This window comes from Anaeroglomus insulsum (assembly GCF_050689095.1).
Taxonomy (GTDB): domain Bacteria; phylum Planctomycetota; class Phycisphaerae; order Sedimentisphaerales; family Anaerohalosphaeraceae; genus Anaeroglomus; species Anaeroglomus insulsum.
The window spans coordinates 115,344-158,761 of record NZ_JBOGCL010000011.1; the positions used below are offsets into that span (position 1 = coordinate 115,344).

General features: G+C 50.5%; 45 protein-coding genes (1 of these 45 only partly in view). 17 read left to right on the forward strand and 28 right to left on the reverse strand.

From position 1 onward, the window contains the following. The 11 genes from ACQ9LF_RS10825 to ACQ9LF_RS10875 all read right to left on the reverse strand — a co-directional run. Positions 1-20 carry the beginning of a peptidoglycan D,D-transpeptidase FtsI family protein gene (locus ACQ9LF_RS10825; RefSeq protein ID WP_462489418.1) on the reverse strand. 1,681 nt of this gene lie to the left of the window's left edge, so 20 of the gene's 1,701 nt are visible here — the first part of the coding sequence; the start codon lies at positions 18-20; its stop codon lies beyond the left edge, outside the window. Next, a complete protein-coding gene (locus tag ACQ9LF_RS10830) occupies positions 17-274 on the reverse strand; it encodes a hypothetical protein (protein WP_462489419.1) in 258 nt (85 codons plus the stop codon). The genes ACQ9LF_RS10825 and ACQ9LF_RS10830 overlap by 4 nt, the downstream gene beginning before the upstream one ends. 107 nt (positions 275-381) lie before the next feature. Beyond that, complete coding sequence (locus tag ACQ9LF_RS10835; protein WP_462489420.1) at positions 382-1,530, reverse strand: LysM peptidoglycan-binding domain-containing protein; 1,149 nt, start codon at positions 1,528-1,530, stop codon at positions 382-384. Positions 1,531-1,562: 32 nt separating this feature from the next. Continuing rightward, positions 1,563-2,513 carry a 16S rRNA (cytosine(1402)-N(4))-methyltransferase RsmH gene (gene rsmH, locus ACQ9LF_RS10840; RefSeq protein WP_462489421.1) on the reverse strand — a complete coding sequence of 317 codons (951 nt, stop codon included), beginning with the start codon at positions 2,511-2,513 and terminating at the stop codon, positions 1,563-1,565. Between the two features lie 15 nt (positions 2,514-2,528). Further along, positions 2,529-2,738 (reverse strand): hypothetical protein, encoded by a 210-nt coding sequence (locus tag ACQ9LF_RS10845; protein ID WP_462489422.1) that lies wholly within the window; start codon positions 2,736-2,738, stop codon positions 2,529-2,531. Between the two features lie 11 nt (positions 2,739-2,749). After that, complete coding sequence (locus ACQ9LF_RS10850; protein ID WP_462489423.1) at positions 2,750-3,229, reverse strand: division/cell wall cluster transcriptional repressor MraZ; 480 nt, start codon at positions 3,227-3,229, stop codon at positions 2,750-2,752. A 586-nt stretch (positions 3,230-3,815) separates the two neighbouring features. Next, the gene (locus ACQ9LF_RS10855; protein ID WP_462489424.1) at positions 3,816-5,126 is read right to left on the reverse strand and encodes a Ni/Fe hydrogenase subunit alpha; all 1,311 of its coding nucleotides are present in this window, start codon (positions 5,124-5,126) and stop codon (positions 3,816-3,818) included. Then, complete coding sequence (locus ACQ9LF_RS10860) at positions 5,123-5,869, reverse strand: NADH-quinone oxidoreductase subunit B family protein (protein ID WP_462489425.1); 747 nt, start codon at positions 5,867-5,869, stop codon at positions 5,123-5,125. Before ACQ9LF_RS10860 ends, ACQ9LF_RS10855 begins: the two co-directional genes overlap by 4 nt. 1 nt (position 5,870) lies before the next feature. Beyond that, positions 5,871-6,707, reverse strand: a complete 837-nt coding sequence (locus ACQ9LF_RS10865) for an FAD/NAD(P)-binding protein (RefSeq protein WP_462489426.1) — start codon at positions 6,705-6,707, stop codon at positions 5,871-5,873. Positions 6,708-6,722: 15 nt separating this feature from the next. Beyond that, positions 6,723-7,763: a 4Fe-4S dicluster domain-containing protein gene (locus ACQ9LF_RS10870; protein WP_462489427.1), complete on the reverse strand. Its 1,041-nt coding sequence runs from the start codon at positions 7,761-7,763 to the stop codon at positions 6,723-6,725. 80 nt (positions 7,764-7,843) lie between these two features. Continuing rightward, positions 7,844-8,461, reverse strand: a complete 618-nt coding sequence (locus tag ACQ9LF_RS10875) for a redox-sensing transcriptional repressor Rex (RefSeq protein WP_462489428.1) — start codon at positions 8,459-8,461, stop codon at positions 7,844-7,846. A gap of 261 nt (positions 8,462-8,722) precedes the next feature. Between ACQ9LF_RS10875 and ACQ9LF_RS10880 the strand changes: the two genes are divergently transcribed. The 5 genes from ACQ9LF_RS10880 to ACQ9LF_RS10900 all read left to right on the forward strand — a co-directional run bounded on the left by ACQ9LF_RS10880 (position 8,723) and on the right by ACQ9LF_RS10900 (position 14,297). After that, positions 8,723-9,214: a hydrogenase maturation protease gene (locus ACQ9LF_RS10880; protein WP_462489429.1), complete on the forward strand. Its 492-nt coding sequence runs from the start codon at positions 8,723-8,725 to the stop codon at positions 9,212-9,214. 50 nt (positions 9,215-9,264) lie between these two features. Beyond that, complete coding sequence (locus ACQ9LF_RS10885) at positions 9,265-10,350, forward strand: phosphotransacetylase family protein (RefSeq protein WP_462489430.1); 1,086 nt, start codon at positions 9,265-9,267, stop codon at positions 10,348-10,350. A 149-nt stretch (positions 10,351-10,499) separates the two neighbouring features. Further along, complete coding sequence (gene ispH, locus ACQ9LF_RS10890; protein WP_462489431.1) at positions 10,500-11,336, forward strand: 4-hydroxy-3-methylbut-2-enyl diphosphate reductase; 837 nt, start codon at positions 10,500-10,502, stop codon at positions 11,334-11,336. A 124-nt stretch (positions 11,337-11,460) separates the two neighbouring features. Beyond that, on the forward strand, positions 11,461-13,197 hold the full coding sequence (locus tag ACQ9LF_RS10895; RefSeq protein WP_462489432.1) for a 30S ribosomal protein S1: 1,737 nt from the start codon (positions 11,461-11,463) through the stop codon (positions 13,195-13,197). 290 nt (positions 13,198-13,487) lie between these two features. Further along, positions 13,488-14,297, forward strand: coding sequence for a sigma-70 family RNA polymerase sigma factor (locus ACQ9LF_RS10900; RefSeq protein WP_462489433.1), 810 nt, complete (start codon positions 13,488-13,490; stop codon positions 14,295-14,297). Positions 14,298-14,312: 15 nt separating this feature from the next. Here ACQ9LF_RS10900 and ACQ9LF_RS10905 read toward each other — a convergent pair whose 3' ends face one another. The 4 genes from ACQ9LF_RS10905 to ACQ9LF_RS10920 all read right to left on the reverse strand — a co-directional run bounded on the left by ACQ9LF_RS10905 (position 14,313) and on the right by ACQ9LF_RS10920 (position 17,872). Then, complete coding sequence (locus ACQ9LF_RS10905; RefSeq protein WP_462489434.1) at positions 14,313-15,677, reverse strand: Gfo/Idh/MocA family protein; 1,365 nt, start codon at positions 15,675-15,677, stop codon at positions 14,313-14,315. Positions 15,678-15,702: 25 nt separating this feature from the next. Continuing rightward, a complete protein-coding gene (locus ACQ9LF_RS10910; protein ID WP_462489435.1) occupies positions 15,703-16,596 on the reverse strand; it encodes a prepilin-type N-terminal cleavage/methylation domain-containing protein in 894 nt (297 codons plus the stop codon). Between the two features lie 273 nt (positions 16,597-16,869). Further along, the gene (locus ACQ9LF_RS10915) at positions 16,870-17,322 is read right to left on the reverse strand and encodes a ferritin family protein (protein ID WP_462489436.1); all 453 of its coding nucleotides are present in this window, start codon (positions 17,320-17,322) and stop codon (positions 16,870-16,872) included. Positions 17,323-17,338: 16 nt separating this feature from the next. Beyond that, entirely contained in the window at positions 17,339-17,872 is a 534-nt protein-coding gene (locus ACQ9LF_RS10920; protein ID WP_462489437.1) for a demethoxyubiquinone hydroxylase family protein, read from the reverse strand. Positions 17,873-18,098: 226 nt separating this feature from the next. On the opposite strand from ACQ9LF_RS10920, the gene ACQ9LF_RS10925 reads away from it, so the two are divergent. The 3 genes from ACQ9LF_RS10925 to ACQ9LF_RS10935 all read left to right on the forward strand — a co-directional run bounded on the left by ACQ9LF_RS10925 (position 18,099) and on the right by ACQ9LF_RS10935 (position 19,661). Further along, on the forward strand, positions 18,099-18,491 hold the full coding sequence (locus ACQ9LF_RS10925) for a pyridoxamine 5'-phosphate oxidase family protein (protein ID WP_462489438.1): 393 nt from the start codon (positions 18,099-18,101) through the stop codon (positions 18,489-18,491). Between the two features lie 157 nt (positions 18,492-18,648). After that, positions 18,649-18,894, forward strand: coding sequence for a hypothetical protein (locus ACQ9LF_RS10930; RefSeq protein WP_462489439.1), 246 nt, complete (start codon positions 18,649-18,651; stop codon positions 18,892-18,894). 131 nt (positions 18,895-19,025) lie between these two features. Further along, a complete protein-coding gene (locus tag ACQ9LF_RS10935) occupies positions 19,026-19,661 on the forward strand; it encodes an MBL fold metallo-hydrolase (protein WP_462489440.1) in 636 nt (211 codons plus the stop codon). A gap of 2 nt (positions 19,662-19,663) precedes the next feature. Here ACQ9LF_RS10935 and ACQ9LF_RS10940 read toward each other — a convergent pair whose 3' ends face one another. From ACQ9LF_RS10940 to ACQ9LF_RS10960, 5 genes are all read right to left on the reverse strand, one after another. Beyond that, positions 19,664-20,335: a hypothetical protein gene (locus tag ACQ9LF_RS10940; RefSeq protein ID WP_462489441.1), complete on the reverse strand. Its 672-nt coding sequence runs from the start codon at positions 20,333-20,335 to the stop codon at positions 19,664-19,666. A 24-nt stretch (positions 20,336-20,359) separates the two neighbouring features. Beyond that, a complete protein-coding gene (locus ACQ9LF_RS10945; protein ID WP_462489442.1) occupies positions 20,360-21,769 on the reverse strand; it encodes an ammonia-forming cytochrome c nitrite reductase subunit c552 in 1,410 nt (469 codons plus the stop codon). After that, positions 21,759-22,355, reverse strand: coding sequence for a cytochrome c nitrite reductase small subunit (gene nrfH / locus ACQ9LF_RS10950; protein ID WP_462489443.1), 597 nt, complete (start codon positions 22,353-22,355; stop codon positions 21,759-21,761). The genes ACQ9LF_RS10945 and nrfH overlap by 11 nt, the downstream gene beginning before the upstream one ends. Then, positions 22,356-23,333, reverse strand: coding sequence for a mechanosensitive ion channel family protein (locus ACQ9LF_RS10955; RefSeq protein WP_462489444.1), 978 nt, complete (start codon positions 23,331-23,333; stop codon positions 22,356-22,358). It lies immediately after the preceding gene. 185 nt (positions 23,334-23,518) lie between these two features. Further along, positions 23,519-25,057, reverse strand: coding sequence for a hypothetical protein (locus ACQ9LF_RS10960; protein ID WP_462489445.1), 1,539 nt, complete (start codon positions 25,055-25,057; stop codon positions 23,519-23,521). A gap of 452 nt (positions 25,058-25,509) precedes the next feature. Here ACQ9LF_RS10960 and ACQ9LF_RS10965 point away from each other — a divergent pair, with 452 nt between their 5' ends. From ACQ9LF_RS10965 to ACQ9LF_RS10980, 4 genes are read left to right on the forward strand one after another with little or no spacing between them, the layout of a single operon-like run. Beyond that, positions 25,510-26,406: a DNA recombination protein RmuC gene (locus ACQ9LF_RS10965; protein WP_462489446.1), complete on the forward strand. Its 897-nt coding sequence runs from the start codon at positions 25,510-25,512 to the stop codon at positions 26,404-26,406. Between the two features lie 11 nt (positions 26,407-26,417). Further along, a complete protein-coding gene (locus ACQ9LF_RS10970; protein ID WP_462489447.1) occupies positions 26,418-27,431 on the forward strand; it encodes a Gfo/Idh/MocA family protein in 1,014 nt (337 codons plus the stop codon). A 20-nt stretch (positions 27,432-27,451) separates the two neighbouring features. Then, on the forward strand, positions 27,452-28,267 hold the full coding sequence (locus tag ACQ9LF_RS10975; protein ID WP_462489448.1) for a sugar phosphate isomerase/epimerase family protein: 816 nt from the start codon (positions 27,452-27,454) through the stop codon (positions 28,265-28,267). A gap of 22 nt (positions 28,268-28,289) precedes the next feature. Next, a complete protein-coding gene (locus ACQ9LF_RS10980) occupies positions 28,290-29,507 on the forward strand; it encodes a nucleoside permease (protein ID WP_462489449.1) in 1,218 nt (405 codons plus the stop codon). 158 nt (positions 29,508-29,665) lie between these two features. On the opposite strand, the gene ACQ9LF_RS10985 is transcribed toward ACQ9LF_RS10980, so the two are convergent. After that, entirely contained in the window at positions 29,666-29,869 is a 204-nt protein-coding gene (locus ACQ9LF_RS10985) for a cold-shock protein (RefSeq protein ID WP_462489450.1), read from the reverse strand. A 243-nt stretch (positions 29,870-30,112) separates the two neighbouring features. After that, complete coding sequence (msrB, locus tag ACQ9LF_RS10990) at positions 30,113-30,514, reverse strand: peptide-methionine (R)-S-oxide reductase MsrB (protein WP_462489463.1); 402 nt, start codon at positions 30,512-30,514, stop codon at positions 30,113-30,115. A 269-nt stretch (positions 30,515-30,783) separates the two neighbouring features. On the opposite strand from msrB, the gene ACQ9LF_RS10995 reads away from it, so the two are divergent. After that, positions 30,784-31,521 (forward strand): Bax inhibitor-1/YccA family protein, encoded by a 738-nt coding sequence (locus ACQ9LF_RS10995; protein WP_462489451.1) that lies wholly within the window; start codon positions 30,784-30,786, stop codon positions 31,519-31,521. Between the two features lie 27 nt (positions 31,522-31,548). Here the strand turns inward: ACQ9LF_RS10995 and ACQ9LF_RS11000 are convergent, their stop codons facing one another. The 6 genes from ACQ9LF_RS11000 to ACQ9LF_RS11025 all read right to left on the reverse strand — a co-directional run bounded on the left by ACQ9LF_RS11000 (position 31,549) and on the right by ACQ9LF_RS11025 (position 38,509). After that, positions 31,549-32,469: a hypothetical protein gene (locus ACQ9LF_RS11000; RefSeq protein ID WP_462489452.1), complete on the reverse strand. Its 921-nt coding sequence runs from the start codon at positions 32,467-32,469 to the stop codon at positions 31,549-31,551. Between the two features lie 511 nt (positions 32,470-32,980). Continuing rightward, positions 32,981-33,799: a polyphosphate kinase 2 family protein gene (locus ACQ9LF_RS11005; protein WP_462489453.1), complete on the reverse strand. Its 819-nt coding sequence runs from the start codon at positions 33,797-33,799 to the stop codon at positions 32,981-32,983. Between the two features lie 51 nt (positions 33,800-33,850). Beyond that, positions 33,851-34,996 carry a carboxynorspermidine decarboxylase gene (nspC, locus tag ACQ9LF_RS11010; RefSeq protein WP_462489454.1) on the reverse strand — a complete coding sequence of 382 codons (1,146 nt, stop codon included), beginning with the start codon at positions 34,994-34,996 and terminating at the stop codon, positions 33,851-33,853. Positions 34,997-35,282: 286 nt separating this feature from the next. Further along, complete coding sequence (locus ACQ9LF_RS11015; RefSeq protein ID WP_462489455.1) at positions 35,283-36,350, reverse strand: hypothetical protein; 1,068 nt, start codon at positions 36,348-36,350, stop codon at positions 35,283-35,285. Continuing rightward, complete coding sequence (locus tag ACQ9LF_RS11020; RefSeq protein WP_462489456.1) at positions 36,347-36,973, reverse strand: RNA polymerase sigma factor; 627 nt, start codon at positions 36,971-36,973, stop codon at positions 36,347-36,349. The genes ACQ9LF_RS11015 and ACQ9LF_RS11020 overlap by 4 nt, the downstream gene beginning before the upstream one ends. Positions 36,974-37,204: 231 nt before the next feature. Next, positions 37,205-38,509, reverse strand: a complete 1,305-nt coding sequence (locus ACQ9LF_RS11025) for a response regulator (protein ID WP_462489457.1) — start codon at positions 38,507-38,509, stop codon at positions 37,205-37,207. Positions 38,510-38,843: 334 nt separating this feature from the next. On the opposite strand from ACQ9LF_RS11025, the gene ACQ9LF_RS11030 reads away from it, so the two are divergent. The 4 genes from ACQ9LF_RS11030 to ACQ9LF_RS11045 form a co-directional block, all read left to right on the forward strand. Then, complete coding sequence (locus tag ACQ9LF_RS11030) at positions 38,844-39,977, forward strand: TRAM domain-containing protein (protein WP_462489458.1); 1,134 nt, start codon at positions 38,844-38,846, stop codon at positions 39,975-39,977. 24 nt (positions 39,978-40,001) lie between these two features. Next, on the forward strand, positions 40,002-41,156 hold the full coding sequence (locus ACQ9LF_RS11035; RefSeq protein ID WP_462489459.1) for a MalY/PatB family protein: 1,155 nt from the start codon (positions 40,002-40,004) through the stop codon (positions 41,154-41,156). Next, the gene (locus ACQ9LF_RS11040) at positions 41,153-41,626 is read left to right on the forward strand and encodes a GAF domain-containing protein (protein WP_462489460.1); all 474 of its coding nucleotides are present in this window, start codon (positions 41,153-41,155) and stop codon (positions 41,624-41,626) included. The genes ACQ9LF_RS11035 and ACQ9LF_RS11040 overlap by 4 nt, the downstream gene beginning before the upstream one ends. A gap of 481 nt (positions 41,627-42,107) precedes the next feature. Then, positions 42,108-43,418 (forward strand): CHASE3 domain-containing protein (locus ACQ9LF_RS11045; RefSeq protein WP_462489461.1); only part of this gene is annotated, 1,311 nt, incomplete at its 3' end.

Genomic DNA, 43,418 nt, shown 5'->3' on the forward strand with positions numbered 1-43,418 from the left:
ATGGTAATTTTCAGTCTCATCGGGTCTTTTTCGTTTTGGACTTATCCGCTTCCGGCGGCGGCAGATGCTCAAACATATAACGGGGGTTAATCAGCGATTCCAAGCGCAGCTGCTGGCTGCGCAAATCCTGAAGGAGGACTTTCTGTTCGGCACGGGCATAACAATACTGATTATAAACCCGGCTGGATGTGGTTCGCAGCAGGATCGTAAAAATCAGTGTGCCGGTCAGAAAGAATATAATAAAGACCAGTCTGGGCCGCGTTGGCATGGTCATAATTGATTATCTCTAAAATTCTGTGTCACTCTTTCCCGCTGGATAGACGAGCGCTCAACGGGCAGTTCTCTCCGTCCGATCTGGAACGGAGCAATCTGCCCGGATAGCTACTTTTGGGGCAGCTTAAGCTTCATCCCTACCTGAAGCTGGCTGGGATTGGCAAGCTGGTCCTTGTTCAAGGCAATGATTTCCGGATAACGGTCACCGTTGCCCAGATACTTTTGAGCAATCTTGTACAGATGGTCACCGCTCTGGACCGTGTATTCTCGTTCTGCCGGGGCGGATTTGGCTTTGCTGTTAGCCGGGGCAGCCTCGGTCTTTTTGGCGACGGGATTCTCTTTGGCTTTATCCGGCACGGCACTGTTTTTAACCACCGTTTCTTTTTGGGCATCGGCAGGTTCGAAGACATTTTTAAATTTGTCCATCAGCGATGCGGACGCGGTTTTGGGCTTTTCGCTCTGGGCCGGCTGGGAGCCTGCAATCTGGGGAATCACCAGTTTATCGCCCACTTTGACCTTGTCCACAGAGTCCAAGACGTCTTTATTGGCCTCGAACAGCATCTGGATGGTTGCCCGCTGATTGCCGACTTCAGGTCCATAATATTTTTTGGCAATCACAGCCAGCGATTCGCCTTTATCAACCACATGGGTTCTGCCGGCACTGCCAGTTGTTTTGACAGCTTCGGGCCTGGGCTTTGCAGGCTGTTGAATAGTCTCAACGGTTTGCTGAGCCGCCTTGATGGTTTGTGCAGTCTGATGACTGATCATGGTATCCGTCTGCGAAGTCGGCATAACCGGCGATAACTCAACTGCCGTTTGAGGAGCCACTGCCGCCACCCGGTTGGAGAAGGTATTTTGCGTCTGAGGCTGTGACGGCTGGACAGACGCAATCGCAGGCTGAGCCTGAGGCTGCGTCGGCGTGGCAATCTGGGCAGCTGGCGGATTCTGAACCACCGCAGCGGTAGTATCGACCGTTTGCGGCTGATCAGAACTGCCCGCATAGGCATCCAGATTCATAACCTGTGAAGGCGGTTCAGCATACCGCAGATGGGTCCGCCCGGTCTGAAGGCTACGGGCCACATCCACAACCGCCGGGTCAATCACCAGACTGCTTCCGGTCTGGGTGGTAACCGCCGTCTCGACAACCGGCTTATCTTTGAAGGAATGCACAAAGTCGGGCAATCCATTGATGACAAACGCGATAATTACAATAAAAACCAGTCCGAGCAACAGGCCCACCTTGGCGTCGGTTGTCATTTCCGTGTACTCCTTTTTATTCCGCATATATGTTATACAATTTTTCTGGCTATTCTTAATTTTGCACTTCGCGAACGAGGATTCGTCCGCACTTCTGTTTCATCGGCGATTAATGGTTTTTTAGTGAGGATTTCATAGGTGCCTTCCGCCTTATGCAACCGAAAATCCTCTTTGACGAGTCCATCTTCGAGACTATGAAAACTGATTATCGCAAGAATGCCGCCTTTTTTCAACCGCACAACAGCATCTTTTAACAAAGTTTTTAAACATTCCAGTTCCTGATTGACTGCAATCCGAAGGGCCTGAAAGGTCCGCGTGGCCGGATGAATCTTGCTGTGTCGACCGGTCGCAGGCTGCCCGAGGGCCTTGCAGATCATCATGGCCAGTTGTCCGGTGGTGTAGAACTTCTGTTTGGCCCGATGATCCACAATGAATCGAGCAATGCGCCGAGAAGCCCTTTCCTGCCCATACTTGAAAATCAAATCCGCCAGCTGTTTTTCGGGCATTTGATTGACGATATCAGACGCTGAAATTGACAACCGAGTGTCCAGCCGCATATCCAGCGGGGCGTCCACCTGAAAGCTCATCCCTCGCTGGGGGTCGGCGACCTGTGCCGAACAAAAACCCAGATCGGCCAGGATACAATCCACCTGCTGTATCCCCTGTTTAGTTAATACTTCATCCAGACGGGAAAAGTTTTCCCGAATTAAAATAATCCGGCACGGAAGGCCGGTTAAATTGGCCTGGGCCTTTTGGAGACTCTTCGGGTCAACATCCAACCCAACCAGTATCCCCTCCGGCCCCAGTTGTGAACCGAACAGACGGCTGTGACCTCCGTGTCCCACCGTCGCATCCACAAAAATCCCATCCTTGGGTAAATGGATGTATTCGGCTAAGGTTTCTGCTAAAACCGGTATATGTTCGTTCGGCGTAGCCCTATCCATGGGTTCCGCCGAACAATCCTTCTGATTATTCGAATCCATTCTCAAAACGGCCTGTCAGCCGGCAATAGTAACCATTGCCCGTCCGGAAAGCCGTTGAAGGTCGGGAGAAAACGAGATACCCGCAAACATCGGGTTTTGCTTTTTCAGACAATCCAGCCGGTCGGCTAATACACCAACCGCCGAGAGGGTCTGCTCATCAGCGGGATAAATGCCGTCAAGGCAGCCACGAACACGACTAATTTCATCCATAAACAGCTCAGCCATAAATCCTCCGGCTATTCCTCAACTTGTCGGCTCTGTTTTTGCAGAACCGTCTGTCTTGCCTGGGCTACCTGGTGCTGGTACTGATTTATATTGTCCATCAGATACTGTTCCCAGTCCTCGGAATTCCATATTTCGATATGGTCTCTCACGCCGACGAGGGTCAGCGAAGAGCCGAGGTTTGCCCGTTTTTTGATTTTTTCCGGCAAAAGCAATCGTCCCTGCCGATCCAGCTCAACCCTGCTGGCCATAGCAAATGTCATACGCTCGAAAGCGACGACTTCATCCGGGGCGGCCGTCCCTGGCGCACCGGCAAGGGCGATTTGCTGAAAATACTTTTCGGGATACAGGCAAAGCACTCCATTAGGGCCCATCGCAAGGTAAAAATCGCCGCCGTATTCCTTGACGTCAATTTGACTGCGCAGCTTGTTGGAGATGAAAAGCCGGTTCTTTTCATCGAGCGTGTGCTCAAATTCGCCTGTTAGTAGTAACATTGTCTTTTACTCCACCGGACATACCATTTTGTGGGATACCATACCACTTTGCCCCACTTTTCGTCAATATTAATATCGGCAAATTTTTCTATTTCATTCGGGCGGCAACGTTCAGGATACGTCGTAGAATTAGGTTTTTTTGCAAAAATACACTATATATTGTATATATAAAAACAAGCCGTCTATATATAGAGCACAAAAAAAATCTAAATTTTTAAATGTTGTTCTTTCATTAGCTCATGCCTGCTTTTTACCACTGAGCCGAACTCCCAAGCCCAACAAGGCCATTGCCGCCCCATTTTATCTCTTTTAATAATCCATTCTTACAATTCCCACCTTTTATCATTGCATGAATCCACTCACACAAAGCTCCAGCAGCATGGTCTTTGGGTTTGGAAAATCAAGATTTGTAACACCCTTTATTTTCGCAGAACACCAATCCATAAAATAGGGCCTCGTACAAATTGAGGCATTTGGGACAATACCAGACGGAATCTAAAATGAAACGCCCCGGTCCATTCGACATGGACAAGGGCGTTTTTGGCACACTTCAGCCGCTTCAGATTGGAGTCAAGAAGCTTATGGTCTATACAAACTCTACATTCAGGAAATGGGTAGAGCAGGACACGCACGGATCATAGGCCCGAACCAGCATTTCCATCCCATGACGGAGGGCATCCTGGCCCAGATGCATAAACTCCGGCACGAATTTCTCGAAGTCTTTCTGGATGTTGGCATGGTTCTGGTTGGTGGGGATACAGACATTGCCATAGACGCAGTTGCCGTATTTGTCAAATTCGTAGGTGTGGAACAGAATGCCGCGAGGAGCTTCGACGCAGCCGCTTCCCCGGCCGGCACGCGGGCTGACTTTCACCGTTTCGGGCTTGAGGCCCCGAGTCAGGAGGTCATCGATCATCTGGATACTGGTTTCGACAACGTGAGCTGCTTCAGCCAGCTGGGCAATATTGTTCATAAAGGGATTGGTATTGCCCTTCTTAAGACCGAACATCTCGGCCACTTTTTTGCCCAAAGGGCTCAGGAGTTCAGCATTGTTGTTGAACCGTGCCAGGGCCCCCACCATATAGGCGTCCCGATGCCACTTGCACCACTTGGCGGTGGATTGCGGCGAAACGTATTCGTTGGCCACCTTCTGCCAGTTGCGAATATTGACCGGACCATCCCCATTGCAGTCGTTGCTGGTGATGTCGCCGTGGTAGAACGTATAAGCCGGCGGGGTCGTCTGTTTGAGCGAGACATACTCGGTGGGCCGTTCAAATTTGGGCAGATTGCCGGCGACACTGTGAACCACTTCACAGATGGCCACCAGGTCCTTGACCGTTGATTCCAATTCCTTTTTCAGGTCACGAAGCTGCTGCTCCGTGGGAATCTTGCACAGACCGCCGGGAATAAGCGTAACCGGATGGGTGGTCCGACCCGCAATCAAATCCGACCAGGTATTGGCCACCCGATGGGCACGAATGATGGTCTTGACGGCATCGGGGGCCTTGGGCACCAGCGGCACCACCGAGGGCGCATTAAACAAATCCGGCGCAACCAGATAGCCCACGTGCAGGGTGTGGCTCTGGAGCTGCTCGGAATAATGCATCAGGATACGCAGCTTGTCGGCCTGTTCGCTGACTTCGATACCGAGGGCATCCTCAACAGCCTTGGTCGAGGCCAGCGAGTGGGTAATCGAACAGATTCCGCAAATCCGGCTGACAATGGTCTGGATGTCCTGAAAGCTGCGTCCCCGCACCATCGCTTCAAAAAAACGGGGCGCTTCGGGCACCTGCCATTCGCATTTTTCAATTTTGCCGTCTTTGGCATTAACCACGATGTTGCCGTGGCCTTCGATTCGGGTTACATGATGGACGTTAATGTTTATATTCGTGCTCATACCGTCGGTCCTTGTTCACAGCCAAACAACACCATTTTCTGTCGTAAATCTTCCACAGTCAAACCGTATTTATCCATGACTTCGCGTGCGGCTTCCACATTGGGGTTGTCCACATAGCCTCGGCAGCCGAAACAGCGGAATCCATTGGACGGACATCGTGCGCCACAGCCGGCTCGAATAATCGGCCCCAGACAAATCTGGTTGTACTCATAGCGGCAGATGTTTTCTTTGGCCTTGCATTCCACACACACCGGATAATCCGGAATCGTCGGTTTTTTGCCCAGCAGCAATGCCCGAATAACAGAAGCAAATTCCCTGCGATCAATCGGGCAGCCGTGGATTTTATAGTCCACGTCCACCACTTCATGGACCGCCTTGGTCAGGCCGGTTTCCAGGTGGGGCATGTGAGCGTCTTTGCCATAGACACAATGCTTGACTTCTTCGAGGTCGAATTTGTTTTTCATTTTATTGACCCCGCCGAGGGTCGCACACGCTCCCAGTGCAATCAGAATCTTGCAGCGGCTGCGGATGATTTCGATACGCTTTTCATCTTCGGGCCGGGTAATCGAGCCTTCAACGATGGCGATATCGTAATCGTGGCTCTGTTCACTCATGGCCTCGCGCCACTCGACCACATCCACCACATTAATCAGGTCCAGGATTTCTTCTTCCAGATTGACGATCTGGAGCTGACAGCCTTCACAGCAGGCAAAATCGAAAATCGCTACTCTTGGTTTGCTCATATTAGATCGCCTCCGGCACTACGGCCAAATCAGACCAGCGGAACACCGGGCCGTCCTGACAGACATACAGACCATTGATCTGGCAATGGCCGCATTTGCCCACACCGCATTTCATTCGTCGTTCAAGATTCACATAAATATTGTCCGCCGGAACTTCAGCCTCTGCCAGCGCCATCAAGACAAATTTATACATGACCGGCGGCCCACAGACCAGTACGACCGATTTAGGCAGATCGCTTTCCACCTTGGGAATCAGTGTCGTAACCACTCCGACATTGCCGTTCCAGCAGTCATGGGCTTCGTCGATGGTTTCCATCAGCGTCATATCCTTGCGTTCCGACCACATGGCCAGCTCTTCACGGAATAGCCGCATGTCATAGCATTTGGTGCCAACCAGCACCGTGACCTTGCCGTACTCCTTGCGGTTATCCAGGACATAACGGATGAAGGACCGCTGGGGCACCAGGCCAATGCCGCCGCAGATAAAGACGAGGTCTTTGCCCTTGGCCTGTTCGATGGGATACTGTGAGCCGAAAGGACCGCGAATGCCAATTTTCTGACCGACTTCAAGCTTGTGTATAGTCCGCGTCAGGCTGCCAACGTTGCGAACCACCAGCTCAATGCCCTTCTGGGTCGGCGACGAGGAAATCGAAATCGGGGCCTCCCCCAGTCCCGCAATCGACACCTCCACGAACTGGCCGGGAACATGTTCCAGCTCTTTGCCGGAATCCATTTCCAGATGCATAAACAATTCCGTGCCATTGAGCATGCGGCGTTTGGTAATCGTCGCCATCTCCGGCAGGTAAATATCCTTGTGTTCACTGCAGCAGTCGCACATGGTATCAGTCTCCTTTTATCCGAGGGTTTGTTCTTCCATCAGGCGGTTATAGATGGTTACAGGATTGGCAATATCGGCGACGCAGGCAGTAATGCAGCGTCCGCAGCCGACACAGGCAATCTGGCCGCCGATTTTTTCGGGAACATATTTGGCCTTGCGGAACAGACGATGACGGAAGCGGGAAGATCGGTCCTTGCGAAAATTATGGTTGCCTGCCACAGTGGCAAAATTTTCGAGCAGGCAGCCGTCCCAGCAGCGTACCCGCTGGCCTGTCTTGAGATCCCAGTTGACCTGATCCTGGACATCAAAGCAATAGCAGGTCGGACAGACCTGGTTGCAGGAGCCGCAGGAAAAACACAGACGGGCTTTTTCCTGCCAGACGGGATGATTGTAGGCCTTTTCCATCAGCTTGGGCAAATACGACGGCTTGCAGGCCAGTTTGTGTTTGTTCAACCCGGTGCGGTTGGCCTCCTGGATGGCCTGGCGTTTCTCCATGTCGGCCGGGGTTGCCGCAGCAAGCCCTTTGGCGTAGGTCATCAGAGCATGCCCCTTTTCGGTGGCCACATCCAGCAGATAGGCATCACCGATATCGGTAATCAGGATGTCGTAGCCGTCGGAGACGACCGCGGTTTCCATGGATGAGGCAAAGATATTTTTGCTGGGCCGAGCAACATCGCAGGCGATAATGGTAATCTGTTTTCGGCGATCCATATAATGCCTGTCATACTCGCCCTGACTGAATAACTCATCCATTTGCCGGATGGCAATCAGGTCATAGGGATGAACCCCCAGCAGAATCATCGGATCATAATTCATGACCGATTGAGCCCTGCCGCCGACTTCAAACTGCAGCAGAGGTTCAACCTGCGGAAGCACATATTTTTTGGGCGGAAGAATGGTGACATCATAATCCAGCCGCAGAGCGGCAGCGGATCGAAGATCATCAAACTGAAAGCGGTCCTCTTTGGCCACGACACCAACCACTCTCCTGCCCGCCGCCAGCATCGCATCTACAAACTGCCCGAATCGTTCTTTACTCAGTTTGCTCACACTCATAAGCCAGTCCTTATTTCCTGTTAAACCGTCGTTTTGCGTTTATCACGTTTATGTTTGCCGCTTTTGGCGAATCACCCGAATTACAGATAAAACAGCAGAGTTCCCAGCTCCATAGCCAGATCGATACTGACCACTTTGACACGCTTGGGGACTTTCAGCCAGCAGGGCGATAAATTCAGGATACCGCGGATGCCGGCATCCACCAGCAACGTCGCACACGCCTGAGCCGATTCGGAAGGCACAGCCAGGATGGCAAGACGGATTCGCTGCTCCGCGATGCCGGAGATAGTCTGAATATCCTGGATGGTCAGGCCTGCAAGTTTTTTGCCGATTTTAGCGGGAGAATTATCATAAATGGCAGCAATATCGAAACCAAACATCGCAAACCCCGGGTAAGAAGCAATGGCCGTCCCCAGCCGCCCTGCCCCAATCAGGACCGCTTTCTGGGCCACATCCAACTTGAGAATCTCCCGAATCCGACGAGCCGTATCCGAAACCGGATAGCCAACACCGCGAGTGCCAAAATCCCCGAAATAGGATAGATCCTTGCGAATTTGAGGCGGTTTGAGGTGGAGTTGCCCGGCCAGGGCCTGACTGGAAATATAGGCCTGCCCTTCCTGTCCCAACAGCGAAAATGCCCGCAGATATCGAGGCATTCGTCGAATCGTTTCTGCCGGTATTTTGCGAAATTTCAACATCCGGAGCCGCCTTTTTATCTTTGTGTTTGTGCTCACTTTCACAAGCTGATGTTCAAAATAGCGACTTTATTGTTCTGTGTCAAGCGTTTATTTATTGCAATTTTCACATAATACACACAATAATCGACCTAAAAATCGTTTTTTCTTGCAGAAAGATTCCATTTGAAGTATGGTATGCCAGTTCAATTCAACCTTGAATTGGCTGATGGAAAGGCTCGTAATAATTCTTTAAGATATTATATTTTAATAACTTACAACCATATGAATCATCCCAAAACAACCCTGGTTGCAGGACTTGGCAATCCCCTGATGGCCGATGAGGGTATTGGTGTGCTGCTGGTACAAAAACTGGCACATTTATCACAAAATCAGACCATTTCCGGATGCGACGATGTGGAATTTTATGATGGCGGAGTGGGCGGCCTGAGCCTGCTTTATAAAATTGAAAACCGTCGAAAAGTCATTCTCATCGATTGTGCCAAAATGGGGACTGCCGCCGGAACCATACGCCGGTTCAGGCCCGACGAGGTTCGTACCATCAAGACGCTATCCCATTTTTCACTCCATGAAATGGACATTTTGAAGGTGCTTGCACTGGCTGAACAACTGGGAAATGCACCGTCGGATGTCGTTATTTTTGGTATTGAGCCGAAAATCATTGCATACGACAGCCATTTGTCCGATATAATTCAGCAAAATATATCGCGGTATATGGACGATATACTGAACGAAATCAAAGCAGTACCCCAGTGAAGACTGTTTTGGTCGTAAACGCAAGAAACCCGTTGTGATGGAATACGACTATGAAACCAATCTATATCGCCGCCACGTTGCAGGATTGCGGGAAAACATCGGTAACCCTTGGCCTGATGCAGCTTCTGCATGACCGGGGATTTGATCCGGGGTACTGTAAGCCCGTCGGGCAGCATTATGTCTGCTATCAGAATAAAAATATTGATAAGGACAGCGTCCTGATGCATCAGGTGTTTAATATGCAGGATGAGCCCTGCCTGATGAGTCCGATTGCGATTGAGCGGGATTTTACCCGTAAATTCATCAATAATCCCAATGCGGCTCCTCTTGAAAAAGAAATTCTGCATAGTCGCGACGAATTGTTCAAGTCTCATAAAATCGTACTGTTTGAAGGTACCGGCCACGCCGGCGTTGGCAGTTGTTTTGGGTTGTCCAATGCCCGTGTCGCCCAATTGCTCAACGCCAAGGTCGTCATTGTCACCGCTGGCGGTATCGGCAAACCCATTGACGAAATTGCCCTGAGCCTGTCGCTGTTCCGCGAACATAATGTCGAAGTGCTCGGCGTGATTTTGAATAAAGTCCTGCCGGAAAAATACGACATGGTCAAAGATGTTGTCAGCCGGGGGTTGAAACTGTTCGGTACCAAGCTGCTGGGAGCGATTCCATACGAGCATATTTTGTCCACTTACACAATCGGGCAGCTGGCTGAAGAATTCAAATACAACGTCCTGTGCGGACAGGATGCGCTGTCCAATCCGGTGGAGCATACGGTTGTGGCGGCCATGGAACCGCAGAATGTTGTCCGTCATATTCGGGACAATACCCTGGTCATTATGCCCGGCGACCGGATCGATAATATCCTCGTATCGATTCTGGTGCTATCCCGCCAGACAACCCTGGGCGGAGGATTGATTTTGACCGGCGGCTTTGAGCCGCATCCGACGATTGAGCCGCTGCTCAAATCCAGCAATATTCCGGTCCTGACCAGCGCCGACGACACCTTTACCGTCAGTGCTCGCATGAAAGACCTTGGATTTAAAATCCAGACCTATGACACCGCCAAGATTGCCCGCCTGCATCAGCTTGTCGCAGAATATGCCGATGCCGACGCCCTCATTAAGATATTGACAGAGTAAGTCTCATGCAATGTCAAGCACGTAGGGCTTATAGCAACCGCATATTGGATATTATTGACATGTTTTACCCTCTGATTCTATAATCATTTCATTGAGCTGGACCGTACTTTATGGTATAGTCCCGATTCCATAATTTACAGGAACGATTCATGAAAGTATTAGTAGCTGAAAAATGCGGCTTCTGTCCGGGTGTTCGCAACGCGATCAATTTAGCGAAAAAGACCCTGGCGGAACAAAATAAAGTCTATAGTCTGGGTCCGATTATTCACAACGAAGATGTAGTTCGGCAATTGTCGCAGGCCGGGCTGAATACCGTGGAATCGGTGGATTCTATTGCTGAGGGAACGGCTCTGATTCGCTCCCACGGAGCCACGCAACAAGAACTCCAAGTCCTTCAAAATAAAGGACTTAACATTGTTGATGCAACCTGTGTGCTAGTCAAGCGTGTCCAGAAAATCGCCCGCCAGCTTCATGAAGAAGGCTATCAGGTGGTTATCATCGGCGACAAAGACCACCCGGAAGTGAAGGCCGTTGTCGGTTCGGCTGAGGGCATAGAGGTAATCGGCGATGAAACAGACCTCGATAAGATAAGAAACCATAAGAAGTTAGGTGTGATTTGCCAGACTACCCAAAGCCCGGACTATTTTGCCACCATGATAGGCTATATCGGCAAATTGCCCTTTTCGGAGATCAAAATAATCAACACCCTGTGTCGGGAAACCAAAGACCGCCAGGAAGCTGCGGTTAAACTCTGTCGCCAAGTGGATATTATGTTTGTGCTTGGCGGCCTCCACAGCGCCAACACTCGCAAGCTGGCGGAGTTATGTAAAAAACATAATCCGCAAACCTACCATTTGCAAAACTGGGAAGAACTTGATATAAGTATCCTTTCCGGCAAACGGGTGGCCGGCGTGACAGCAGGCGCATCCACTCCGGACGAGGTCATTCGAGAGTTTGTCGAAAAGCTCGAAGCGTACCGTGCTTAATCGCGGTTTAGAACAAGGTGTCGGCAGCGTTGCCGATGCGATTTAACCTTCACAAGGTTATAGGTTCGCTTGCGTATATGTGGGGCGCCAGCGAGGCCTCAAAACAACTCACAGGAGATTTTTTATGGTAGACAGAAATTTAATTTCGAAACTTGGCATCACAGACGATCAGCTTGAGCAGCAATTGGGGGAATTGTACACCACAGAACACCAGCAGATGCTGGAAAAAGCTCTGGATAAAAAGGTCGAGGCCCTTGTGCCCGGCACGATTGTCAAGGGTAAGATTGTCGGTATGGCCGGCAATGATGTGGTCATTGAACTGGGGCTCAAGAGCGAAGGCCTGATTGAAACCACCGAATTTGACAGCCCCGACGAAATCGTAGTCGGCAAAGAAATTGAAGTGCTTCTGGAAGAAGTCGATGCCGAAAACGGTCTGGTCCTGTCCAAGCGCAAAGCCGATCGTATTCGGGGCTGGGAACACATCACCACCACCAAGAAGGAAGGCGATGTGGTCAAGGGCATCGTCAGCCGTCGCATCAAAGGCGGTCTGCTGGTCGATATCGGCGTACCGGTCTTCTTGCCCGCCTCGCAGGTGGACATCCGCAAGCCCGGCGACATCAGCCGCTTCATCGGCACCGAAATCGAATGCAAGATTCTCAAAATCGACACCGAAAATCACAACATCGTGGTCTCTCGCCGCAAACTCATCGAAGAAGACCGTCAGGCCAGCAAGGAAAAACTGCTGCGTGAGATTGAAGTCGGTCAGATTCGCAAGGGTATCGTCAAGAATGTCGCCGATTTCGGCGTCTTCGTGGACCTGGGCGGCCTGGACGGTCTGCTGCATATTTCCGACCTCAGTTGGGGCCGCGTGGCGCATCCGTCTGAGGTGGTTCAGCTGGATCAGGAAATCGAATGCATGGTCATTGGCGTGGACCGCACCACCGAAAAAATTTCGCTGGGCCTCAAGCAGAAACAGCCCAGTCCGTGGGCCAATGTCGAAACCCGCTTCCCGGTCGGCAGCCGCGTGAAGGGCACCGTGGTCAACATCATGAACTATGGCGCATTCATTCGCCTGGACGAAGGCATCGAAGGTCTTGTCCATATCAGCGAAATGAGCTGGACCAAGCGTGTGGCTCATCCGTCGGACATTCTGCAGGTCGGCCAGGAAATCGACGTGGTCGTGCTGGATGTCAACAAGGAAAAACAGGAAATCTCACTGGGCATCAAGCAGCTTGAAGCCAATCCGTGGACTATCGCCGGCCAGAAGTATCCAGTCGGCACCATGGTGACCGCCAAAGTAACCAGTCTGACCAACTATGGGGCATTTGTCGAAATCGAACCCGGTATCGACGGCCTTATTCACATTTCCGACCTGAGCTGGACCAAGAAGTACAATCACCCCGGCGAATGTCTGCAAAAGGGGCAGGAAGTCCGGTGTGTCGTGCTGGAAGTCGATGAGGACAAACATCGCATCTCCCTGGGTATCAAGCAATTGACTGAAGACCCGTGGGTCCGTGCCATTCCGGAAAAGTACATCCCCGGCCAGATTGTTCGCGGCAAGATTACCAAGCTGACCAACTTCGGCGTGTTTGTCGAACTGGAAAACGAACTGGAAGGCCTGCTGCATATTTCCGAGCTGTCTGACCAGAAGGTCGAATCGCCGCAGGATATCGTCAAAATTGGGGATGATGTTGAGGTCAAGATTCTGCGGGTCGATACCGACAGCCGCAAAATCGGCCTGAGCCTGCGTCGCGTCCAGTGGGCAGCCGAAGACCAGACCCAGGGTTCCTCCTCGGAAACGTCCGAAAATCAGGGACCGCAGCGTCGCGGCGGCCTGGATGGTCCGCTGATGCCGAACTAAAAGTCTTTGATTAGCAATGAGTTACGGCCTTAATCGGTAATTTTCCGGATCACCGTTAAACTGGGAATCGATTTTGGCCGATAAAGACCACAGGGACAAAGGGAAAGTATGCCCTTGACCCTGTGGTCTTATTTTTTATACCCAGGTGGTATGGTTTTGCTGCGATGGACAAGGGCTGTATGATATCGCAACAAAGCTTGAAATTGACGAGTGAAATCAGTATAACCAAACGAAAGTCGAGAAAGAACAGGGACGACCTTTTTCGGCAGTATTGCGAAGGTAGGTGATACATGGCTTTCGATGTTACGATTAAAGAGTATCTCAAGGAAATCGACGAAGCACCCCTGTTAAGCTGGAACGAAGAAAAAGCACTCGCTGCGGCCGTCCTGGAACATAATGATCCGGAGGCCCGTGACCGCCTGATTCGCAGCAATCTGCGGCTGGTTGTCAATATCGCCAAGAAATTTTCCGGCCGAGGACTGACCCTCGGCGATTTGATCGAAGAAGGCAACCTCGGCCTTCTGCGTGCCGTGGATACGTTTGATCCCGAGCATGGCGTGCGATTCAGCACGTACTCGGCATGGTGGATCAAGCAGGCCATCAAACGAGCCATTCTGAATAATTCCCAGCCGATCCATATCCCGACCTATATGGTCGAACTCATTAACCAGTGGCGTAACACCCATGCGGAACTCGAATCCAAGCTGGGACGCACCGCCAGCCTCGAAGAAATGGCTTCGGCCATGAAAGTTCCCGTCCGCAAGGCACGCGCCATCCGCGATATCGTCACCGTCGTCGATCAGGGTTTCCAGCATGATTCCGCGGAAGACAATGCCGGCCTGGATGATGCAATCGAAGACGATAAAATCCAGCTGCCTGAAGACGACCTCGGTTCGGATGAAGAATTGGGCCGGGCGGTGGAATTGCTGGACCAGATCGACCCGCGCGAAGCCGAAGTCCTGCGTCTGCGATTCGGGCTTAACGGCGAAGAACCTCTGACGCTCAAGCAAATCGGCGAGAGGCTCAATCTGACGCGTGAACGTGTCCGCCAGATTCAACGCAGCGCCCTGGCACAGTTGAACGAATTAATGACCGCCTGATTCGGTTTCTGCCGCTTAGAGATCAGGGTGCGTATCCACCTGCAGTGGACGCGGCTGCTGCCACAGGCCGCGGGTAAAGTCAGGGAATTTGACCGGTTTTCCGCCGGCGGCAACCGATTGTTCACTGAGGGGAATGATCACACTCCAGGCCACGGAATCATAGACGTCAATATCCGGCGTTAATCCCTTGCGCAGGGCCTGAATCAGACGCCAGTCTTCGATGAAATCCATACCGCCATGGCCGGCGCCGGCAGATTTTTCACGCAGCTGCTTCCAGACGGGGTGTTCGTAGTCTTTGGAATAATCCGCAAGGTCCTGCCATTCATGCGGTTTGCTTTTACCCTCAATATAAACCAGCTCGGACGGATATTTCTGAACCAGCCCTTTGGCGCCCTGCACCATAAAATCCCGGCTGTAGGGTCGGGGCAGATTGGTATCATGAGTGCATAGAATCGTCTTGCCGAGTTTGGTTTTGATCATACAGACATTGACATCGCCCAGGGCAAATTTTTGATGAACCCAGGGGCTGTCAGGATAGTGTATCCTGGCATATTCATTTAAGCCCAGCGAGGCGGTACTCATGGAGACCAGCGTATCAAAGGCATCCCCTCGATGGATATCCATACACCAGGCCATCGGCCCGATGCCATGGGTAGGATACAGATTGCCATCACGCTTGATGGATTCATGGAGCCGCCACTGGCCCTGATAATAGGTTGGGGACAGCTTTAGATCCCGCAGGTCATGCAGATAGCCGCATCGGCCATGCAGGATCGTACCGAACAGCCCCTGGCGAATCATATTCATCGTCATCATTTCCATGGAATCATAGCAGCAGTTTTCCATCATCACACAGTGCCTGCGAGTTTTTTCGCTGGTTTCAACCAGTTGCCAGCAATCCTCCACCGACAAGGCAATGTTGACCTCGGAGGCGGCATGCTTGCCGTTTTTCATGGCCGCCAGACAAATCGGGGTGTGCCAGTGCCAGGGGGCGGCATTATAGACCAGGTCCAGATCTTCGGATTCGCACATGTTCACAAAGTCCAGTTCGCCGGCGGTGTACAGTTTCGGCTCCGGGAAACCCGCCTTGGTCACGATTGCGGCCGCCCGTCTGGCCATTTCGGGCCGTATATCACAAATGGCGACAATCTGGCAGCCCTCCACCCGGGTCAGATTGCTGACATGGCTGGTGCCCATATTGCCCGTGCCAACAAAACCAACACGGATCAGGTCTTTGGGGGCATTGCCATACGCGGTCATCGGAGCTGCGGAGAGGCCTTTTGTCGTCGATGTCTGGCATCCGGTGAATAATACTGTTCCAGCCGCAGCACAAAAGCCGGCGGCCTTCAGAAACTCTCTGCGTGTATTACACTGTTCCATGTGTCCTCGCTGTTTGAATGAATATTTAGTTCCAGCTACTGGGCATCTTTCCGGGAATATACGATCGCTTAAACCAAACCCAGTCTTCGGTGGAGCCGGTTCCCGGATCCACTGCCGACCAGTATTTCTGCTGGGCCTTGGCCATTTCTCTGGTTTGCTTATTAACCCATTTATGTCGGTCAGCATGACCATCGGCATAAACAAACGTACTGCTGTCGTTATGCAGAATGGCAAACGGATCCACCCAGTTGGGGGTTTTGAGATTCATATTCCAGGTACGGTGATTCCAGCCATACCCATCCGTTTCCTCCAGGAAAATAATTTTGTCGCTGGGATTGACAAATTGGGATGCACGGATAATTTCGACCTTCATCTCGCCCGTTGAATCGCTGCTATCAGTCGGCCGCTTGGACAACGGTTTACCAATCGAATACGTTCGATAACCTCCGATCCACAAGCCAGGGGGATTGCCTGTCGGACTATTATAGGGGTTGACCGCACGTTTGGTATGCCGCATGTCAATGGGGCAATGATAGACTTTGGGATCACTGACATAGGGCCAGAGTGCTCCGACCTGAAAACCACGAATTTTATCATTGAGTGTATCGTTGATATCTTCTTTGTTTGGTCCCATAGGTCGTCCGACCCAATTTCGCACAGTGACTGTCCCATCCGGGCGAGCATAGGTCGATTGTCCATCAAACTGATCTGAAGTATCCCCATCTACAATCAATCCTTTGTTGTCTTCGGCATACAAAAGCCAGCTTTTACCCAGTTGTGCCTCATTCCCCATACATACCGATCCGGCCGCGATTTCTTTGGCAACCTTCAAAGACGGAACAATAATCGCCAGCAACAATGCAATAATCGCAATCACCACCAGCAGCTCAATCAAGGTAAAAGCAGTTTGACGTTTCATGTCTTTCTCCTTGATGCCATTTTGCATCAAAAGTGTCCTCTTGTAGCCTGGCCTATCCTAACCTATCTATTATTAAATCCATTTCAGAGGGAAAAATCACCCTCAAAAAAATTATTTATTTCTTCAAAACGCACACGCAGGGGGTAAGACAGAACATATTGAGGAGATAAAGACTCGACTTATAGTTTTACTCAATCCATATCCACGGCGTAATACGACCTATGACCGATAGGGAGTAATCCTATTCGCCGGGTATGCCGCCGGATTATCCTGTCATTTTTTGGGGACGATATTGTTGTACTCGTTTTCAAATTGCAGGACATGACGCATCTCTTCCTGGGCCAGCTCAAAAAACATCTTCCGCAGTTGCGGATCTTTGGCCTGAACCATCAATTCGGCAAACAACTGAAATGCCGCCTGCTCCTTGCGAATAGCAAGCTGCAAGGCATCCGTATAGGTCATGGACCTGGCTTCTTCATCGACTTCGATATAACTGGTCGGTTCATCAGTAACCCTGAATTCTTCCTCAGTAACCACCTGTCCCTGCTTGATGAGTTCAAATTCCAGATTGGACTTGTGCTGCATTTCATTTCGGCCAAGCACTTCAAAGATAATCCGTGTAGTGGAATCCTTCATCAATGCCGCCAGGTCATGATAAAATTGCACCGCGGCGTCTTCCTTGCGAATCGCAAATTCGAGAACATCTTTGACTGTTTTGAAATCCATGGCAGCTCCTCCGAAATCAGGCCCCGCTCCGGGCCAGGTACTTTTTCCAGGTATTGATATGGCCAACCTCATCGGCCTGGTCTTTTTCCAGTGTCATCCGAGTAGCCTCATCCCACGGGGCTGCACTCAGCAATTCGCCGTAGTGGTGAACAGCCTTGCTTTCCAGCCAAATCCCCATCTTGAGCATCGCCTTTTGCCCCAGCAGCCGTGAACCGAATCCGAAAACGAATCCAACAATCCACCAGGCCCAGCGAAACGGGCTGGGACTAAGACCATATTCATAAAGCCGCAGCAGAAAATCGGAAATATGGGTTTGTTCGTTGCACATGGCACGAATCATCTCTTCATCCATTTCATCGCGTTTGCCGGTGATTTGGAATCGATAGACATTGGTCGCCATAATTTCCAGGCTATGCAGAGTACGGAGGGCCTTTTTGACACGGGCACGTTCATCAGGGGATAATTGACTGCCGCGCAGAGCCACATCTTCTTTTCGGATGGCCGGACGAAGAATCGTTATATCATATTGACTATGTTCACTTGGATTCATGCTGCGGTCTCCTGGATCGAGGTTTTAGTTCACCTGTTATTATTACGATTCAAGCGGGACAAGTCAAGTCCGGCAGGTCGATTTATCCTGATCCGGAATGAAAATGTCCGATTCCAGAGAAAACCAATAGAACCCAATTAAGCGTAAATTTCAGATTTGACACGTTGACATCCCAACTGAATTCGGGTATCAAACTGCCATAATAAAAACCTTTACGAAAGGGTGAATGATGACTCTTGCGGCTTATTTTGAACAAAACGACGGCATCGGAATTCTGGCTACCTGTGATCCTGATAATCTGGTAGACTTGGCAATTTACTCAAAGCCTGTCGTCATCGATGAAACCACCCTGGCATTTGTCATGCGGCAGCGAATCAGTCATAAAAATCTGCGGGCGAATTTACATGCCGCTTATATGTTTATTGAAAAAGGTCCCGGCTATCGAGGGAAACGGCTCTATCTGACCATGCAGCGGGAAGAAACCAATCGCACCGTGATTGAGGCCCTGCGAAAAAAACAGCCCTGGATTTATCCGGATGGCGATGATTCGGAAAAATACCTGGTCTTTTTCACCATTAACCACATCCGGCCCTTAGTTGGAGATGAAACGTCCCTCTAAACGGCCATGGATTCAGCTTACCAGCATTAATCTACCCGATACATCTTATTTCATACAAAACCTCTATACCTGTCTGAACCCCTGTCATATTAAATCGTAATTATCAATGGATGCCCCTTGTCTTATCTAAGCGGTTAACAACACGAAAGGGCAAAAAATGACTTGGTTTGAAGCAGAACAATTAGCAAAATACATCGCTGAGCTGGAAGCAGCTTTGGATGAATGGGCGTATGATAACCAGCGAATGCGTATGGAGTTAGCAGAACTCGACAAAATAGAGCGAAAAGTCACAAAATCCCTTCGTCAGCATAACAACAACCATTCGTTCCGTATTTTAGCCAATGAGGTTCTTAACCGTGCCCATCATTGCCGAAACGAAATCCGCGAACGTCTGATGGCCTAAATCACTCACGGTGCTTTTTTGTTGGTTTCCCTCCTATTTTCTGATAGATTCACTTCCGAGCACCGGCCGGATACAACGAAAAGGCTGGATTTGCTTGAATATCCAAATTGATATTATAGCGGAGTAAGTTTATGCATATTGACACCTTTGTTTTAGGGGATTTTTTGACCAATTGTTATGTGGTCCGAGTTGATGAATCGAGGAAAGACTGCGTCCTGATTGATCCGGGCCTGCACCCCTATCCGCTGGTTCAATTCCTCCAGCAGCAAACACTGAATCCCGAGGCGGTTATCATCACCCATGGCCATATCGACCATATTGGCGGGGTGGAAATCATTCGTGAAAACTGGCCCAGGACCAAAGTATATATTCACAAAGCCGATGCGGAGATGCTGACGGACCCCAATGAGAATTTGTCCATGGTGGCAGGAACCGTGTTTCAGGCACGACCTGCAGAGGTGGTCATTGACGGCCAGACTGAAATTCGAGCCGCAGGATTGCGGTTTGAAGTCCTGCACACACCGGGCCACACCCCCGGCGGCATTTGCCTGCATTGCCCGTCAGACGGTATCGCTTTTGTGGGCGATACGCTGTTTGCAGGGTCGGTAGGACGCTCGGACTTTCCCGGCGGCAGCCATGAACAACTCATCCAGAGCATCCAGACCCAACTGCTGGTACTGCCGGAGACCACCCGCATTTATCCCGGCCACGGTCCCCATACCACCCTTCGCAACGAAAAGAAACACAATCCCTTTTTGCAGCAGTAAAATTACAGTTCCGGCACGACTTCGGGATAGACCTGTCCGCTGGCGGTGATTTTGAAGACGTAAATCAGCCCGGGACGGAGTTTGGTGTACACGGCATTGCCATACACCGCCTGGATATCATACTGGCTTAACGCCTCGGGATCATTGGCCAGTTCCCAGATATGCTCCCAGAACATCTGGCGGTGTTCGGCAGGCAGCAATTGCAGCAAATCCGCATAGCGAGCCGGTTCTCGTCCCAGCTCTTCGATGGGCAAACCCTCTCGCGGCGACATTGCCTCGCCATAGATTCTTCGCCACAGGTACATCGCACGGGCCTTGCCGTCCATGACCATCTGAGAACCGAACTTGACAATCAAGGCATCAAAATGCACGATGTCACCTTCAATGGTGTATTCCTTTTCGAGAATCTTTTTGAGCTTGTCCCTGCGGTCGGTCTCGACAAATTTCAGGGTGGTCATCAGTTTACCCTCGGCAGTCTTTTCCTGAGAAACCACCTTGGCATACCCAATCTGCTCCTCGGCTGTTAAATTGGTGATGGCCTGCTTGAGCTGCTTATTTTCCGTCAAGAGCTGATGAATGGTCATCGCTCCCTCGTATGCCGTTCGACCGACATACCACAGGCCGATTCCCAGCGGAATCAAAGCAGCACATGTGATAATAGAACGTATTTTCATGAAAGTCCTGTTGTTGAAATTAGACTATGGGTTCAGATAAGGCGCTATCGCCTGCAGGGCATTGGCTCGGGTGGCCAAATCCGGATAAGCCGGGCTTTCTTTGATCCCCTGCTGGGCCAGGATTCGAGCCACCAGGACTCTGGCCTGCTGAGCCTGGTCTATGGCATCAGCCAGAATACGCATGCATTCCTGCGGGGAATGGAAACCCATGCCATTGGACGCAGAGACATAATCCCAGCGGAACTGGGCATGGCGAAGCAGTGTTCGAACCGGCATGAGCTGGTCATCGGTCGCCTTGGCCTGGATTGCCGCGGCCACGTCAAAATGGGCTTCGACGATGGCTTTTTCGGCTTTGAGTTTGGTATCACGCACCTTGGTTTGGATCGCCTCAACCCGGCCGCGAATTTCCTGTTCGCTCCAGCGGTGACAGACGGCACAACTGTTGGAAATATTCTGCAACGGGCTCTGGACGTGGTGGTCGGTAAACTTCATACCGCCTTCGGTGAAATACGGCATGTGGCAATCCGCGCAGGACACGCCGCGATAGGCGTGAATCCCCGTCAGATACAGTTCATAATCCGGGTGCTGGGCTTTCACGATAGGCGTTTTGGAAACCGGGTGGACATAATCCGTAAAATCCATCGCATCATAATAGTCCAGCATGGCTTCAACCGTCGTACCCTTGTGCCAGGGGAACGTCAGGTAATTTTTCTTTTCTGCCGCCGCGTCATTGGCGAAATAATACTCGACGTGACACTGTGCACAGACCAGGGACCGCATTTCCTGATGCGTGGCCTGGGTTATATCTTTGCCCATGGCGGCGAACCCCTCAATCAGTCCCGGTCGGGTAATCCGCAGACGCATCGTCGCGGGGTCATGGCAATCCTGACAGCCGATGGGATGCTTGACCTGGTCGGTCAGGTCGTGAAAATTGGCCGCATAAAATTCTTTAACCCCCATGCTGTTCATCAGCCGCGGGACATCGGTACTCTTGCAGGTCCAGCAGGTCGCCGCCTGAAACGGCTTTTTGACCCGTTTGGTTTCTTTGACATCACTAACCGCCCAGTAGTGGCCGCGGGCCTGTTTATAATCCAGCGAAAAGCCATACCCGGCAAACAACACCACCTGATAGGGATCCGCTTCCAGATAATCCCGCGGAAATGAACCCCCAAACAAGGTCTGCGAGTCGCTGATTTCGGTCTTGCGGTAGGTCTCATATTCACGCGGCCAGTTCTGCCCCCAGACGGCGTTATCCGGCTCAAAATCAGCTATCGGATTGACCACCATCATCGGCCGCTGCGCCTCCCATCGTCGCTCCATCACCGACACTGACAGCAGGCCCAGCACAATCACCACCGCTGCGGTAGCCACTACAATCAAACCACCCACCCACAGCGGCAGCCGAATCGGTTTCTTTTCCGTCTTATTTGTCATTGGATACCTCCTGATTCAACCAGTTGACTCCCGCCTTGGGCAGGTCAGGACGCAGCATTGAAGGCGAAGAAGACAGGCTCCGAACTTCGCCATGAATATTCTGATGACAATCCCAGCATTTGCGTTCACTGACGCCGGCCAGACGCACCATCTGCACCTGATTTCCGTGACATCGCAGGCAGTTTCGCTGCACAACCGGGACCGCCGTTGCGGATAATTCCAGCGTCTGCGGCTCGGCCCGGAAGGTAAACACCGCGGAATGTTTGGTTCCATCCAGCCCCTTGAAGGCCCATTTGGCAGCCATATTTTCATGCGGAACATGACAATCCGTACACACCGCCGCATGACCGTGACTGCCCCGCTGCCAACTGGCATAGGCATCAGTCATCACGTGACAGTTCATACAGGTTTGCGGTGAATCGGAAAGATAGGATGTCGCATTGGCAATCCGTATCAGCACCACACCGGAACCTGCGGCAATACCCACCAGCACATAAAAAAACACTTGCCAGCCTCGCCCCAGCCCACCCAGGCTCAGGACGATATCGGCAAGTGTTTTGATGGTTCGCAGCAGTGTTGAAATCATTTACACCTTCAATGAACCCGTTCGAATATGGATATCCCGCTGCGGGAATGGAATCGAAAGCCCATTCTGCTCCAGCGATACTTTAATTTTTTCATTCAATTCAAAATAGGTCGGCCAGTAATCGGGCGCCTTGACCCATGGCCGCACCGCAATATTGACCGAACTGTCGCCCAGCCCAAGCACCGCTACCACCGGGGCAGGATCACGCAGGATCCGGCTGTCGGACAGCAGGACACTGGTAATCACCTGTTTGGCTTTGGTGATGTCATCGCCATAGGAAATGCCAAACACCAGATCCACACGACGCTTGTCGTTTGCGGTGTAGTTGATAATGTTGGCGCCGGTGACCTGCGAATTCGGGATAATGATACGCACATTATCCGGTGAATGCAGTACCGTGGTGAAAATCTGGATTTCCTGGACGACCCCCTTTGCCCCGGCCACCTCGACAAAATCGCCCACGCGGAAGGGTTTGAAGATAATCAGCAGCACGCCGGCGGCAAAATTGGACAGCGACCCCTGCAGGGCCAGACCCACAGCCAGGCCCGCAGCACCAATCACCGCCACCAGAGACGTGGTTTCCACCCCCAGGCGACTCAGGGCCGCAATCGCCACAAATACCAGCAGACCAAAATACAGCAGATTCCGCACAAATTTGCTCAGCGTCGGGTCCACCTTGGCCCGATTCAGCACGTTTTCAAGTAAATTGGTCAACACCCGGGCCACCCAGCGTCCGACATAAAATATCAGCGCGGCGGTAATCAGGCGAAACAGCAAATCCATCCCCTGCGTTGCAATATAATTCGAAATCGTATCCCACATTTTCTGGGGGTCCATACTGGTTAGACTTGCCAAATCCACTTTAGACGGTGTTTGTGCGGTTTCAGTCGGGGCGGACTGCTCGGCTTGGGCTGCCATCAAAACCCGATTACTGCCGCACAGCAAAACCAGACAACACATCAAGACGACATTTTTCATGAAACGAATACTCCTGTATCTGTTCTACCTGTTATTTCGGCCCGGAATCCCGGAAACCTGTTATTTTATTAAACAACAAATCCATCCATTGCTTACCCAGAACGCAGGGGTTTGGATTGAGCAGACCAAAAAAAAGGCTGCGGACGCATTATACGTCCACAGCCTTGTGTATGCAATAGGATGGATTATTCGTAGAAGTTGGTGGCTTCGGTTTCCATCACTTCACGTCCAAGCTGCTTGCTGCTCATCGTGGTCGTGAAGCGGACGTCGCCGGCCTTGACCGCCTTGACTTCGACTTTCCAGGTTGCCTTGGCCTTGGGTGCCAGTGAAGCCAGAGGCTGGAAGGTCACAGTACCGTCGGCAAAGCTGCCCGTGGTGGCACCGCTGGCACTGACAAACTGCATGGACTCTTCCAGTTTGCACTTGACGACAATATCGGTATCCGGAGCGGAACCCTGGTTGGTAACCGTGATGATATAGGTTTCGTTCTTGCCGACTTCGATCGGGTCGGATACGTCAATCACCTCAAGCAGAATCGCGGCAATCCCCGCCACATCCGTCTTGGCCGAGGCCTTGACGCTTTCGGCACAGGTGGCCGAAACCGATGCGACATTGCTGAAGGACCCCGCAGACTGCGGCAGATAGCTGACAGAGACCTTGCGGCTCTGGCCGACAGCCAGCGTACCCAGATTCCATGTCACCTGACCGCCTGCAACCTGACCGCCATCCGAGGCTGTTACCTCGCTGACACCGGCAGGAATAGTATCCGTTAGAGTGGTTGCTGTCGCCGGAGCATCACCCTTGTTGGCAACGGTAATGTCATAGCTGACCTTGCGGCCCAGATACTGTTTTTCAGGACCAGTCTTGGTAATGGCCAGAACAGGCTGTTTAACCGCCGTGGCACACACTTCGGATTCAGCCTTGAGATTGCCCTGAGCCTGGGCCAGAGCACCACTCTTGTAAGTCCCGGTCTTGGCTGCCTTGGCCATGACGGTATAGACCATCGACTTGCCAGGTTCCAGATCGCCAACTTTGATTTCGACATTCTTCTGGCCGGTCGTCAGAGTCAGCCCATCGGGAAGCTGATCGGTGATGACCACATCTTTGGCCACGCCTGTCCCCTTATTAGATACCATATATTTAAGGGCGATTTGATCACATAACAAGACTTCAGCAGGACAAGTCTTGCTCAGAGCCAGAGCGGGCTGGACTACCTGCGTCTTGGCACAGGCAGGGATAATATAGGTCGCGTCTGCACAGGTCTGCAGCCAACCGACTTCTTTGGCCGTGCCGGTAACCACGATCTTTTCCTGGGCCTTGGGCCCCAGAGAGGGCATCATCCAGGTCAACATACCATCTTTGGGCTCGGCCGCAGGGGTCGCACTCTTGAAGGTATAGTTGGCAGGAAGACGATCATTGACAACGACGTGGCTGACTTCCATATCGGTCAGATTGGTCACTAAAATCGTGTAATCGAAAGGCTGACCGACCGCAACCGAGGCGGGCATCATCTTATCGATTTTAATGACCCCGCAAGAACAATACGTGCGAGAAACCTGATTGGGTCCCATGGCCGGGGCCGGAGCTGGCGCTGGTGCGGGTGCCGGAGCAGGGGTCGGTTCCACCTTCGCGGGTGCTGGTGCCTCTTTCTGCCCTGTCATGCAAGCGCATCCCACCAAACCCAATACCGAGATGCAACACAATACCAATGCCACTTTCTTCATAGAACACCTCCGTTTCAAATAAGGGTTGTAAATACGATGTGTATGTGCTCCCCCCGGAACACAATCATTTGATTGTCTTAAAACATCCATGCTATCTCCCATCCAAATATCCTCTGCATTCATTTTCAAGTGGTGTTATAAACAGTATAAACCCCACAAACCGGATTTGCAAAGATTTTTTAGCTGTAAATCTCATAATAATCTATATATATTACAAGATATATCCTGTATTCTTTTTTTCTTGATTCCTTTGTTTTTTTCGCATATTCTTTTTGAATAAGAGCTTACAAGATTTTAATTATCCAGTTACTGGAGTTTTTTCTTCTATGCAAATTGCCCTGCTTATCACTTTAATGGTTCTGCTTTTGGTTGTTCTGGGGATATTAGCATATCTTTTTCATACTCTATTGGCGACCCGTCGGGAATTATCATCCCAAACAAGCAGTGTATCGATGCTTTCAGCCCAGTTAGACCAGCTACGTGCTGCCAATGAATCGCTGAGCCAGTCTCTGACTCAGAATCTGCAATCCGGCCAGCAGAATCTGACAGCATTTCTAACCGGCAATACCAAGACCCTCAGCGACCTCAAGCAGCAGCTGGGCACCATCGAAGGCCAAAGCCGACAGATGGTTCAACTGTCCGCCGAGCTTCGCGGATTACAAAATATTCTCCAGGCTCCCAAACTGCGGGGGCTGATGGGTGAATATTCCCTTGAAACTCTCCTGAAAGCGGTTTTGCCGGCTGACCATTATGCCCTGCAATATACATTCCGCAACGGGCGCAAGGTGGACGCCCTGATTAAGCTGGCCGATTACAGTGTCTCCATCGACGCCAAATTCCCGCTCGAATCGTTCGTGAAACTGACGGAAGCCCAAACTGACGACGAGCGAATTCGGCTTCGCAGACAATTTTTGAATGATGTCACCAAACACGTGGATAAGATTGCCGACAGTTACATTCTACCGGAGGAAGGAACGCTGGATTTCGCACTCATGTATATTCCGGCTGAAAATGTCTATTACGAAATCATTGTCCGCCAGAGCAACGATAAATCCGACTTGTCGGATTATGCCCGATCTCGAAAAGTCATCCCAGTATCTCCGAATCTCCTGTATGCCTACCTGATGACTGTAGTAATGGGGCTTCATGGAATGGCGATAGAAAAACAGGCCGAAACCATTCGGACCAACCTGCAGAAACTGGCCGGCGACTGGAACACCTTTGGAGACGAATGGAAAGTCCTCGGAAATCATCTTCGCAATGCCTTTAATAAATATGACGATGGGCAAAAGAAACTCGACCGCATGACTCTGCAATTAGAGCAGATACAAAAGACCGACAACAGATAAGGAAAAGATTTATGCTGCAAGTAGGAATCGTCGGACTTGGATTCATGGGACGAATGCATCTGAATTGCTGGAACCGCCAGAAGGATGCAAGAGTGGTTGCGGTGTTTGATATCGACCCCCATATCCAGCAAAAGGCTTCGGAACTAATCGGCAATATCAAAGGCCAGGGACAGCCGCTGGATTTGAAATCGATTCAATTTTACAGCAATTACGATGAATTTCTCAGGTCATCCGGCATTGACGCGGTATCGATTACGACCCCGACCTGGCTTCACGCCGACTATACCATCAAAGCTCTGGAGGCAGGCATTCATGTCCTGTGCGAAAAGCCCATGGCACTCACTCTTGAACAGTGTGACCGGATGATTGCGGCCGCAGACAAGACCCAAAAGAAGCTGATGATTGCCCATTGTATCCGGTTTTGGCCGGAGTATGATGCCGCGCGTCAGATGATCCAATCCGGCCAGTACGGCCGGGTCAGGGCCGCTCAGTTTCGCCGATTCTGTTCTCCTCCGGGATGGAGCAGCGACAACTGGCTGACCAATGAATCCAAAAGCGGCGGGATGGTGCTGGATTTGCACATTCACGACTCCGATTTTATTCATTCGCTGTTTGGTCTTCCCAAAGCCGTCCAGACCCGAACGCTGACACAGAATCAGTCGGTGTGGCACATCGACACCCAATATCTGTACGAGGATAATACGGTCATCACGGCTCAGGGCAGTTGGCTGGCCAGCGAGTCCTATACCTTCGGGATGGATTTTACCATCTTTATGGAAAAGGCGACCCTGATTTACGACTGTCGTCAAACGCCGGCATTTCGCCTGTTTGCCGGCCGGCAGGAGCCTGTAACCCCCTCAGTCCAGCCGGAGGATGGGTATTTTCATGAAATTCACTATTTCAAAGACTGGCTTGCCGGCACCGTGGACGGCAGCCGGATAACGCCGTTCCAGTCACGCGAGTCGGTCCGTCTCATTGAGGCGGAAAAACAGTCGGCCCAAACCGGAAATACGATTGCTCTTTAACCTGAATACAGAGGTAAACTATGCTTACATGTGGGAACAACCCTATTGGCGTTTGCAGTTGGTCGCTCCAGATGGCTCCCCAGGCCATACGGCAAGCCATGAACCAACTGGGTATCCAGCATATCCATCTGGATTTGCGTCCGTGGTGTATCGAGCATTCTTCGGAATATCTGGATTTTATCCGCAAAGCTGACTGGAGCATCAGCTCCACGATGATCGGTTTTCCGCAGGAAGACTATTCGACGCTGGATACCATTCGCGTAACCGGGGGGATTGTTCCCGATGCCTGCTGGGACCGCAATAAAGAAATCTTTCTGTCCGCGGTCAACGTGACCGCCGAACTCAAGGCCAAGTACCTGTCGGCCCATATTGGATTTATTGACCACACGGATATTCGGGGTGCTCAAAAACTGCTGGAACGCGTCCGGTTTATGGCCGACCAGGCCGGCAGCAAAGGCATTACGCTGCTGATGGAAACCGGGCAGGAAACCGCCGAGCAGTTAAAACAGTTTCTGGAACAACTGAATCACCCTGCTCTTGGCGTCAACTTCGACCCGGCCAATATGATTTTATACAACCAGGGCAATCCAATTGATGCGGTTGCCGTTCTTGGCCCCTGGATCCGACATGTCCATATCAAGGATGCCAAACGGACCGCAGTGCCCGGCACCTGGGGCAGCGAGGTCGTATGGTCTCAGGGGGATGTGCAGGCAGAGCGGTTTATCAACACCCTTCGCCATGCCGGCTACAAAGGCGTCCTTGCCATCGAACGGGAAGCGGGCGATCAACGCCTGGCAGATATTGAATTTGCAGCACGCTGGCTGTCCCAGCGATAAACCTCTATTATGAATGGGCCTGATGATGAACACCAAAACCAAAATCCAATTATCGGTCATGATGTTTCTGGAATTTTTTGTCTGGGGTGCCTGGTATGTCACGCTCGGCACCTACCTCGGCAAAGGGATGGGCATGAGCGGCGATGTCATCGGCAAAGCCTACAGTACCATGCCATGGGGTGCACTGATCGCTCCGTTCTTTGTGGGCATGATTGCCGATCGCTTTTTCTCGGCTCAAAAAATTCTGGGCATCCTGCACCTGCTGGGCGGCGTATTTTTATATCTGACCGCCCATGCCCAATCTTCCGGAGCAATCTTCTGGTATTTGCTGATTTACAGTATTTGCTATAATCCCACACTGGCGTTAATCAATACCATTTCCTTTCATCAGATGCAAAACACCGAAAAACAGTTTCCGGCCATTCGCGTCCTGGGAACCATCGGATGGATTGTCGCCGGCCTGCTGATCGGCTTTATGAAAATTGAAGATCAAAACATCCCCCTGCTGATTGCCGCGGGGGCGTCGATAGTACTGGGTATCTTCTCATTCTTTTTGCCGACGACACCGCCGGCATCGGCCGGACACAAAATCAGCGTGAATGACATTCTGGGCGTTAAGGCATGGCAGCTTCTCAAAGACCGTTCGTTTACCGTCTTTATCATCAGTGCCCTTCTGATTTGCATTCCGCTGACCTTCTATTACAGCTTCACCAACCTGTTTCTCAACGAAGTCGGGGTCGTCAACGCCGCCGGCAAAATGACACTCGGCCAGATCTCTGAAACCCTGTTTATGCTGGCGATTCCATTTTTCTTTGCCCGCCTGGGAATCAAGAAAATGCTTTTGGTCGCCATTCTGGCCTGGGGCGCACGATATGCCCTGTTCGCCTATGGAAATCCCGGCCCTCTGCTGTGGTTTTACTATATTGCAATTGCACTCCACGGCGTCTGTTATGACTTTTTCTTTGTCATCGGCCAGATTTACGTGGGCAAAAGAGCTCCTCAGCAGATTCAGGCCAGCGCCCAGGGTCTGTTTACCCTGGTGACCTATGGTGTCGGGATGATGCTGGGGGCCCGGGCATCCGGCCTGGTTGCCGAACACTATCAAATCGTGGAGAACGGCCAGATTACCGGCCACCACTGGACTTCCATCTGGCTGGTTCCTGCCATCATGGCCGTCGCAGTCAGCGTGTTCCTGGGGCTGTTCTTCCGGGAGAACAATATCCCTAAAGAATCCAACTGATGGCCGGCAAAGTCTCCCTCTCACACGACGATTTCGCTGGGAAATGGCGATACACCGGCATCCTTATCCAAAGGAATCAATCGTTTGGTGAGGCAAAAAAAACGGGCCTGCTTTTACACAGGCCCGTGGAATTTGTCGCGTTGCGTCAAAAACCTTACTTAGCAGGGGCGAACGTTGGTCGCTTCCATCCCCTTGCGGCCTTTGGCGGGGTCGAACTGAACCTTCTGGCCGTCACGCAGGGTGCGGAAGCCTTCGGTCGCAAGATTGCTGTAATGCACAAACAGATCTTCGCCGCCATCATCGGGAGTAATAAAACCAAAACCTTTTTTCTCGTTGAACCACTTGACTGTACCGCTACTCACATGAATCTCCTTGGCTCACAGCGGAGCCACATTGCAAACCCCTCGTTATTCCAATTGTACCGCACCCCGAGGGAACTTGATGCGGCATTGTTCTAAAAGTAACTCTACACGGATTCGACATCCATTGTCAAACACAATCTGTCATTTTCTGTCGTTTTTTAGAAAATTCTTTTTGAGAGCCTCAGAAATCCGCCTATCCGTACCAATCATAACGGTTTTAAGCTGGGTACCGTGGCTTGCCGGCTATGGGTCTTCATTAAACTCCATTGCCGCTGAATTGATGCAATAACGCAATCCCGTAGGCCCCGGCCCATCGTCAAACAAATGCCCCAGATGCCCCCCACATCGAGCGCAGGTAATCTCCGTCCTGACCATTCCATAGCTGGTATCCGGGCTTTCCAGAACGCTATTGGGCTGGGCCTGGCTGAAACTTGGCCAGCCGCAATGCGAATTGAACTGGCTGGCCGTCTTAAAGATTACATTGCCGCATCCGGCACAGACATAAGTACCGTCTTTTTCAGGCTTTAGATAATACTTGCCTGTAAATGGCCGTTCTGTACCTTTTTTACGTAATATATTATATTGCACAGGATCCAGCCTTTGTTTCCATTGCCAATCCGTCAACTCCACTTTCTGATTTTCCATCGGTTCACCTATATGTTGGGGGCTATCTATGGGCGCAGAGGCCCCTGACCCTTGGGGCTGACGATCCGAACAGCCCAGAAAAAACACAAAGAAAAAGGCATAAAATGTCATCCATCGCCATCGCATCGATTATCCTTTATAACATTGTCCATTTTACGGCCCAATTCCCCCCCAAGTTCAACCGCGTTTAAACTTGACTCAATCCAGAGAACCAATACAATCGACTACCGTACTAATTACTGGAATAATGATTGAATTGGAGATATGCAATGAGAACAAGCAATCCTGCTTTAAACGAACAAATATTTGAGGCCATCCCTTACTACGGGGAGAAGGCCATGACCATTTCCGGGGCAATCAACAAGACTGCTGTGCTTTTGCTTCTGGCCGTGGTTACCGGCAGCTGGGCATGGTACAAAACATCTCTGGCCCCTGCCTCTGCAGCTCCCTGGGTTATGACCGGAGCAATCGGAGGGTTTATTGTTGCAATGGTCACCATTTTCAAAAAAGACTGGTCGGCCATGACTGCTCCCATCTATGCCATTCTTGAAGGCCTGGCTCTGGGTGCAATTTCCGCCATTTTCGAGACGAAATACAAGGGAATCGTCTTTATGGCTGTTTTTCTGACCTTTGGGGTGTTGGCCTGCCTGCTGATTGCCTATCGCTCAGGGATTATCCGCCCCACACAGCGATTCCTTGCCGGAGTTGCCTCCGCCACAGGAGCTATCGCACTCTATTATATCATTTCACTGGTCCTGGGCGTCTTTGGCGTCAATGCCCCGCTGATCCATAGTTCAACCCCGATGGGCATTCTGTTTTCGGTTGTTGTGGTTGTGATTGCCTCACTCAATCTGGTGCTTGATTTCCACATGATCGAACAGGGAGCAGGTCAGGGCGCCCCCAAATACATGGAATGGTATTGCGCCTTCGGCCTGATGGTCACTCTGGTCTGGCTGTACCTGGAAATTCTACGCCTGCTGGCTAAACTGCAGGACCGCAATCGATAACAGAAGGCAATAGAGTTCGGCTTTCGCCTACTGTTCTGATTGGTTTGGTGAAGGTGGAATTAGTAATTTTTTGCCGTTTCGTTCTGCAACTTTATATGCCGATTGGATCCCAATCGTATCGCCAATATAATCAATATGGGGTTTATTCCATCCTGCTCCGCTATTCACGAACAGCAGAGTTCCCGGCTCGGATTTGAGTGTCCCCTGCTGGATCATTTCCAGCTGGATATTCCGATCCGGTGTATAACCATACAAAAAGACCCCAGAGGACATCAAAATCAAACCAGCAACAGCCAGAGTGGCAACTCGTTGGCGGAATGAAACAACAAAGGGTATGGACCCCATACATCCAACCGTGATGACGACTAGGGCAGGGGCAAAATACCTCAATTCATAACTTTGGGAGGCCAAAAATGGCAGGAATAGAAAATTACCATAAAAAAACAAGGTTCGATCTGAAAATGATTTGGGCCTGCCTGAAAACATATACAGCCCCATCAGCATGGCCAGAAGACAATAGCTGACCAGAAAGGGAATTCTGCTTTTCAACGAATCCAATAAATTGCCTGTGGCATTCGCAGAAAAACGCGAAAGCCCTTTCATCGTATAGAAGGCCGAAACGTAGTTCTCTGGATCATAGATAAAACTGATTGCATTCCCCAACAGCAGTCCTGCCACCATACTGAATCCAAAACGCAGTTCATCACGAACACTGACTTCTCGATGCTGAGGCCTGACAAAAAGCAAACCTGCTGCAATCGCCGCGAGCAATGCAATGGACCATTCCTGCTTGCCAAGCCCTACAATACATCCCGCCCCTGCACAGAGACAATACGGCAGCCAGCCTTTGCCTGAACATCGGAAAGCTTGATATATCAATACCGCGGCAATCCCGCAAATCAATACTCCCGCTGTGTTGTCAATTTGTAAAGCGGTGGATGTTTTCATTGCCAGCGGAGATATTCCCGCAACAGCTATAACCAGGCAAGCCCATCTGTTTTTTGCAACAAGACAGCCCCATAAAGCGATCGTCATCCATGCGCACCACGAAATCAATACACTCAAAATCCGCAATCGCGGCGTAATAATGTCATCATAAACATACAGAGGATCAGCCAGGAAAACATGCCCAAGCTTCCCCGCCAAACGAAGCACTTCATAAGGGCCTGCTGGATGCGACATCCTGGCATACACATTTTGGCCATCAATCCGACCGTACATATTATAATGCGGCCCAACAGGCTGATGAACTATCAATTCCGCAAAAATCCCTTCTTCAAAAAATAAAGGCTCATGAATCAGGGGAATCCGACAGACAAAATAGCAGGCCGTGAATGCAAGGAGAAATAATACTTTATACAATAAAGTGTTTGGTTTACTATCTTGTACAGAATCAGTCCTCATTTAAACATCCTGGATCAATGGTCATCTGATCAATTATGTATATCTATCCTATCCGTCATTTCACCTTGATTTTGGATACATCATATTGGGGGGCCGGGAATTTCATCTTAAGTCCCTCCAGCGTCTCAATCAGTATCCGTGCAATCGCCAGGTTCCGAAACCATTTGTGATTGGCGGGGATGATATACCACGGGGCAGCATCGGTACTGCATCGGGTGAATGCTTCTTCATAGGCCTTTTCATAGTCCCGCCAGAATGTGCGTTCCTCAAAATCCGCCGGGTCCACTTTCCAGTAGCGGGTCGGGTCTTCGAGCCGCTTTGTCAGTCTTCGCAACTGTTCGTCCTTACTGATATGCAGAAAGAACTTCAGAATATGGGTCCCGTTTTCGACCAGCAGACGCTCAAAATCATTGATTTGCTGGTACCGCCTGGACCACACTGCTTTGGGAACAAGATTTTTTACACGCGCAATCAGGACATCCTCATAATGCGACCGGTTGAACACGGCAATTTCTCCCAGACGCGGCGTCACCGCATGAACCCGCCAGAGAAAATCATGCGACAGCTCCACAGAGGTTGGCGTCTTGAAAGACGTAACCCTGCAGCTTTGCGGATTCAACGGCCCAAAAACATGGCGAATGGTTCCGTCCTTGCCGCCGGCATCCATCGCCTGCAGCACCACCAGCACTGAATGTTTATTTTCGGCATAGAGCAGAAATTCCAGCTCCTGCAATCTCTTGATGGCTTTTTCGAAGTGCTCCTGAGCCTGCTGTTTATCCAGGCCTGCTGTGGCATCGGGATCCCAGCGGCTTAAGCGGTGGCGAACACCCGGTTCACACCGAAACATCGTGCTATACAGAGTTTTCTTGCCCATACTGCCTCCCGATTTCGATTCGATGGCTGATGGCTATCTGTGTCTATCGATTTAGGACAATCGTCCTTTGAAATCTTCATAGGTAAAGTGCCGCTGGACCTTATACTGGTCCGTCACAGGATCGTAAAGGACAATATCCGGCAGATTAATCCCGTTAAACATGGTATTCTTGACCATCGTATAATGGGCCATATCACCAAAGACCAGTTTGTCGCCAATCTTCAGCGGATGATCAAACGAATAGTCCCCGATGACATCCCCGGCCAGACACGTCGGCCCGGCCAGCCGATAAGTATGGGCCTTTTTACCCGGCAAATCCCCGCCGGTAATGTTGGGGCGGTACGGCATCTCCAGCACATCCGGCATATGAGCACTGGCCGATGTATCCAAAATCGCAATATCCATCGCATTGTGGACGATATCCAGTACCGTGGCAATCAGCACACCGGTATTAAGGGCTATCGCTTCGCCCGGCTCCAAATAAATAGTCTGAATATTGGGATACCGATGATAAAAATCGGTAATCAGGTTGCACAGCAGATCGATATCGTAATCCGACCGGGTGATGTGATGTCCCCCTCCGAAGTTCATCCACTCCATCCGGCGGATGATGTCACCAAAGTGCCTTTCGACTGCCGGCAGCGTCCGAGCCAGTGAGTCGGCATTCAGTTCGCACAGGGTATGAAAATGCAGGCCGGTGATACCGTCAAGCTGGTCTTCCCTGAAACCTTCCCGCAGCATCCCCAGCCGGGAGCCGGGAGCACAGGGATCGTAAATCTTGGTCTTGACCTCCGAATGCATCGGATTGACGCGGATGCCGCAGCGTATTTTCCGCCGAGCTTTCAATACTTTATCCCGAAAGTGCATCCACTGGCTGAATGAATTGAAGACAATATCATCGACAATCTGAATATAGTCTTCCATATCATCATCCCGGTATGCCGGGGCGCAGAGATGGACCTCCTTATCGAAATACTCACGTGCCAGTTTGGCTTCATGCAGGCTGCTTGCCGCTGCCCCTGCCAGATACTGCCGACACAGCCCAAAGGTACTCCATGCCGCAAACCCCTTCAGAGCCAGCAATATTTTACACCCAGTCCTCGCCTGAACCAACTGCAGAATCCTGAGATTCTTCTCCAGGAGGCCCAGGTCAATCAGATAACAGGGGGAGGGAACTCTGTTTACATCGTACACCACGTTTGTTTCTCCGATTATGCGGTATCCATTTTACGGTGCCGGACCACTCGGCGAACAGCTAACAGATGGTTTTTCACCCAGGACCAACCCTTGTTGCTTTAGATACAGTCCGTCCAGCACCAGCATTCGCGGCACAATACCCTGGAACCGATAGACTTAGACCTCCATCCCAGGGACATACCCGCCGGATATAATCATACGTGGGACACAGGAGGGATGCAATACAGAAAAGATATTTTTGATTACTCAAATACGATGGAACAGGCGGGAGAAAAATTTCGGCGTCTCAGGGGACCAGAAAAATGTCATTTTCATCGAGGGGCATCTCGGTACCTGTGTAGGCTTCCACGCCCCGAATCGTGAAAATATCATCCCCGTTTACAATACGCTGCTTGACATATTCCACACTGCCGTCACAGTACAGGACATTCTGCCCACGCGCGCCGTGATTGGGACTGCACATCTTCTTGAGCTGATCAGTCAACAGCACTTTTTCAAATTCATTGAGTCTGTCATACTGCCTGTTGCCGCACTCGGGGATCCGTCTGAATACAGGGTTCATATCGCTCATAATGATCCGACGCGACTTGCCTTCCATGGAACCCATCGTATCACAAATAATCATAAAACTGTAACTGATGTTGTTGCGGGAGGGGAAATCGTGGAGTTGCTCAAGAAGCTGCTGGGCAGAAACGGGCTGACCGCCCTTGTGGCCGGCACAAATAAAGGTCTCAGGCTTGACATAATCCTGCTTAATAAGCTGCCAGGCAACGCGGGTATTGGATTGGGGCTGACTGCCCTGATCCCCAATCTTCCACCAGGGAGCCCCTGCGGTCAATTTCACCCCGGTTAAACGCTCATTATCCCGGATCAAACTGCCAAATCCCTGGCCGATTCGGGCCATATTCGCCTCACAGCTAACCCGCTGACTATGAGCACGCATTGAAGCAAATGTGGGAAAAGCCACCCCCGCCATTAAAATCACAGCCGCCGCAGTGGCCATAATATCATAGAATTTCCGTAGGAATACAGGACTTTTTCGTGTTTGTTCGGCGGGGATAAAGGCGGCCTTTTGCTGTTCGGCGGCAAGAAGCCGTTCGAGATTGGATTGTCCAGCTTTACAGGAGGATGCTGCCAGCTTCAGTCTTGCGATCGTCAATTCCGCAAGATTATCAGGACAAGGTTCATATTTTATACTATCCAGCTCCGTTAATGTCGATTCAAGACCGTCGTAAAGACGTGCTGCCTCAGGATTGGAGGCAATTAAATCGCGTCCGCGGGCAATATCTTCTTCCGTCCCGCAGCGGAAATAAAAGTCCAATATGATCTGCTGTTGTTCCTTACTCAGTCTCATGTGTTATTATTACCTCGGTCTGCAGCTTTCCACTTTTTCATGAAATGTGCTACTGCTGTATGTAGTCGGCTTTTAACCGTCCCTATAGGAATACTGAGAATTTCGGCCATATGTTTGTAAGAAAATTGCTCGAAATAGGCAAGAAGCAAAATTTCTCTCAAATTATCCGGCATTTCCGCTATAATTTGTCGCACCCGAACCGACGTTTCGTCCCGGCTAACCTCATCTTCCGGGGTGGTCTCATAACTGGTCAGAATATTGACCACCTCATCCATGGACACATCCCCGGCATCGGCCATCGTCCCCATACTCATCGTTGCCTGCCGCTGGATTTTCCGCAGAGCATCTTTGGCTTTGTTGGCTGCAATCGTAAATAACCAGGGACGCAGGGGCCGATCCAGGTCAAAACTGTCTCGGCTGCTGTAAAGTTGTAAAAATGTCTCCTGAAAGACGTCTTCTACCACATCCTGCTGGCTAATAAAACGCCTCAAAAAAGCATAAAGAGAGTTTTTATATCGACTTACTATCTCACGAAATGCGGCCTCTTCTCCCTTGCGATAACGCTCCAGGAGCTCTGAGTCACTGGTCTTATCCAGCCCTGTGTTGTCTTTGGATTCGTACATGAGAAAAAAAGACTCCGTTGCCAGGCCAATTTCGTGCTTTCGATGGGGTATTATATCGAAAAGCAAGACCAAATAAATCGAAAACTTTGCTTGATTCGTACAAAACCTTTTTGAGTAATTGAGACCTAATTGATATTCAGCCAGATTGAATCTGTAAAAACAAAAAAAGCTCTCCGAATCACGGAAAGCTTTGGTGTATGGCTGTAAAATCTATAGATAGATATAACTATATTACATCTGTATTTCACCTTTTAGTTTCGTTCGCAAACAGAGCTGAACCAGTTCATCGACCTGGGCCTGAACTTTATCAATTTCATTGGCTTTGATCGACTGTTCCATAATCTTGGCTTTTTCTGTAAAGACCGGAAACCCCGCAAATCCGCCTAAACCTTTTAATGCGTGGACTTTGAATGCAAGGTCTTTGAGATCTCCTTTCTCATAGGCCTTCTTGATTTCATCCACCCGATTTGGCAGATTTTCAACAAACGTTTCGATGGCCTTCTGATAATCCGGATCCCCTTCCAGAAAAGAGACAATCTGCTTGCCCGCTTCTGCATCACTGAGCTGCTGGAGCTGGGCGACAATCCGCCATAATTTTCGTTCTAACTTCTTTTTGTCAACAGGTTTAGGCAAACAATCATCACAGCCTGCATCCAGTGCGGCAAATTCATCGGATTTGTTGCCGGAAGCCGTCATTGCAATGATTGTTGATTTGGTGTTCAATCCTTCAGCACGAATCTGTCGGGTTGCTTCCAGACCATCCATCACAGGCATCTGAATATCCATTAAAAGGACATCGAATTTCTCTTTTTTGCATAGTTCAACGGCTTCCAGCCCATTGGTTACCAACGATGATTTGTGGCCCATTTTCTTGAGTAAGATTTCGACCAACGCCCTGTTTTCCGGAACATCATCCACCACAAGTACTTTTGCAGATACGGTTGGTGATGCTTGTCCAGCAGAACCAGTGGGGCTAGGAGCAGGGGTGCCTACCGTGGCACAGACGGGTTGAGCCGGAATCTGCAATGAATCTGACAATTTACCATCCTGTTTTACTGGAATTGTGAAATAAAACTGAGTATTCTGGCCAGAGATACATTTGCATTCCAACTTGCCCCCCATCAAATCAACCAGCTTGGCCGACATACGCAACGCAACAGCAGCATCATTCCCACTATATTCTTTGGGCCAGCTTCCGATAGGAATGTCCAGATCCAAAACCTGGCTTATCCCATCCGGATCCACCCCTTGCCCTGTATCTTCCACGCAAAACGCTATCCGCAATATCCCGTTGTCATGGCATTCGGCGGAGGTCATATGAATGGTCACCGACCCCTGTGAAGTCCGTCTGACAGCCTGATCGCTTAGTGCGGCTAAGACCTGTGTCAGCTTGGTTTTATCACAATAAAAGCTTTCAGGTAGATTGTTTGCCAGATCAATGTTAAAAGCAACTCCTTTATGGCGTGCCACATTGATAATGGCTTCCAAGGCGGAGTCCAGCAATCCCTTCGGTTGAAGTTTTGTCTGTAGCGACATCTGCCATGTCCTTCCCAAATTTCGATAACTCAATGTCAATACGGTCTGACAGCCTTATTCTTTTATCTCAGACACATATCGACCCACCAGGATGCCGACTTAATGTCCAAATACGGATTCAAACAATTCTAAAAACAATGATGAAACATTCTGTCAACAGACGAAATCTGTATAGAGAAAGAACAGAAATTATACGATTGGTTTGAGGATTAGTCCGATAAATCAAATCGTCACAAAAGATTGTAAAAAATGAAAGATGGATTATACTGTAAAGTCTTATTCATCAAGGGTGTTTTATAATTTATCGTAATTGTTTATAGGAAAGGACTGAATAATGTTGCTATATTTTATCCGCTTTTTATTCTTTTTGACAGCAGCTTCTGTGTTGCTGGTCGGCCTCAATGAAACGGCCAAAAGTGAACAGGATATCAAGGTCTTTATCGTTGGCCTGGCAATTTGCATTATCACCATTATTACCGAATGGCTGACTCCCAAAAAATCGTTGTCCGCTTTGGCGGGTATTTTCTTTGGGCTTTTGGTCGGAATTCTCATCAGTTGGGCGATGACCCGGGTCATTGAGATGATTAACGAGATTTATAACCTCCAATTGCAGGAGATGACTCTGCGGATGATTATCTGGATGTCCGGGATGTGCATCTGCTATTTGACCATCAGTATTGTGGTCCGCACCAAAGACGATTTCCGGTTTGTGATCCCCTATCTTGAGTTTTCCCGTCAGATTAAAGGACTTCGTCCGCTGGTACTGGATACTTCGGTAATTATTGATGGGCGTATTGCAGACATTGCCAATACACGATTTTTTGACTCCCCGCTGATTGTTCCGCGGTTTGTGCTCAATGAACTGCAGCTGATTGCGGATTCTGCGGACAAAATGAAACGCAATCGCGGACGCCGGGGCCTGGATATGCTCAATAAACTTCAGCATAATCCGTCGGTTGAGGTCATCGTGGATGATACCCCACCGCCGGGCATCGAAGATAAAGCAGGCGTGGATCAGAAACTGGTGGCGTTTTCCAAGAACTGCAACGGCAGATTAGTGACCAACGATTATAATCTGAATAAGGTCGCTCAGTTGCGCGGCGTGGATGTGGTCAATATTAACGACTTGGCAAATGCACTCAAAACCGTAACGCTACCCGGTGAAAGCATGCAGGTCAAAATCATCCGAATGGGTGAAGATCCGCGTCAGGGCGTCGGATATCTTGACGACGGCACCATGGTCGTGGTCGAAGGCGGTAATGACCGTATCGGCCAGATGATTAACTTTACGGTAACCAGTGCCCTGCAGACCTCTGCCGGACGGATGATCTTCGGGAAATTGGAAGATGGCCCTGTCTCTTCCTCAACGGCTTCTGCCGGAACACCGGCAGCAGGCGGAACGTCCAATGGCAGTGAAAACGGATTCCGCCGAAGCAATTACCAGAATCGTCCTCCGCGAAAATATTAAACCCTTGCACTCAAACAAAACCGAATGCCTCATCACGATCCCTGGTTTGATACACCGATAGACCGGCGCCAGTCAGACAGCCTGAAATGGGCCAGATACGGCAACCGTGATATTCTGCCGATGTGGGTGGCGGACATGGACTTCCGCAGCCCGGATGCGGTCATTGAACTATTGCGTCAGCGCACTGAACATGGGGTATTTGGATATGCGGTCAGGCCCTCGGAATTGAACGCAGTCACTGCGGAGTGGATTTATTCCCAGCACGGCTGGAAAATCCAGGAGGACTGGATTGTATGGCTTCCGGGGCTGGTTTGCGGTCTGAATGTGGTATGCCGGGGGCTGACCGCCGCAGATGAACAGATTGTATCGTTTACGCCTATTTACCCGCCATTTCTTTCGGCGCCGGAGTATAGCCAGCGGGCCCTGCTCCGCTGCCCTCTGACGCATCACAACGGCCGCTATGAAATGGATATCGAGCGATTCGCAGACACCATCACGGATAAAACCACCCTGCTGCTTTTGTGCAGTCCGCACAATCCTACCGGCCGGGTCTGGGACAGGCGGGAACTGGAATCCATCGTCGAAGTCTGTCTAAAACACAATATCGTGATCTGTTCGGATGAAATCCATTGCGACCTGGTGCTGGATGAATCCCGCCGACATATCCCCACGGCCACATTGAATGAAGCAGCGGCCAATATGACGATTACCCTGATGGCTGCCAGCAAGACATTCAATGTCGCCGGGCTGAGTTGCGCGATGGCGATTATACCGAATCCGCAATTGCGGCAGCGGTTTCGCAAGTCCACATTCGGCATCGTTCCCCATGTTAATGCCATCGGATACCTGGCCACACTGGCTTCGTTTGGACAGGGACAGACCTGGCACAAGCGTCTGATTGCGTATCTGCGGCACAATCGTGATCTGCTTTGTCAGGCAATAGCCCAAACCGGCTGTCTGAATATGGACACCCCGGAGGCAACGTATCTGGGGTGGATAGATACTCGCCCGCTGGGACTCGAAAAGCCGGTCGAATTTTTTGAACAGGCCGGAGTGGGGCTTTCCGACGGGACAGAATTCGATGGTCCGGGTTTTCTGCGAATCAATTACGGCTGTACCCGGTCCATGCTGCAGGAAGCCATCCGGCGGATTCACAACGCGATCAAGGATTATCAATGAGCCCACTTCAAGCACCACAAAAGGCCGGACGCTATGAACGTCTCTTGAATCAACTGGCCGATTTATATCAAATTACACCGGATCCAATCAGCCGCATGGCCACCGCAGCCGCTCTGCTGTATCACAAGATGGGGCATTTCTACTGGGTGGGATTTTATCGACTGGTCGATGGCCAACTGCTGGTCGGGCCGTATCAGGGGACGCTGGCCTGTCAGAAACTCAAAACCAACACCGGCGTCTGCTGGGCGGGAGTAAATCAGAATCAACCGATCATCGTGCCGGATGTACACCTATTTCCCGGCCATATTACCTGCGATCCGAAGAGTCGGTCGGAAATCGTGATTCCTGTGCAAAATGAACAAGGGCTTGTACAAGCTGTTCTGGACGGCGATAGTGATCAGCCGGCGGCATTTGACGCCATGGATGCCGATTACCTGGGCCGACTTTCCCAGATGATTTTTCATCCCTAATCCCAGCCTTTTGCCTTTGATTAATCAAAGACAGCTTGTTCCCAGAGGCGCAATAATGTGTGTGTTTTTGTGAATACAACACAATAAATCCAATTATCGGACGGCTTTTAAACTCATCCTTTCTTTTTTTCTTCTTTTAATCCCCACTGATTTGGATTCGTGTCTCGATTGAAATCTAAAGTCTGTTTTTACATCAGTCCCGCTACTATTCCACCATGCCGGATTTTATTGGCATTATTTCGGTTTTGCGAAATCGATTATCAGACATTTTGCCTGGATGCATTTTTGGTATTTCAGATGCACCCATTTTAGTCAGTATTTTTCCTATTCGGATTAGAATGGTTTTACTCCGATAGATGCAGTAGAGTCAGCCGTCATGCATTGTAAAGCCTCGAAACCGAGCAGCAGCTCAGCCGGTTCTTTTGTGGGGCGTTCGTTGAGCTAAACGAACGTAAGGTGTCATTCAGAAAGGAGATTCTGTATGTTCAAGAACATGAAACTGTCAGCAAAAATCAGCCTCGGATTTGGATTGCTTATCCTGATTGCTGTAGCATTGGGAGGTCTTGCCTGCTGGTCCATGCTGGGTGTCAAAGGAACCGCCACACAACTGGCCCAGGAGATTGTACCTGAAGTGGTTTTGGTCAATAACATCGAACGAACGGTTCAGCAAACCATGTTTGCCGCACGGGGTTATGCTTATACTGAAAACAGTCAGTATCTTGAAGAAGCAATGGGGAAATTGGGGGAAGTCAAAGAAAACCTGAAAACCACCGCTGAACACGGGCGGAAATTTAATAATACACAGTTAGTCAATGAAGTCGATGCCGTCACGGCCAAAATAACGGAGTACGAAACCCTATTCAATCAGCGGATTAACCTTGTGAATCAGATGCAGAAGGAAAAGGAGAATTCCTGTCTGCTGGCGGACCAATTCATGAGCTCGTGCACCCAGTTTCTTGATAGTCAATTTTCCATGATGAACCAGACGCTCAACACAGCGGAAACGGACAACAAAGGCGACATCAAAACGATTACTGACGTGCAGCGGGATCGCATTGTCAAAATCAAACTGGTCGATGAGATTATCAGCCTTGGAAATACGATTCGTGTCGGCACATGGAAAGCCATCGCTAATCGCGATATGGAGGAATTGAAGAAAAGCCGCAGCCTGTTTGATCAGATCAATGCCAAACTGGATTCACTCAAAGCCATCACTAAACAAGAGGTCAATCTCAAACAGATTGAAGACTGCCGCAACGCTGGGAACGCATATGCCAGATGCATGGACAACTTTCTGCAAAACTGGGTTGACAAGGAAACACTGACACAAAAGGCTGCTGCTGTCAGCACGGATGCCACAGTACTGGCCAAAGATACGTCTGTGGGAGCAATGAAAGGAGCTGCCGATACGTCAACTCGTGCCGCAGATTCTTTGAATACCGCCACAATGACAATGGTTATAGGATTAGGAATTAGTATCATCGCAGGTATCATTATGGCTATGTTCATTACCCGCAGTATTACCCTGCCAATCAATCAGATTATTGAAGGTCTGACCGCAGGAGCGGAACAGGTAGCCGCTGCGGCCGGACAGGTATCAGCGGCCTCGCAGTCGCTGGCCCAGGGGGCCACTGAGCAGGCCGCCGGTCTGGAAGAGACCTCCTCCAGCCTGGAAGAAATGTCCAGCATGACCAAACAGAACGCCGACAATGCCGTCCAGGCCAATACCCTGGCATCGGAGGCCAGGAAGGCGGCCGCCAACGGCTCGGAGGCCATGACCCGGATGGATAAA

Bases quoted from the DNA above. Each gene is read 5' to 3' on its own strand.
- ACQ9LF_RS10830 (WP_462489419.1), bottom strand. From the start codon at position 274: ATGACCATGCCAACGCGGCCCAGACTGGTCTTTATTATATTCTTTCTG.
- ACQ9LF_RS10835 (WP_462489420.1), bottom strand. From the start codon at position 1,530: ATGACAACCGACGCCAAGGTGGGCCTGTTGCTCGGACTGGTTTTTATT.
- rsmH (WP_462489421.1), bottom strand. From the start codon at position 2,513: ATGGATTCGAATAATCAGAAGGATTGTTCGGCGGAACCCATGGATAGG.
- ACQ9LF_RS10845 (WP_462489422.1), bottom strand. From the start codon at position 2,738: ATGGCTGAGCTGTTTATGGATGAAATTAGTCGTGTTCGTGGCTGCCTT.
- ACQ9LF_RS10850 (WP_462489423.1), bottom strand. From the start codon at position 3,229: ATGTTACTACTAACAGGCGAATTTGAGCACACGCTCGATGAAAAGAAC.
- ACQ9LF_RS10855 (WP_462489424.1), bottom strand. From the start codon at position 5,126: ATGAGCACGAATATAAACATTAACGTCCATCATGTAACCCGAATCGAA.
- ACQ9LF_RS10860 (WP_462489425.1), bottom strand. From the start codon at position 5,869: ATGAGCAAACCAAGAGTAGCGATTTTCGATTTTGCCTGCTGTGAAGGC.
- ACQ9LF_RS10865 (WP_462489426.1), bottom strand. From the start codon at position 6,707: ATGTGCGACTGCTGCAGTGAACACAAGGATATTTACCTGCCGGAGATG.
- ACQ9LF_RS10870 (WP_462489427.1), bottom strand. From the start codon at position 7,763: ATGAGTGTGAGCAAACTGAGTAAAGAACGATTCGGGCAGTTTGTAGAT.
- ACQ9LF_RS10875 (WP_462489428.1), bottom strand. From the start codon at position 8,461: ATGTTGAAATTTCGCAAAATACCGGCAGAAACGATTCGACGAATGCCT.
- ACQ9LF_RS10880 (WP_462489429.1), top strand. From the start codon at position 8,723: ATGAATCATCCCAAAACAACCCTGGTTGCAGGACTTGGCAATCCCCTG.
- ACQ9LF_RS10885 (WP_462489430.1), top strand. From the start codon at position 9,265: ATGAAACCAATCTATATCGCCGCCACGTTGCAGGATTGCGGGAAAACA.
- ispH (WP_462489431.1), top strand. From the start codon at position 10,500: ATGAAAGTATTAGTAGCTGAAAAATGCGGCTTCTGTCCGGGTGTTCGC.
- ACQ9LF_RS10895 (WP_462489432.1), top strand. From the start codon at position 11,461: ATGGTAGACAGAAATTTAATTTCGAAACTTGGCATCACAGACGATCAG.
- ACQ9LF_RS10900 (WP_462489433.1), top strand. From the start codon at position 13,488: ATGGCTTTCGATGTTACGATTAAAGAGTATCTCAAGGAAATCGACGAA.
- ACQ9LF_RS10905 (WP_462489434.1), bottom strand. From the start codon at position 15,677: ATGGAACAGTGTAATACACGCAGAGAGTTTCTGAAGGCCGCCGGCTTT.
- ACQ9LF_RS10910 (WP_462489435.1), bottom strand. From the start codon at position 16,596: ATGAAACGTCAAACTGCTTTTACCTTGATTGAGCTGCTGGTGGTGATT.
- ACQ9LF_RS10915 (WP_462489436.1), bottom strand. From the start codon at position 17,322: ATGGATTTCAAAACAGTCAAAGATGTTCTCGAATTTGCGATTCGCAAG.
- ACQ9LF_RS10920 (WP_462489437.1), bottom strand. From the start codon at position 17,872: ATGAATCCAAGTGAACATAGTCAATATGATATAACGATTCTTCGTCCG.
- ACQ9LF_RS10925 (WP_462489438.1), top strand. From the start codon at position 18,099: ATGATGACTCTTGCGGCTTATTTTGAACAAAACGACGGCATCGGAATT.
- ACQ9LF_RS10930 (WP_462489439.1), top strand. From the start codon at position 18,649: ATGACTTGGTTTGAAGCAGAACAATTAGCAAAATACATCGCTGAGCTG.
- ACQ9LF_RS10935 (WP_462489440.1), top strand. From the start codon at position 19,026: ATGCATATTGACACCTTTGTTTTAGGGGATTTTTTGACCAATTGTTAT.
- ACQ9LF_RS10940 (WP_462489441.1), bottom strand. From the start codon at position 20,335: ATGAAAATACGTTCTATTATCACATGTGCTGCTTTGATTCCGCTGGGA.
- ACQ9LF_RS10945 (WP_462489442.1), bottom strand. From the start codon at position 21,769: ATGACAAATAAGACGGAAAAGAAACCGATTCGGCTGCCGCTGTGGGTG.
- nrfH (WP_462489443.1), bottom strand. From the start codon at position 22,355: ATGATTTCAACACTGCTGCGAACCATCAAAACACTTGCCGATATCGTC.
- ACQ9LF_RS10955 (WP_462489444.1), bottom strand. From the start codon at position 23,333: ATGAAAAATGTCGTCTTGATGTGTTGTCTGGTTTTGCTGTGCGGCAGT.
- ACQ9LF_RS10960 (WP_462489445.1), bottom strand. From the start codon at position 25,057: ATGAAGAAAGTGGCATTGGTATTGTGTTGCATCTCGGTATTGGGTTTG.
- ACQ9LF_RS10965 (WP_462489446.1), top strand. From the start codon at position 25,510: ATGCTTTCAGCCCAGTTAGACCAGCTACGTGCTGCCAATGAATCGCTG.
- ACQ9LF_RS10970 (WP_462489447.1), top strand. From the start codon at position 26,418: ATGCTGCAAGTAGGAATCGTCGGACTTGGATTCATGGGACGAATGCAT.
- ACQ9LF_RS10975 (WP_462489448.1), top strand. From the start codon at position 27,452: ATGCTTACATGTGGGAACAACCCTATTGGCGTTTGCAGTTGGTCGCTC.
- ACQ9LF_RS10980 (WP_462489449.1), top strand. From the start codon at position 28,290: ATGATGAACACCAAAACCAAAATCCAATTATCGGTCATGATGTTTCTG.
- msrB (WP_462489463.1), bottom strand. From the start codon at position 30,514: ATGGAAAATCAGAAAGTGGAGTTGACGGATTGGCAATGGAAACAAAGG.
- ACQ9LF_RS10995 (WP_462489451.1), top strand. From the start codon at position 30,784: ATGAGAACAAGCAATCCTGCTTTAAACGAACAAATATTTGAGGCCATC.
- ACQ9LF_RS11000 (WP_462489452.1), bottom strand. From the start codon at position 32,469: ATGAAAACATCCACCGCTTTACAAATTGACAACACAGCGGGAGTATTG.
- ACQ9LF_RS11005 (WP_462489453.1), bottom strand. From the start codon at position 33,799: ATGGGCAAGAAAACTCTGTATAGCACGATGTTTCGGTGTGAACCGGGT.
- ACQ9LF_RS11015 (WP_462489455.1), bottom strand. From the start codon at position 36,350: ATGAGACTGAGTAAGGAACAACAGCAGATCATATTGGACTTTTATTTC.
- ACQ9LF_RS11020 (WP_462489456.1), bottom strand. From the start codon at position 36,973: ATGTACGAATCCAAAGACAACACAGGGCTGGATAAGACCAGTGACTCA.
- ACQ9LF_RS11025 (WP_462489457.1), bottom strand. From the start codon at position 38,509: ATGTCGCTACAGACAAAACTTCAACCGAAGGGATTGCTGGACTCCGCC.
- ACQ9LF_RS11030 (WP_462489458.1), top strand. From the start codon at position 38,844: ATGTTGCTATATTTTATCCGCTTTTTATTCTTTTTGACAGCAGCTTCT.
- ACQ9LF_RS11035 (WP_462489459.1), top strand. From the start codon at position 40,002: ATGCCTCATCACGATCCCTGGTTTGATACACCGATAGACCGGCGCCAG.
- ACQ9LF_RS11040 (WP_462489460.1), top strand. From the start codon at position 41,153: ATGAGCCCACTTCAAGCACCACAAAAGGCCGGACGCTATGAACGTCTC.